The organism is Acinetobacter sp. AND/436 (assembly GCF_049546925.1).
Classification (GTDB): domain Bacteria; phylum Pseudomonadota; class Gammaproteobacteria; order Pseudomonadales; family Moraxellaceae; genus Acinetobacter; species Acinetobacter indicus.
The window spans coordinates 1-57,671 of sequence record NZ_JBMXBO010000015.1; the positions used below are offsets into that span (position 1 = coordinate 1).

The window sequence follows — 57,671 nt, forward strand, 5'->3', positions numbered from 1 at the left end:
TTCACCATTGAAAATATGCGTTATGTGGTCGATGTGATGGCAGCATGTATCATTAAAAATGAAGTGCCGTTTTGTGAATTAGATGCACATGCAGGTGATGGCGATTTTGGTATGAGCGTGGCTAAAGGTTTTAAACAACTTAAAAAAGAATGGCAAAGTCTGATCCAGGCACAGTACATGGATGAATTCTTACTGAACAGTTCGATGATCATCATGGAGCATTGTGGTGGGGCATCAGGTCCAATCTGGGGTTCTGCATTCCGTGCTGCGAGTAAAGCCATTCAAGGCAAAAACACATTAAGCGTGACAGATTTTGCCGATATGCTTCAAGCAGCAGTAAAAGGCATTCAGGTAACAGGTGAACGCTCATTTGGTCGTGGCGCTGTGTTGGGTGACAAAACCCTGATTGATGCCTTAGTGCCATGTGCAGATTCCTGGTCTGCCAATACCGACAAGACGTTTAAAGAAAACTTTGTGTTGGGTGCAGCGGCGGCAGTAAAAGGTGCAAAATCCACCAAAGACATCGTGGCGCGTATGGGTCGTGCCGGTACGGTCGGTGACCGTAGCTTGGGCTATCCTGATGCAGGTGCACATGGGTTAGGCGTAATCTTTACCGATATTGCTGAGCATATTAAATAAGAATTTCAAGATTTGAAAAAAGCCTCGCATTATCGGGGCTTTTTTATTTACTGACAGATATCCTATTCTGAAGCAAGCTGGCAGAAAAACGTCTATTGAAATTTTTCCAGATACTTGGTCAGTTTTTCTTTGACCACGACCCTTTTATTTCCCTTCATTTGGGCTTCACTTAAAATTCCTTCCGAGTCGACCACCACGACTGGATGACCATCCTTTTTCAAACGAGCCACACCTTCAAATAACATTCGGGCACCGACATTATGAATTAAGGTCAAATTGGTCAGATCCAACACAATTCGCTTTTTATCTTCCGGTTCATCTTGCAAAATACGCAGCAGCATTTCCGATTCGGTAAACTGTAATACGCCACGCAGTTCGTACACCACCACATGATCACGTTTACCGGTGAGATAACGGCTTTGCAAAATAGTTTGTGCCGATGGCGTCCCTTCCATTAAATGCAGCCCCATTTCCCGGGACATACGCTCAAAAATATCGACGCCACGCACACTATGTCCATGCTCATCAATTCTCGGAGAAAACACGGCGATACCCACCTGTCCAGGTAACACTCCGATAATACCGCCTGCAACCCCACTTTTGGCCGGAATACCCACGGTGGTCAGCCAGTCACCGGCAGCATCATACATGCCGCAAGTGAGCATCACACTCAGGACTTGCCGCACTACAGAACGGTCCAGCAATTTTTTACCAGTCTGTGGCTGAATTCCGCCGTTGGCGAGTACCCCGGCTATCATCGCCAGGTCTTTGACCGTCACCTTGATTGAACACTGCTTGATATAACCATTAACAATCGCTTCTGGATCTTCTTCCAGCACCCCCACGGTACGCAGCATATAGCCCAGGGATCTGTTACGAAATGCTGTTTTCAGTTCAGAGGTATATACTTCGCTATCAAAACTCAGTTCACGCCCCGCCAGACCACTTAAAAAACGGCGCAATTGTTCGGCACGGGACACTGTTCGTTTATAGGGAATCAGAGAATGGGTGGTAATAGCACCCGAATTGATCATCGGATTTTTTGGAATATTGGAATCCTTCTCCAGTGAAATCTGGTTAAAGGCTTCGCCCGAAGGTTCCACGCCTACTTTTTCCATGACCTTGGTCAAGCCGACTTTCTGCAAAGCCAGAGCATAGGCAAAGGGCTTGGACATGGACTGCATGGTAAACTCAACTTCGTCATCACCGGTGGAATAGATCGTGCCATCTACGGTAGAGAGTGCCAAAGCAAATTTATCCGGATCTACTGCTGCCAGCTCAGGGATATAATCGGCCAGCTGCCCGTCTGTATTGCGCTGACATTGTGACAAAACATGCTTTAAATAATCTGGAACAGGCGTTTGCATAAGATGGGTCCTTCTTTGGGCATTATCATTGTTGTAGATGGCAACTTTATTTTATACCGCAAGCCGGCGCGTTTTGGCCCGACAGTTACAGCATCGCTACACGCATCGCTTTTCTAAATCTTCTTGATTCAATTATGCGTTCAAGATTGTGCACTGTTTTAGATCACTGTCTGGGAGAAGCTGCTATGATGGCGCGATTTTTTGACTTACCTGCAATTTGTTCATGTTAGCCGAAAATTTCTCCCTCTACAGTGCGCTAATCCCGCTGTTTATAATGGCCTTTGGCAGCGTCATTCTGCTGCTGCGGCTGTTCCAACCGATTCCCACCTATTTTCTGTGGTATGCCGCATCGACCCTATGTACGGGTCTGGCCGTACTGATCATTACTGTGGTCTCTGCCCAAGTGTTACCGACCTTTAGCTTTATTCCGTCCACGCTGCTGTTTATCAGCTGTGCGATGTTCACCCATGCCATTCATTTGCGGCTGAATGTCACCACGCGCTGGGCATTTCTGCTGGTGCTAATTGCCATTATTGCTGAGTCAATTTATGTGTATTTTTCGGTGTTTGATGAGCAATATGCACAGAGGATGCTGGTGCTAACCATCACCATTACCCTGATTTTTTCGCATAATTTAAAGGCTTTATATCAGGTCAAGCTCAAGCAGAAACTGGATCGCCTGTTACGCCTGTCACTGTTGCTGTTAAGCGCGGTGATTGCGCTGCGCACCCTGTATCTGTTTGTGGTATTACAGCCGACCAACCAGATTTTAAGTAACCTGAATCGCGGATAAGAAATTGACTTGAAAAATAAGAGGACTAGAGCCATCAGTTGAGTTACCACACCAAACTCACAACTCTAGTCCTGATGTTCAATAGTACCGAATTATTCTGCGTAATTGATGATTTTTTTCTTAAATTTGAATCAACTTATTGGGAGTTTCTCAAACAAAACTGTGGTTCCTTAAGAATCAGAACTGCTCAACTCACAATTTCAGAGGTAATCCTCCCATAAATAACCGAAGTTAAAAGTAGAGGTTAAGCAGCCATTAGAGGTGGCTTTCCTTTGTTAGCTTGATGTGGTCTTTCATGGTTGTAATGCCACAACCAGTTTGTTGCATAATCTTGTACTTCATCCAAAGTATCAAATAAATGCTTGCTCAGCCAACTATAACGTATGGTCCGATTATAGCGTTCAATATACGCATTCTGCTGTGGCTTACCCGGTTGAATATATTCAATACGAATACCGTGCTCAGTAGCCCAGCGCACAAATTCGGGACCATTATCGCATCGGATCACTAACGGTTTTTCTCTCCACTCCAGCAATTGATTCAACGTACGAATAACCCTGATTGTGGGCAATGAGAACCCTGCTTCAGTGGCTAGGCCTTCGCGGCGGTAATCATCAATCACATTCAATAATCGAAACTTGCGACCATCGGAAAGCTGATCATGCATAAAATCTAATGACCAAACCTGATTTTCTCGGATTGGTTCTTTCAATGGTTCAGGCGCATGCCGTTTTAGTCTTCTTCTCGGTTTAATACGCAGATTCAGTGCCAACTCACAGTAAATGCGGTAAACCCGCTTGTGATTCTGAAGATATCCCCCTTTTAGTTGAGCACTTTTTAAAACGCTTTGAAAAAATGTACGACAAACAAATTCAGGGAGTAAGTGAAAAAGCCACCGCCTTTATGCAAAGTTATGCTTGGCCAGGCAACATTCGTGAACTGGAAAACTTGTTGGAGCGTGCAGTACTGCTCACCGAAGCGCAACAAATGATTAAACTGAATGCGTTATTCCCACAAAAGCATGAACACGATGCTGAAGATGTGCAAGACAGCACAGATTTAGACAGATTGGTCACCGAAGGTTTTGACTTAGAACAGCATGAGCAACAATTGATTATGACCGCCATGCAAAAAGCCAAACAGAATGTATCTGAAGCTGCCCGCTTATTGGGAATTTCACTTGCCGCACTGGATTATCGTTTAAAAAAATACGCCATGCGTTAAAACTTCCTTCAATAAAAAAAGCCTTGTTTTTCAACAAGGCTTTTGCACTTTAAAGCAGCAATATTACCAACTCAGGGTCTGTGTGCCTGGGCGGAAAATCGCTTCACCCATCACATCTGGATTTGAATATTTTAAACCTTTGATTAAATCACCCTCGGCAACACCATACTGATCCATACACATTTTGCAAATATAGACCTCACCACCTTTGGCCATAATGCTTTTTAGCATTTTTTGATGCTCAGCATATTTATGTTCAAAACGGTTAGATGCCAACATCACACCCTGATCAACCAAGTAAATGGTCAGTGGATGACCTTTGCCAAACTGGTTATTGCTCATGCCAATTGCCATTTTGGTACGGTGTGCATCATTACTGGTGAGCAATACAAATAGCGGATCTTTGTTATTCTCTGCCATAGCAGGCGATAGACTTGCAAAGCTCAGGAATAAAGACAGACACAACAGCTTAATCAATTTCATGGTTGATCTCAGAGTCAATTTAGATGTGATTAAAATAGTAGCATAATAAATATAATATATTTAAATAATTAATATATTATGCTTCGCATCTACAATTGACTTAAAAACCAGTGCTGCAAATGACCAAGTGCAGCCATCCCAGCTACAAAAAAAACAAAGCGCCACCCAATAGGCAGCGCTAAATACAAATTAAGCATTCGTGTTTTAAATAAACAGTTTAAGCGGCTAAATTTTTCTTAAGCTCATCTTCTACAATGCTAATTTCTAGCTCACTGAAACGACGGATTTCACCTTCTGCATGTTTTTCTAACATACCACCAATCAATGGAACTTTAACTTTAATGGTCCAGTCCAACTGAATTTCAATTTTTTCTTGATTACCTGTAACGGTACGCTCGCCTTTGGCTTCCAAAGGTAAGTTAGCGCCCAACTCAACTGTAGAAGTAAGTGCTGATAAGTTGGTCACATCATTACGTTTTAAACGAAATGCATCTTTTAATAGTTTTTTTGCCATATCTGGAATATTCACATCCAAGTTATAAGCACGACGCAGGGTGTAAATATCACCATTCTTTTTTGATTCTAAAATTTCTAAATTTTCACCTGGAATACGTTTACACACCGCTTCATGTAACGCAATATCTGCCACTAAACGCTTAAATTCGTCAATTGAAACGCCATGAATAGTGGCATTAACAGTAAATTGATGAGCCATTTGAGTTCCTTTTATTTTGTTTATTGATGGAGTAGGTCTAGCATCATCGTGCAATATAATTTGGCTGATGCTCAACGGGTATAAGTTGTTTTATATCCTAAATACAACTTTATTTTCAGGCTATTAAAGTATTTTTTCCACCTGTTGTCATTGACTCTAATTGTTCAAATCTGTGTGTAGGATGCCAAATTCAGCAGCATAAATATCATGACTATATAAAGTAAGATAATGCCCACAAAATTCGATTTTGGCATAAAAATGCTCTGCCCCATCATCCAATCCTGTGGCATACCAAGTGGTGCCTTGAGGAAAATCATCCAACCATTGGGCTTGATAAAAATCTGCAATTGAATCGAACTGTAAATAACGTTCTGGATTAGACAGAATATTTTGTGCAAGATGATCAAACTGAGCAAGCTGTGCCTGTTTAAAATGGATCAGGTTACTCATGCTTATCCTTTAAGGCAAAACTTGCACATGTTGTTGCTGACGTATTTTGCTCCATTCACGCCATCCTAAATAAGCCAATACCACAAATCCTACATAAAGCGCTGCGGTTAAAAATAAAGCTTTATAAATAAACATGCCTACGTAGAGTAGATCGACCACAATCCAAAGCAACCATGTAGCCAAATATTTACGACTGGTCCAATAGGTTGCCAACAGACTCAAAGCTGCAAGTTGTGCATCTAATAACGGTACAGATGCCTGCGTCCACTGCATTAAACTTAGACCAAAAATAAGCCCCAAGCCCATACTGAGTATAAGCTGCTGCAGCATTTTATTTTGCGATAAGGTCTGAATCACGATGGCTTGAGTGTCTTGCTGTGTAGTTTTCCACTGGTAAAAACCGTAAATTGCCATTACCATAAATAAGGTTTGCAATACTGTTTCGCCATACAATTGATATTCAAAGAATAAATAGGCATACAACAAACAGGCAATAAAATTTACCACCCAACAAGCAATATGCCGTTTGATGGTTAACGTCACGCCTAAGACACTGATCAATACAGCAATTATTTCTAAAACCGACATTGATGCAGCCTATGAAAAAGAAAAATGCATGATACCTTGTTTCTGTAATACTGCTCAAACTCAGACTGAGTTAAGCACAAGTCAAAACAATAAAAATAAACACCCGATAAAATTGGCTTTATACATCTGCATGATTATATTTATGTTCTTGTCCAAAACGGTCTACATGGGTAATAAAAACACCATATTTACCCACATAATATTCCAAAGATTGTTGATAAAAACTCCAGTAAATCGACCACTCACCTAAATCTAACTGACGAATCTGCGTTTGGGCTTTAGCAGGCATTTTATTGAGTAATTCTTGCTGTATGGTTGTGGCATCATCAGGGTCGGAAGTAGAAACTTTTAGGCTTAAAAATAACGCTGCGACATCATCAAACAGTTGCTGTTCATAGGCAGCGACTTCTTCAATCACCTCTTCAACCGGTCGCGGGCATTTCTGGCTAATCGGGCCTTGTACCATATTGCAATAGGCGGCCTGATGTTTCTGAAAGGCACGGTTAATTCTGATTTTGATCATGACTTTCCACAGCGCATAAAAGGCCAGAAAAATCAGGAGGATTGCCAGTATTTTTGCCATAAGCCCGCTTACCTCAATGGTTCGGTTCTCATTTCCCAACGTTTGGTCTCGTGTCTCTTATTTCAGCACTCTTACAGATGGATCATGCCTGACGATGAGGATGATTCCATGCGCTCATCAAGATGACCCCATCGCATCTGCGCTGCCAAACTGCTGTCTTTTTATTCATTTTGACACAAAACAGTATCAATCCCCCAATAAAAAATTCTCACAACGCCTAAAAAACTGCGTAAATCACAACAAGATTGTCATTTTATTGAAGGTTTATTTACATTCAAATAGGTGCTTGTTTATGCCTTTACCAACACAATAATTAGATCCGCTCGAATTCAAGATGTCCCGAGCCTTATTCGCGTTTTGCACGACAGTATCCGATCCTGTAGCCTCGATCATCAACATCGTGAAATCAAGATTCAACGCCTGCTCGAAAATAAAAATCAGGAAAATCTGCTGTTACTGATGCACTATAACAACTGCTGGGTGTATGAGCTTCAGCATCAGGTGGTCGGTTTTATTCTGGCCAGCGATCAGGGTGAAGTTTTAATGAATTATGTCGCACCCGATGTCCAGCAGCGCGGTATTGGCAAGCTGCTGCTCAATGAAGTGCTGCATTATTATCAGCAACGCCAGATGAAACGGATTGTGCTGGCCAGCACCCGCACGGCGCTGCCCTTTTATCAAAAATATGGCTTTCAGATTCAGCCGCAGGCAATTGAGCCTGTTTTACATATTCCTTTGGTCAAATATCTGGACTAAAGATTTTTCTCTGGCTTAATGTCCGGCAATCCTGCACTGATCCCGGCCGGCTTCTTTGGCCAGATACAGCTGCTGATCGGCTGCTTTCATAAATTCCAGTACACTGGCATAGGGCTGCTTGCCGGTCATCCAGGCCACGCCCATACTGACCGTAACATAGTCTTTCGTATCCTGACGGGCAATGTGCTGCATTTGCTCGGCACGAACCGCCTGTAATACCTGTGCCATCATCGGCTCTAATAAGGCAATTGGGACATTGTGCAGTATCAAGGCAAATTCTTCACCACCATAACGCGCTACATAGGCATTTTCAGGCAAGGCGCGATTTAAGATCAGCACCAGCTGCTGCAAAACCTGATCTCCTTTTAAGTGGCCATAATGATCGTTATATTTTTTAAAATAATCGACATCCAGCATCACAAACGCCAGGGTATGTTCAGGCTGCTGACAGGTCTGCTCAAAACGTAGCAGGATTTCATCATTCAAGGCACGGCGATTATAGGCACCGGTCAGCGCATCAATTTTTACCTGCAATTCCAGCTTGGCATTTAACTGGCTTAACTGGGCGGTACGTTCCTTGACTTTAACATCCAGCGAATTATTCAGGCTCAGCAAACGGTTATTCAGTTTTTCAATATAGGCAGTATCACGCGCATAGTTACGTGCCTGCTGCAGCATAATCAGCAAGGCATACAGACTGGTAGAAATAAACGATAAAGCAATTGATTCAATCAGGTTTAAGGCCAGCAACAGATCATGAATAAAGCTGCCAAACAGCAGCAATACTGCACATATGGTTAATTTGGAATAACTCAGTTTCTGCCGCAAAGTTTCGGCAAAACCGTAGATAAAATTGACCAGTACCAGCAGACTGAATAAAGAACTCCATAACGCCAGCTGTTCCAGCACCATCGGCGGTGCCCATAATGCAGCGACCAGATTAATGGCTATTAACAGCAGCGCAGCACAATATACCCAGCGATGTAAATAACGCTGGTTAAACAGGAACATATAGCTCAAGAAAAATAAAATGGCCAGAAAACTGAACAGATATTGCAGCCGCAGTCCCCAGATCCAGTTAATGTCGGTAAAGGCGGTATAGGCATACGGGGCTGCAAACAGGTTATGCAGCGCCAGAAACACAATAAAAATGCCAAAGACAAACACACTTTGTGCATTCGGCGGCATCACCCCACGGAAAAAGGAAAAGACCAGGGTAAACAGTCCAATCCCGAGCACCCCACCGCTGATCATGGCCACGCTCATCATCAGGCGCTGGTATTGGTAGTTTATGGTACGGCTGAGTCCAATTTTTATTGAATGTTCCAGCCCGCCCCCGAAGTTCTGGAAACTGGAGGCCTGAATCGCCAGGGTAAAATATTCACTGTCGGCAATAAAATAGGCAAGCCGATGACTATTGCCGTTTTCATGGCGGGCAGCATCAGGACCGGCTTCCCCCACGCGTGCCAGCGGCTCACCATTTAAATACACCCGGTAGGCACCCTGCTGGCTAGGCATCCAGATCGCAATGCGGCGACCGACAAACTCTTTTGGCAACTGAAAATGCCCAATAAATGTGCCATAGCCTTCCATTTGGCCAGTCAGTTGCTGAAAAGAAGCCGGTAAATGCACCCGTTCTGCAGTCAGTACTGCACTGGGCTGTTGAATAAACTGCTGATTGTAAAACAGCCATGAACCATCCAAATTGGTGCTGGAGCGTTCACTAAACTGCAGGGTCGTAATCAGCTGCTGCTGATAATAGGAGTCTGGTGGGGAATCATAATGATGTGCTCGCGCCGGAGCAAGGCTGAGTGCACACAGACACAGCCAGGCCATCAACAGGAGAGGAATCCGAAAGTACGCGCGCTGTTCCAATAAAATGATAATCCCTGCAGACATTGGAAAGGAATAATTTTAATGTACTGTGTATTGAAGGGCTTTCAAATTACTTTTTGCACTATTTTTGCACAAGCCGACCAGAGACATCCTGTTCTCCGGTCAGGGAATGTGGAAGGCTTATTCGTCGCGGGTTTTCACGTCAAATAATTCAATTTCAAAAATCAGGTTGGAATTGGCCGGAATAATATTGCCAATTTTACGCTCGCCATATGCCAAATGGGATGGCACGATCAGCTTGCGCTTACCGCCAACTTTCATCCCGAGAATGCCCTGATCCCAACCTTTAATCACACGGCCGGTACCAATCACGGTTTCAAAATAGTTACCGCGGTCAATGGAAGAGTCGAACTTGGTACCATCTTCCAGCCAGCCGGTATAGTGAGTGGTAATTAAAGCGCCTTTGACCGCTTCTTTGCCCTCACCCACTTTTAAATCAATAATTTCTAATTCTTTTGACATGCGTCTGCTCTCTTCAACCAAATCAATTGTGCATGAGTATAAAAGGAATTGATGACAGCTGCATAATTTAGGCCGCTAAATTGCAGCCGTTTATTGACCTGACACCACAGCAGCAACCGGATGGGTTACTGCAACTGTTCCCATTCAATCACGGCCTGGGCCTGATCGCCAATTAAGGTCCATTCGCCATCCATCACATTTAACTGTAGCTGCATGGTACGTTCACACAGTTGCTGAATTGCTTCGGTGGTGGCGGTAGACAGTTTCCAGACCTGAACATTTTTCAGGTTTTTCAGCTTGCTGGAGCGTTTATACCAGTCATCGACATTGCTGCCATAGGCCACCACCGCCACCTGCTGGCAACGGGCACTGGCTTTTTTGACCTTGTCTTCATCCGGGCAGCCGACTTCAATCCAGTTTATTAGCTGACCTGTGAGATCTTTTTGCCACAGCGCCGGCTCATCGGTTTCAAACAGGTCTTTGGTGAATTCCAGTGCCTCATCGGCATAGCGGGCAAATGCCAGAATACGCACCATCAGGCGCTCGATGGTTTCAGACGGATGCAAGGCCATGGTGAGCTGATAGTCACCATATTGATGCACATCCATATTGGCAATATTTAAATCTGCTTTATAAATTGTTGCTTTAAGCGCCATACACGTGATCCTCAAATTTGGCGCCTAGCATATCGGATTTTGCTGCCCCGTGCTGAACAGATTCTAGGCAGTATTGTCAATACGACAGGCCAGCAGCTGTTCCTCAAACACACTCCAGTCCCGGGTGTTACGATAAATCAGCTCGATCCGGTTATCGGTATTTTCGGGCGATGACTGATAGTTAAATTGCTGCGGATTGAAATTAAAGGTTTTCCAGCCCTGATTGGTGTGAAAAATTGCTTTAATCCGCAACCAGTCCTGCTGCTCACAGAGCAGATCCAGCAATGCATAAAAGTCAAATTGCCAGCGCCGGGAAAATTTCCAGCCGGCCACCGAATACCCCTGCGCCGTTTCCACATAATGATAGGGAAACTGTTTAATTTCCGGCAGCTCTGCCTGTGCCGGCAGTGTGCGTTGCAGCTGCAATAAAGGCTGGATTTTACGCTGGATGCCGACATGGGCCAGATCAATTTCAGCCAATGGCAGCTGACCGTTTTCAGCAGCTAGCCAGCGCGGTGCATAGGCCTGATATTCCTGTTTTAATTTTTCCAGGCCCTGTTCATCTGCCGGCTGCATCTGATCCGGATGTGAAATCACAATAATCTGGGCGGCTTTTAACTGGTCGGTATACAGGTTTTGCTGGGTCCAGTCGGCATCGTGCAAACGTGAACCATCCACCACCGTGACCAAGGCGCACATATCCAGATGGCTGTGCCAGTGCGGTTCGGTCAGCTGTTCCAGTAATTGCAGCGGATGGCCCAATCCGGTAGGTTCAATAAACAGCCGGTCGGGCTTGGCTTCATCTAGCAAGCGTGACAAGGCAATCTGCATTGGTAACTGGCTGCTGCAACATAAACAGCCACCGAGCAGTTCCTTAATTTCAAAACCGTCACTTTGCGGCAAAATCTGCTGGTCGATGCCGATCTGGCCAAATTCGTTCATCAACACCGCCCAGACTTCCTGCTCCGGCTTTTGGCGCAGCAACTGCTGTAACAGCGTGGTTTTCCCGGCTCCCAGAAAACCGGAAATAATATGGGTTGGAACGGCGCGTGTCGGTGCAATCAGTTTCACAGGTCTACTCTTTGGCTGGGCAACGTTTGCATGCTATGCAAGATTGCCATGTGGTTCAAGCCAGCACTGCGGCTTTCTGGCTGAGATTTTTTCAGCTTGAGCCAGAAAATGCGCCTACCTTTGCTATCTTTTAGAAAAATTTAATTACATTTATCTGCCCGCAGTTTTTTCCTGTAACGCTGCAATATCGGTAGCAATGTAATTTTATTTATCTCGGCATGGGGATAGTTCGAGCTATCTCCTCTGTAAGTTCGCCGATTTTAGATGCAAAAAACGGTAAATTCTTACCCAATTGCTACATTTTCTTCATTCATGTAGAGCCAATGTTAAGCAGATTTTTTGCTTTGTTGCTTCGATTGCTCAATCTCCTACTGCGGCATAGCATGAAGCCTGTCCTCGATGCAGGTGATGTGCATACGAGGTCAACTCTAAAATGAATATTAAAGGATGCCTAACATGAAATTAACTCAAATTTTACTTGCGACCACGTTTGCGGCTGCTACCGCAACCACTTTTGCTGCACCGGCAGCACCAGCCAATACCCAAACTGAAGACAAAGTGATTGTCAGCACCCAGGAGCAGCCAGCAGCAGCGGCCAATGCCGGGGCAGCAGATCAGCCTGCGTCTGAAGCCGCGTCAAGCGATGAAAAAGAGAAAACTGCACGTTAAGAGTTACCATACTGTGCGTTGCTATTTTTGATGGCAGCACCGTATTAAATACCATTGTGTGAAGGTGAAACCGCTTTGATGCGGTTTCACTTTTTTATGGAAATGGTCTTTTTACTATAGAAATAAATGATCGTAACATCATCCTGAATGATTGTATTTTTATTATAAATATTCATCTAATCAACAAATTATAAAAATCATCTTATTTACTATCCTCTACAGTCGACCTCTGTTTCCACTATGGCATAACTTGTTGAATCCCGGCCTTTCACCGTTAATGGGCGTTAATCTGACGTGATGGATGGACCTCGCGATGAACACAACAAACTATACAACTGAAGTGGCAATTCTGGGTGCCGGTCCGGTCGGCTTAACCATCGCCAACTATTTAAGCAAACAAGGTATTCAGGTGATGGTGGTGGAACAGCTGGATCGCCTGATTGATTACCCACGCGCCATCGGGATTGATGATGAATCGTTGCGGACTATTCAGTCTTTAGGTCTGGTCGATCAGGTCTTGCCGCATACCACGCCCAATCATGCCATGCGCTTTCTTACCCCAAAAGGCCGCTGCTTCGCCGATATTCAACCGCTGACCCGCGAATTTGGTTTCTCGCGCCGTAATGCCTTTATCCAGCCGCAGGTCGATCAGGTGCTGTTAAACGGCTTGACCCAATATGAACAGACCCAAGTGCTTTTTTCCCGGGAACTGACCGAATTTATTCAGGATGCCAACGGCGTGACGCTCAAACTGCATACCCGTGAGGGTCAGCAGGAAGTGATTCAGGCACAATATCTGATTGCCTGCGATGGCGGCAACTCTCTGGTACGCCGTCGTCTGAATATTGCCTTTGATGGTAAAACAGCTCCGAACCAGTGGATTGTGATTGATATTGATAATGACCCACTGGCCACGCCACATATTTATCTGTGCTGTGACCCGGTGCGTCCTTATGTGTCCGCCGCCCTGCCACATGGCATCCGCCGTTTCGAGTTTATGGTGATGCCGGGCGAAACCCAGGAAGAACTGAGCAAACCGGAAAATATCGCCAAGTTACTGTCTAAAGTACTGCCAACCACCGATGGCATCGAGGTGATTCGCCAGCGCGTCTATACCCACAATGCGCGTATTGCCGAAAAATTCCGTGTTGACCGGATTTTACTGGCCGGTGATGCAGCACACATTATGCCGGTATGGCAGGGTCAGGGCTATAACAGCGGCATGCGTGATGCCTTTAACCTGGCCTGGAAAATGGCGCTGGTGATTCAGGGCAAAGCCGCTGCCGAGCTGCTCGATTCGTACCAGATTGAACGTAAAGACCATGCCAAAGCCATGATTGATTTATCGGTGATGGCCGGGCATGTGCTGGCGCCGCCAAAACAATGGCAAGGTATTATCCGTGATGGTATTTCCTATGTGCTGAATTACATCAAGCCCATTAAACAGTATTTGCTGGAAATGCGCTTTAAGCCGATGCCGAAATATCAGGATGGCGCCCTGTTGCCACAAACCGATAAACACTCGCCGGTCGGTAAAATGTTTATTCAGCCGCAGGTACAACTGGCCTCAGGTGAAACGGTGCTGCTGGATGACGTACTGGGCAATGATTTTGCGATTATCGCCTGGGGAGTTGATCCAAAATGGGGACTGTCTGACAGCAGCATGCAGCAATGGCAGAAACTGGGGGTGAAATTTATTCAGGTAATTCCTGCGGTGCAGCTCAAACATCCACAGCCGAAACACTCTGCAGATGTGATTACCATTGGTGATCTGGGCACAGAAATTCGCAGCTGGTTTGGCAAAACCACAGGCTCGGTGGTAATTTTACGCCCTGACCGTTTCGTTGCGGCGCTGGCAATTCCGCAAACCCTGGAAAGTACCAGTCAGCAACTGTTCCAGAAACTGCATGCCCAATAAGATGAACCCTTCAAAAAACCACGCTCAGGCGTGGTTTTTTGCTATTCGCGCTCATGTTCATGCCGCTGTTTCAATGCTGATCCAGCTGCTGAAACCAGATCACCTGACTTAAGGATGGCCGCTGCGCCATCCATTGCAGATACGGCCGGAATTCTTCCAGATAAGGAATGGCCTTCAGAGCAATGGCATAGGCCAGCCAGTACGCCAGATACAAATCTGCGGCACTCATACGCTCACCAAGCAAATAGGGGTTGGCCTGCTGCAGTCCCTGTTTTAAAAACGCCATCAGATCTTCCGGCAATCCCATCCCTAAACCGCGTTTATGCTGTTCGAGCTGGGCCTGACTGATCTGGAAATTGCTCAAGTCAATCCATTCGGTTAATGGGCCATGACAGAAAAATAGCCATTTGAAATAGGCGCCGCGCTGCGGATCATCCAGGGCCGGGGCCAAACCTTGTTCAAAGAAATGATCAGCCAGATAGGCAAAAATTGCCGGGGTTTCACTAATAAAAACCGGGCCATCGACCAGTAGCGGCACTTTGCCCAAAGGATTCATGGCCCGATACTCTGGCTGTTGCAGATCTTCCCAACTGACCTGAATAATCTCGATCTGATCCTGAATCTGCAGCTCCTGTAATAGCGGCATTAGGGTCTGACCACGTGATTGAGGATGCGTATACAGTTGCATGTGGAGTTCCTCGACAGTGCATCAATGCTTATATTTTAAGCCTGCTGTCCGGCGAGAAACGCTGTTGATTTGTGTCCATCTTTAACGGCTTCACCAATTTTAAAAAACCGGCTGCGCCGATATGTAGTTGGGCGTAACACGTTTGCTTTAGCCAAAATCCATATAAAACTGCGCTTTTAACACTTTTAAAATCAGCTCAATCGCTTCGCTGCGATGTTGTTTGCGATAGCTGGCATAGAGGCCAATCATCGGCAGTGGCTCTAATGTATTTTTCACCACAATTTTATCGCCAAGTAGCGGAATCACATAAGCCGGCACCAGACTCCAGCCGACACCCATCCCGACCAGATTAACGTTCATCAGGATATTGGTGGAATGCTGCACCACATGAATCTCCAGCCTGGACTGCTTTAAAAAGTCCTGAATAATTTTGTACAGCTGCGGTGAAGCGTGCTCATCACTAATCACAAAATCCTGCTGCTGAAAACTTTTGATGCTGATATGTTTTAAGCTGGCCGCCGGAGAATCCTTCGGCACAATCAGGGTCAGCGGTTCATCAAAAATCCGGATTGACTCAAACGCTCCCGATTCATCTGGATAGCGGGTAAAAGCAATATCAATTTCCGCCCGACTTAAGGCCTTAAACTGCTCGGCATCCGGCAGGCTATGAAAATGGATTTTTAAATCGGGAAACTGGGCGCGAATATTCGGCATGATATAAGGAAACACTTTCATTTCAGCCACCGGCACAAAGCCAATATTCAGCTGTGCTTTCTGTGCCTGTGCCACCTGACGCGCCTCCTGAATAGCTTTGTCGGCATAGTCCAGACACAAACGCGCCTGCTTTAAAAAGGCCTCGCCTTCTGGAGTCAGTTCTACTTTACGGTTGGAACGCAGCAATAACTGTACCCCTACCTCCTGTTCCAGATCTTTAATTTGCTGGCTTAAAGATGGCTGCACGGTATACATTCTGGCTGCGGCCCGGGTAAAGTTCAGCTCTTCTGCCACCGCAACAAAATAACGTAAATGTCTTAATTCCATGTTGAAGCCTCTTAGGGAGCCTGACGCAAGGTTGGTGTGACCATGGCTTTGTAAAGCAGCAAGGTCAACAGCACCAGCACGGCGCAGAGTAAATAGGTCAGCTGGAAGCCCATCCAGGCAATCAGGATGCCCATCAGCACTGAACCGAGTGCCAGCCCCAGATCAAACAGGGTAAAGAACGTTGAAATCGCATGACCCATGCGCTGTTTATTGACCGTTTGAATGGCCACGGTTTGCAGACACGGAAACAAGGTGCCGTAGCCAATACCAATAAACACCGCCGACAGCCATAAAATCCACGGATTAGATAAAAAGCTGACAATCACCAGTCCCATGGCAAAACACACAAAGGACGGATACATCACCGCACTTGGACCTTTACGATCATAACGCTTGCCGACCCACGGCCGCACCACAATCATGGACACAGCAAAGACCACAAAGAACAGACTGGTATAGGCCAGTAACTGCTTGGCTTCACTATAGGCAGTAATAAAACTGATCACGCTGGAATAGGCCAAGGCAGTCAGCATTGCCACCAGCCCTACCGGAATGACCCGGGTTTCGACAATATCATGCAGGCTCAGCCGGGGTTTCATGGCAGATGGATCGGGCGGATTGGCCGGTTTGACCCGATCATCCTGTAATTTCAGGCTAAGGCAGAACAGAAAACCCATCGCCATAATCACTGCCAGCACGGCAAACAACACCCGAAAACTGGTGAACTGGATGGTGGTTAAGGCAATTAAAGGCCCAAAAACCACGCCCAAATTGGTCGACATCACAAAATAACCAATGCCCTCGCCTTTACGCGCTTCTGGAATAAAGTCACTGGCCACCGGCACCGCCACCGTGGTTAAAATACTGAACCAGATGCCATGTAAAAAACGCACCAGCAGCAGGCTCCACATGCTGTCAATCCAGATATAGCAAAAGGCAAACAGCACAAAGCACAGCTCAGAACCACGAAAAGACAGTTTCTTGCCCAGCTTTTCCACGATTAAACCGGAAAACGGCCGGATGGCAATCGAGGACACCAGAAACAGGGTCAGAGCCAAACCGGCTTCTTTGACCGTGCCGCCCAGATCATTCATGATATAAATTGGTAATACGGCTAGCAGGGCAAAATAATAAACAAACAGAAACAGGTTATTGAAAAGACACAGAATAAATGCACGATTCCATAATGCAGCAGAACTTTGAGCAGACATAGGCTTAGCGCTCCTGCGCATCAATAAGCGGCTGAACCCGGACTGGTCCCAGCACCATCTCAATCAGCTGCTGAATATAGTCGGCATCGGGCATCCGGTTAAAGAAAATAATCTGGTAATGAATCGGTGCATATAGCGTGTCGAGCATCAGTTCAAACGGATACTGCGCCACAATTTCACCACGCTGAATCGCCAGCTGAATCAGTTTGCGCATCTGTTCACGCCGTGGCAGCAAATATTCACGAAAAAACGCCGCGGCAGTTTCACGCTGCTCGGCCATCACCACCAGTACCGCCCGCCCAACCTGATGGTTCAGCGCCTGACTCAGCTTAAACAATTGCTGGGTCAGGTTAAACTGCAAAGACTGGCTAAAGTCGAGTTCAAAAATCGAGGCGGTTTGCAGCTTAAAGGCATCGAACACCAGTTCGGATTTATGTTTCCACCAGCGGTAGATGGTCGATTTCCCCACACCGGCCCGCGTGGCAATATCCTCAATGGTCAGATGGCTATAGTCATACTCTGCCAGTGCCTCGACCACAGCATTTAAAATACATTGCTGCCGCCGTGATGATTTTTCAGTTTCCATACCTAGCCCAAAACGAAACGATACGTATCGTTTTATAATAAGCCAGTTGGTGCCGGCTGGCGAGTGATTCTTTTGTCGTCTGGTATGAAAAAATTTGGCAATAAAAAAAGACCTGAAATTTCAGGTCTTTCTTCAACACAGTGAAAGTCGGACTTAAATCGACTTCTTGTAAATACTGCAAGATGGATGAGTACCTTCCTGTAAACGTGCCACTTTACGCTGTTCTGCCGCTTCAAAACGGCAGCGTTTCCAGTCATTGTCCAGATTTAAGGCCGGCACCTGTTTGGGTTTGCCCTGCTCATCAACTGCGACCATGGTAAAATAGCAACTGTTGGTATGACGCACGGTGCGTTTTTGAATGTTCTGCGCTTCGACGCGAATGCCAATTTCCATGGAAGTACGGCCTACATGGTTCACACTGGCCAGGAAAGTCACCAACTCACCGACATGAATTGGTTCCTTAAAGTTCACTTTATCTACCGAAAGTGTCACCACATAGCTGCCTGAATAACGGCTGGCACAGGCATAAGCCACCTGATCCAGTAATTTTAGAATTGTTCCCCCATGAACATTACCGGAAAAGTTTGCCATATCTGGCGTCATTAACACCGACATGGTTAATTCAGATTGATCTTCTAAGATGGGTTTAAGCTGATCTAATGGGGACATCTTGTTTTCGGCTCTTATAAAAGACAGGATATGTGAATATTATTATATCGTTTTTAACACAAATTAAATGTTCAATTCGGCAATAAAGTCATCATTATTATTTATGGTGATTGGGGTATTATTTAGAAAAATATATAGTGTTTTGCGCTATTACTTGAATTTTCAATTATTTATCCACATCCCGACACCACTTGAACAGGATTTCAGCAGGCGCGTCAGGAGGTGGATTTTTTCCATTCGGGCAGATGAGTTCAGCCCAAAATTGGACTTTTTACTGCCTGAGCTTTTAAGCCGGGTTGATATGACGCAACATTTCCGGCGACACGTGACCATAATTTAAAACATTTTGTACATCGAGCTGGGCTTCAATTTCATAGGAACCATCGGCATTAATTTTTTTAATGGTAAAAATAATTTGTTCCATGTTGGCCAGTTGTACAGATTGTCCAATGTGTAATTGCTTCATGCTCATGCCCTGCTCAGTTTTAGCTTCTAAGATAAATCGTTATATTCTGATGCGGCCAGTATAAGAGCTTTATTAACAACAGGTAAACTTAAATAGCTGAATTAAAATACACTTATATATAAACTTTAAATATTAATCACAACCTTTTGAGCATGAATCGAAATACCTTTATTGAATAACATCAGGCAATTAACGCCAAAAGCAAATTGCGATATGAGCATTCTTGCCATTTTTATTCGACTTAAGTTATAGAAAAAACCGGCAGCATTCTAGCGCCACGAATGTATCTCAACAGTATTTTGTTGCAGGTTATAGGTTTGAATCCGGTGACCATCGGCATAGCCTTTATGCTGATAGACCTGCGAAATCTGCCCCAGCTTGCCATAGGCGGCGACCACACCGGCCTGCATGGTGGCTTCACGACCCTGCACATCAAAAATATGTGCTTTTTCGCGTAAATCTGGCTGAATCACAATATCGGCATGTTTCAGCTCTTCCTGAGCCAGATGCTTCTGCATGATATTAATATTCTGGTTAAACAGCCCCCAGACATGGGTGGTTTCGGTATACATCGGCTGGGCCAGAATATCGACCGCAATCACAATGTCCGCACCCAGTTCGCGGGCCACATTTACCGGCACCGGACTGACCAGTCCACCATCGACATATTCGGCATCGGCAATTCGGGTCGGAATAAACATGCTTGGAATGGACACCGAAGCCCGTACTGCCTGTCCGGTATTGCCGGCATTAAATACCACTTTCTTGCCCTGTTTTAATTCAGTGGCCACCACATACATCGGAATTGGCAGCTGCTCTAACGGCAACTGGTTGACCTGCGTATTGACATAGTTCTCGACTTTTTTGCCATCGAAGAAGCCTTTCATATCCAGCTTGATGTCACGGACATCATTGGCCTTCATGTTCAGGGCAATCTGACGCAGCTCATGCGCGCTTTTGCCGCTGGCATAAATCGACCCGACAATACTGCCGGCACTGGTCCCGACGATAAAATCCGGACGGATGCCATTTTGTTCCAGCACTTCAATTACGCCAATATGGGCATAACCGCGCGCGCCGCCGCTGCCCAGCACCAAGGCAATGACCGGGTCCTGTCCGGTATATTGCGGCAACGTTTTAAAGTTCATGCGTGCGTTCTGCTGGCTGGCCTCTGCCATTGCCGGGGTTGCCATTAATTGGGAGGACACCCGCTGATGCTGTTCTGGCAGATGCTGACAGGCGCCTAAGGTCAGCATGACTGCCCCCATCACACTGATAAAGCCAAGATTTTTATTCAACATGAATTCCTCGATCTGAACTCGACAGGCCTGCTGTAGTCTAAGGAGATTTTCTGCAGTGCATTGTTTAAATTCGTTAAACTGTCATCTGCTCAGTTTAAACTTAAGTCGGGTTTTTTAAAATTCTAGCCAATGTCTTCTTTATCTTATTCACAGATTTTTCTGATTTTCTTTAAGCTGGGATGCTTGTCTTTCGGGGGCCCAGCCGCGCATCTGGTGTTTTTTCACCAGACTTTTGTACAGCGTTTGCACTGGCTCAAAGATGAAGACTATGCCCAGGTCGTCGCTTTAGCGCAACTGTTACCCGGCCCGACCAGCAGTCAGGTCGGACTGGCCATTGGCTATTTAAAACGTGGCTATTTAGGCTCGGTGGTGGCCTGGCTGGGCTTTACCTTGCCCTCGGCCTTACTGATGACGCTACTGGCCTTTATCGGTCAGCAGTTATTTCCATGGATCAGTTCGGCTTATTTTCATGCCATTCAACTGATTGTACTGGCGGTGGTGTTCTGGGCCTTCTGGCAAATGCTGCAAAACTTTTGCAAAAGCTGGTGGCAATACCTACTGATGCTCGTGTCCGCACTCATGATCTGGTTCCTGCCACTGTCATATAACCAGATTCTGGTGATTGTGCTGGCTGGTCTGGCCGGCATGTGGATTGCCAAAACACAACCTCAAAGCGGCAGTCATACCACGCCGAGTTTTCAGCTGGAACAGCGCAGTTTCGGCTCAACTACACTCTGGCTAATCTTGTTTATCTGTCCGTTTCTGCTGCTCGGTGCGCTGAACTGGATCAATCCGAATCTGCTGGCTGAAGGCTTTTTAGGCTTTTATCAGTCTGCTGCACTGGTCTTTGGTGGTGGGCATATTATTTTACCGCTGCTGCATCAGGACTTTGTCAGTACCGGCATGATCTCAGCCCAGCAGTTTGATTTAGGCTATGCCTTTGCCCAGCTCATGCCGGGTCCTTTATTCAGCTTTGCCAGCTATGTCGGCTATTTTCTGGATTTAACTGCCTATCCTGTGCTGAACGCGATCATTGCCACCATCGCCATTTTCCTGCCCTCGTTCTTTCTGATTTTTGCTACCCTGCCGCATTGGTCCTGGCTGATGCATCAGGACAAAATCAAACATGCGGTGATTGGTATTAATGCCGCGGTGGTGGGTTTATTGCTCGCGCTCATTGTTGATATGGGACAGGATTATTTAACATCAGTGCTGGATCTGGCGTTTGTGATGTTTGTGATTGTTTTACTGAAAAGCAAACTGCCGGTGTGGGTCAGCCTGATTGGTAGCTTTGGCGTGTATATGGGTTTGCTGTCTTTGCTGAGCTAACGCATCTAAAAGAATATTCTCTTGATAAAACAACAGCCTCATGATGAGGCTGTTGTTGTTTGCATTACCAGATATCGGAATTAACCCGGTCTTTAAATTTAGGATGATTGTCCAGTTTAAATTCCGGTTCTTTCACGCCACGCTTCAGTTGTGCCTTGAAGTCTTTTAGCAACATCAGCACAAATGGCGTCAGCAGTAAAATAGCAAACAGGTTGATGGTGGCCATCACGCCCATAAACAGATCGGCCATCGACCAGATCAGTGGTACGGTGGCAATCGCGCCGAAATACACCATAAACAGCACCAGCAGACGGAAAATCAGCATGATCTTGCGGTTGTTGTTAATGAACTGCACGTTACCTTCGGCATAGGCGTAGTTCCCAATAATCGACGAATAAGTAAACATAAACAGGATAATGGCCAGGAAGTCATCGCCCCAATGGCCAATCTGGCTTTCCAGCGCCATCTGGGTCAGGGTCACCCCTTCAAAACCGGCATTCTGATATAAACCGGAAGACAAAATGATGATTGCGGTACATGAACAGACAATAAAGGTGTCCACGAATACGCCCAGCATCTGTACCAGCCCCTGATTCACTGGATGTTTTACATCCGACACAGCAGCCGCGTTTGGTGCAGAACCCATCCCCGCTTCATTGGAGAACAGACCACGCTTGATGCCCATCATCATCGCCATCGACACCATCGCCCCAAAGAAACCACCGGCAGCGGCATCAAATTCAAAAGCCTTGCTGAAAATCAGGCGGAAAATATCCGGAATAATCGGCAGATTAATCACGGCGATATACAATGCCACCACCAGATACAGCAGCGCCATAATCGGGACAAATTTCTCTGCCACTTTGGCAATACGTTTAATCCCGCCAAAAATAATCATGGCGGTCATGACGACCAGAACCAGACCCAACCAGGACAGTTCAAAACTGAATGCACCCATTGGAACAGTCAGATTGGCCTGATTCCAGCCCCAGGCATGTGATGTGGCACTGATAATCGAGTTGGCCTGCACCGCGTTAAACACGAAACCGTAAGTTAAAATCAGGGCAACCGCAAATACTACACCCAGCCATTTCTGTTTCAGGCCTTGGGTAATGTAATAGGCCGGACCACCACGGAACTGATGGTTGCTGGTATCACGCACCTTAAATAGCTGCGCCAGTGAAGATTCGACAAAGGCCGAACTCATGCCTAAAAATGCGGTAAACCACATCCAGAACACCGCACCCGGACCACCAATCGCAATCGCAATCGCAACACCGGCAACGTTACCGACCCCGACCCGACTGGCCAAACCGGTCACAAGGGCCTGAAATGGGGTAATCCCATAACTGTCTTCGCCTTTTTTACGGCTCGACCTCATGGCTTTAATACTGTGCCAGAACAGGCGAATTTGTACAGCGCCGGTGATCAGGGTATAAAATATCCCGACACCAACCAGAAAGATCACCAGAAAATCCCACAGCGGGGTATTTAGAAGCGTCACCCAGGACATTAGGGTTTCATTTAATTGTTCATTCATTTTTTCGCACCCTTTGCTGATTGAGTCATCCTAAAAAGAAAAGCCTTTTAACAAGGCTTTTCCACTCAAATTACTTAAACAAAAAACTTAAGAATGACTTGAATGACAGTCGCATTAATCAAGTCGACAAAGAAAGCACCACACAGCGGTACAATCAGGAAGGCTTTATGAGAAGCACCGTACATATTGGTAACGGCCTGCATGTTGGCAACTGCAGTAGGTGTTGCACCCATACCAAAACCACAGTGACCCGCAGCCAGTACAGCAGCATCATAGTTTTTACCCATAACACGGAAGGTAATGAAGGCCGCATACAAGGCCATGGTGATGGTTTGCGCGCCTAGAATGACCATTAGCGGGCCCGCCAGATCTGCCAGTTGCCATAATTTCAATGACAGCAATGCCATCGCCAAATATAAAGACAATGAAGCGTTACCAAATACGTCAATCGCACGGTCAAAAATAGTGACTTTGAAAATACCTTCTAATACGTTACGCAGAATTACCCCACCAGCCAAAGCCCAGACGAAAGTTGGCAACTCAAACAGCGTACCTTTGGCATAACCAGTCATAAACTCGGCAAAGGCCAGACAGGCTGCAAATAAACCTAAAGTGGTAATGGCATTGTCTGCGGTAATTAAACGCACCTGATGCGGATATTCAAACGGCACAAACTCGCCCGGTACCGGTTCAACTGGCGTATTGTCACGCTGTTCAATTTGTGCATCGGTACGTGGTGTAGCCAACTGATAACGGTTGATCAGCAGCTTGGCCAATGGCCCACCAATAATACCGCCAATAATCAGACCGAAGGTCGCACTGGCCATCCCCAGGGCCAAAGCCCCCTGAATACCATGTTCAACCTCAAGGATTTCACCCCATGCACCCGCAGTCCCGTGACCACCGGTTAAGGTAATGGAACCGGCAATCATACCAATTAGCGGATCAATGCCCAATACTGTCGCCAGACTAATCCCGACAAAGTTTTGTACAATGATGAATAGTGAAATTGCGATCAGAAAGATCACCAGACCAATACCGCCTTCACGCAGTTTGGCAAAGTTGGCACTTAAACCGATGGAGGCAAAGAAAATCAGCATAAAACTGGTTTGCAGCGCACTACTGGTGGTAATGCTGTAGCCCCAGAAATTGTGCACGATTAAAGACACCACCGCAGCGACCAAACCGCCCGCGACAGGTTCCGGGATGTTGTAACGTCTTAGAAAATCAATATTGTTAACTAAAAAACGTCCCAAAAGGAGAACGATTACAGCCGCAATTAAGGTGTAAAACGCATTAAAAGTAAATTCCATGGCAATATCCATTTAATATGGTCAATGCTTATTGTTTTCCGGTTCTGATTATTTAAACCTGATGATATAAGCACCTTTTATGATAAGGCTGCTCTGTTTAATTTAAATAAACGGGAAAACTCTGCAATATGAATAATGTAAATCAGAAAAAGTTCTGAGTTGGCGAAGAAGCATCTGAGCTGGCGAAGAAGCATCTGAGCTGGCGAAGAAGCATCTGAGCTGAAGCGCAAGACTCAGCGTCGCTCCTCAAATTCATATCAACCGGCACTGCCTGAAAAAGAGGGAGTGAAAAATAAAATACAGACACTTCAGTGGCAGGGTAATGTCAGGCTGAAATCTCTGAATAGGCTTACTATAGAAAGATAATCTCATATAGGCTCCTAAACATAGAAAATGCATTGCTTCATGTAGCCAACAAATACATCTTAATTCATAGAAAAAGCTGAACAATACAGCTTAAAAAATCGCACATTATGCATCTTTTTCTCTAAAAATCTTTATTTTTTTAACGCTATTTGCTATTAGTCTAACTTATTGCTTTTAACTATAAATTTAAGCAACTGAATTTAAAATTGTTTTTTAAAAATCGGTAAATAAAAAAAAGAGGTGGCAAGCCACCTCTTTTTTGGTTCAGCACTTAGAAGTTATAACGTGCCATTACACCAATACGATTATCTTTACCTGTTCGGCCATCAGCTGTTTCACGTTCACCGTAAACATATTCAGCACCCAAGGTAATTGGTTGTACCGGGTTATACATGACATTTAACCAGCCTTGCTGTAATTCGTCATTTTCTTCACCTACAGCATCATCAAAGAAGACTGCACCATAACCTAATGTACTACGAAGTTTTGGTGTAATTTTCAAAGTAGCGCCTAAAGTAAATGCATCAAATTCTTTTAAGTCGATGTCATTACCATCTACTGAATAACGCTTATTCCTATCGGTGTATAGAATAAACTTGTCATCACCCGTTACATGAGAGTAGTCGGCATTTAAAGTTAAGGTTTCAGTTGGTTTAAAGTTTACACCCGCAGCCAAGCCCCAGCCAAAATCTGTTTCGTCAGCTACATCACGCGCACGAACTTCCTGGACCAGCGCTCGACCTGTCAGCGTACCTGCACCTTCAGCAAATTTATGTGCAACTTTTGCGGTTGCTGCCGGCAGTCTGTTATCGTCATGTCCTTTTTCTAAACCAACAAAATAAGTCGTGTCTGCATTAATTTTGTCGCTATAACGCACTTGTGGTGTACGGTAAGTACCAATACCGAGTGGTGAGTTAAAGTCCAGCATTTCAGGTGTAGTTTCACCGGAAAGGAAGGATGAAGTGGTTTGACCCAATAACCAGTTGTCCATAGTTAAGTAAGCGTGGCGAATACGTACGCTGTCATTAGTACCACGGAAATCAATCTCAATTTTACCGCCGACATCTTTCCCTGCGACTGGACCTTTAAAGTCTAAACCAAGGCGTGTAGTGGTTGCGGTTGAATCAAAACGGTCTTCAGTTGCGTTATTGTCATCGCCCAAGCTAACGGCGTGGATACGGTTAAAAATTCCATTACCACCTTCAATTTGATACGCAGCATCCCCACGCACAAAACCGTACAGATTGACTTCAGCACCACCTTTCGACTTTAAGGAAAATGGTGAAGCCGATTTTGCTGCAGGTGCCGGTTGCGCCTGAACTTGCTGGATCTGGACTTGTTGCTGTTGCTGAACCTGTTGCTGCTGTTGAATTAAAGCTTTGAGTGCTTGTACTTCCTGGCGTAATTCTTGAATTTGTTGTTGTTCAGTGCTTGCTGCCTGTACCGTAGAGGCCATTGCTGCTGTAATTGCGACCGCTAATGTTTTTGTGATAAGTGAAGTTTGGATTTTACGATCCATGAGTTTCTCCAGAGTAAAAAATAATGCTCATCCGTGCTCTTTTAAGACATTTTAAATACTGACTCAGATGGCAAGCATCCCTGATTTAAATGTCATTTAATCATCACACTTTTGCTATTTATCAAATAATTAAAAGTCTTATCGATAAAGAATTACACAAAACTGTAATCGTTTTATGCTTTCAATCTAACAATTAATTTATTTTATTAAAATCACTTTTAACGTATAAGGATAAAGGACTGATCAATTTTTCTAATTCTCATTTGCAAAAATATCGAATTATCATGGTTTTATCGAAAAGTAAAAGCTGCCTACCCGGTTAAATATTAGACTATTGTATATAGCGACAGTTGATTAGAACATAAACATTTTAAGGGATTTTTCATGGATAAAGGACAAGTACAACTGGTCGATCAGGCCATTAGCTCGCGTCATTCGGTGCGCGCCTTTTTAGATCGTCCGGTCGATCCGCAAATGATTAAAGATATTCTAAGCGTGGCCAGCCGCGCACCATCCGGCACCAATATTCAGCCGTGGAAGGTGTATGTGGTGACCGGTGAAAAGCGTCAGGAACTCATTGATCGGGTCTGTCAGGCACAAACTGAACTGTATTTACATCCTGAACGTGCGGCCGATTATCAGGCCACCTTTTCCTATTATCCGGAACAATGGTTCTCGCCGTTTATTGAGCGGCGCCGTGAAAATGGCTGGGGGCTGTATGGCCTGCTCAATATTGAAAAAGGCGAAAAACAGAAGATGGCCGCGCAGCATCTGCGTAATTTTCAGCTGTTTGATGCACCGGTAGGCCTGTTTTTTACCCTGCACCGTGACCTGGAAATTGGTTCAAAAATGGATCTTTCTATGATGATGCAAAACGTGATGATTGCCGCCAAGGCACGCGGGCTGGACACCTGCCCACAAGCGGCATGGAATAGTTTTCATCGCATTGTACTGGAGGTCTTAAATGCCCCGGCCGATGAAGAACTGGTCTGTGGTATGGCCTTGGGTTATGCCGATCCAGAGCATATTGTAAATAGCTTTATTACCCCGCGCGTACCTGTCGAAGAATTTGCCGTATTTGTAGAATAATTTTTTAGCTCTGGCCCTCACGCTGCAACAGCTTAAAGAGCAAATAAGAAATCGCCCGGGTTTCTTCTTTTTATTTATAAGAATGAATCGGGGTTAGGCTGTTTTTAATTTCCGCTCCCGATGCATGATATACATCGCACTCACCCCAATCAGAATAAACAGCAGCATCACACTGCCCATATTTAATAAAGCATCCCAGATCAGTACATTCAACATTAAGCCGCCAATTAAACCGCAGCTAAATTGCATACTGCCCATAATCGCGCTGGCTGTACCGGCACGGGCACCCTGCTCCGACATTGCCAACGCCATGGCATTGGGGCCAGTAAAACCAATTCCGGCCACAGCTAAAAACAGCCCGGCAAAAACCACAACAATCGGCGCATGGCTCATCAGCCCGGCGATGACCAGAATTAGCGCGCCAGTGCCCTGCACCGTACCGCCTATTTTTAAACGGGTCATTAAAGAGCTGCTGGTTGCCAAATGCTTGTTTAAGGTCGAGGCCAGCATAATACCGACCGCATTGGCACCAAAAGCAATCGAAAACTGCTGCTGGTTCAGGCCATAACCATCCATCAGAACAGCGGCAGAACTGCTGATATAACAGAACATCGCCCCACCGGTAAAACAGCCGGCAATCATCGGTAAATAAAAACTGCGGTCTTTAAAAATGGCCAGATATAAGGTCAGCACCTGATAGAAATTCAATTTCAGACGGCGCTCTGGCGGCAGGGTTTCCTGAAAGAAAAAATGGACACACAGCCAGCAGACTAAACTCATCATGGCCAGACAGACAAAAATCGCCTGCCAGTCAAAAAAGCTCAGGACGATGGCCCCCAGACCCGGCGCAATAATGGGCGCAATTGCGGTCACAATCATCATGCTGGAAAAAGCCTGCGCGGAAGCCTGCATATCCAGCCGGTCACGAATTGCCGCACGGGCAATCACCACCCCGACACAGCCCCCTAAGGCCTGTAACACCCGCGCAGCAATCAGGCTCCATTCATCCTGGGCATAAACACAGAGCAGGCTGGCCAGAAAATACAGTCCCAAACCAAAATACAGTGGGGTTTTACGGCCAATCCGGTCACTTAAAGGGCCATAAATTAACTGTCCAATCGCCAGGCCCAGAAAATAAGCCGGTAGACTATTGGCCACCATTTGTGTGCTGACCCCAAAATCATCTGCCATTTGGGGCAAGGCCGGCAGATACATATCAATCGACAGCGGACCAAGCGAGGTCAGCAATGCCAGCAGTAAAATCCAGGAAGATGGATACTGCTGCTGCGGGCTTGCACTGGCATGGGAATCGGACATATTCATATTTCTTTTTTAAATGACTGATTTAAAGACAAGGTACACAGTCCATAGTATTATTTCAGGGTACTGAAAGTGAAGTTTCACATAATTGCTGCCCGCTGCATAGCATCTGGCTTCGTTTAAGGAACAGTCTTGAAATCCTGGCTCACACGTCTCAAACACATTGCCTACAACACGGCCTTTATCTATAACATCCGGATGATGATCGCCTTTGCCGGCACCGCCTTTGTTCCTTATCTGCTCGGCTATCAGCTGGCCACCATTCCGCTAACCTTGGGCGTGGTCGCAGCCGGTTTAAGCGATATTGATGACCGCTTCTCTTTAAGAATCCTGAACCAGACTTATACCTATATCGGCTTTTTTATTACCGCTGCCTCCATTCAGCTGCTGTTTCCACATCCGGTGCTGTTTGCCATTGGCCTGATTATCTCCTGTATTGGCCTGATTCTGCTCGGTTCTCTGGGCCGGCGTTATGCCACCATTGCCTATGGCTGTCTGGTGATTTCGGTTTATGCCATGCTCGGTGTGGACCTGTTTGAAGACTGGTACACCCAGCCAGCCTTGCTGGTGGTTGGTGCAGTCTGGTACGGGCTGATTTCCACCATCAGCTTTTTACTGTTTCCGGTACGGCAGCTACAAGACAAACTTTCGCAAAGCTATGCCTCGTTAGGCGATTTCCTGTTTGCCAAATCCAATCTGTTTGATGTCGATATGACCCCCGGCAGCTATCAGCAAAGCCTGATTGACCTGTCAATGGAAAATGGCAAGCTGGTTGGCCTGTTTAATGAACTGAAAACCGCGCTACTGACCCGTTTAAAAGGTGACCGTGGCCAGAAAGACACCCGCCGCAGCCTGCAGTATTATTTTATTGCCCAGGATATTCATGAACGCGCCGACTCCGCGCATATTGACTATCAGAAACTGGCCAAAATTTTTGAGCACAGCGACATCCTGTTCCGTTTCCAGCGTATTCTGGCGATTCAGGGCAAAGCCTGTAAAGATTTAAGCGAAAGCATCCTGAAGCGTGAACCCTATATTCACAGCAAACGCTTTAAACATGCCTTTGAGAACCTGAAACATTCGCTACAAAAGCTGCGCAGCGAACAGCAGTATGATCAGGTCTGGGTCAATGCCCTGTTTGCCCTGTATCAGAACCTTAAATCTATTGACGCGCAGTTACGCAACCTGGAAACCGAGCGTTATATCAAGCTGGATAAAACCAAACATATTGAAAACCAGCTTAAAGATGATGACCTGAAAGGCTGGGATGATATGGTCATCCGCATCAAGCAGCATTTAACTCCGGAATCGGTGCTGTTCCGGCATGCCATTCGATTATCGGCGGTGCTGCTGATTGGCTATATTTTTGTCCAGGTCACCAATATTGAATACGGCTACTGGATTTTACTGACCGCACTGTTTGTGACCCAACCCAACTTTAACGCCACCAAACGCCGCTTACGCCTGCGGATTGTCGGCACCCTGGTCGGGATTCTGGTCGGTTATAGCATCTTATATTTTATTCCGTCGGTCGAAGGTCAGCTGTTGCTGCTGGTAGTGAGCGGAATTCTGTTCTTTGAATTACGCAGTAAGCAGTATGCACAAGCCACCGCCTTTATTACCATTCTGGCACTGATTAACTTTAACCTCGATGGCATGGGCTTTGCCGCTGCCCTGCCGCGTATGATTGATACCTTAATTGGCTGCGCACTGGCCTGGTTTGGCGTCAGTTTTATTTTCCCGGACTGGAAATTCCGCCGTTTGCCGCGCACCATTCGCCGTGCCTTAAATGCGCAGTGTGATTATCTGACCGAAGTGGTCGAGCAATACAAAACCGGGCGCAATAACGGCCTGACCTATCGCGTGGTACGCCGTGCAGCGCATAATACCGATGCCGAACTGGCCTCGCTCATTTCTACCCTGGCCACTGAGCCGGATTTTGATGCCTCGCAAAAAGCCCAGGCTTTTGAATTGCTGTGCCTGAATCATACCTTTATCAGCTATATTGCCGCGCTGGGGGCACACCGGGAAAAAATTGAAGATCCGGAGATTTTAACCCTGCTGGATAAAGCGCTGGAAGATATTCGCGGTGCCTTGCTGAACGATGAAGTACCCGATCTGTCTTCACAAAATATGCTGCATACCATCCGGCAGCGTTTAAGCCAAAATCATCAGGAAGATCAACAGGGACTGATTATTTTGCAGCAGTTATCGCTGATGCTGACCATCCTGCATCAACTGAGTCAGCTAAAGCAGAGTTTAAGCCATGACCGTGATCAGGATGCCACCGAACTGGCCTCGTTATAATTCGGATGATTTTGCAACAATAGACTCCTGAAATGCTGTAATTAATGCTAAACTTTTCTGAGTTTGAAATTTGTTAGTTCCACTATGACCGCGAAAAATTTATACGCTTATACTTTACAGCCTGTGAACTACGACATTAGCGAAGCCGAGCAACGTCATGCCCAGCTTTTAATTTGGCGTAGCACCAACAAAATTGGCACCAAAGCCTGGGCGATCATGGGCATTATTACGGCCCTGTCTATTCTGGGGATTATCCTGATCAAGAACTATTCCACCATTTTCTGCTGGGTAGCTCTGGTCTGTGTGGTGCTGTACTTCCTGATCCGTAAATTCGGTCTGGAATGGTATGCCAAACGCAAAATGAATGAATTTCCGGTACAGGAAATTAAAGGCATCCGTCTGGGCGTGCAACCGCACGGCATCATCATGCGCCAGCAAATGGGCCTGCAAGAAGGCATGGGCGCGATTAGCTGGAAAGATATTTATGAATGGTATTCTACCCCGGATTTCATTCTGGTGAACTTTACCGTCAAAGGTCAGCAAGGCGCTTATATCTTGCCAAAACGTCTGGATTCTAAAAACTTTTCTTTTAAAACCATTCGTAAGCACCTGCTTGAATCTGTAGGTGAGCCAAAACAGCTTTAAGCCTGTACGTTCAAAAAAACCTCCACCCTGCTGGAGGTTTTTTTATCCGGTTTGCACCAACCTAAATGATAATGAGAATAAATATTATATTCAAACTCTATTCCATCTCGCTATTCTTCAGTTATAATTTCGCCCATTGTTCTCTCCACACTGCTGCTGTATTGCTATGCTTAAAAAAATATTTTTCCAGCTGCACTGGTTCCTTGGAATTAGTGCAGGCCTGATTCTCGCACTGATGGGTGTTACCGGTGCGATTTATTCCTATGAACAACAAATTCTAAAATGGATGAATCCGGACAGTTATACCGTGCAGGTCGAAAACCGGGCCAAGCTCACCCCGGCGGAAATCTATCAGCATTTTCAGCTGACTCAACCTGAAACCAAAATTAATAGCATTACTATCGCCTCCGATCCGGCAGCATCTTCGAGTGTCAATATTGCCAAAGAAGGCGCACGTCGCGGCCAGAATGTGCTGATTAACCCCTACAGCGCAGAAGTGTTACCCGAGATTAAAGGCCGTGAATTTTTCCAGTTTATCCAGCAGTTACACCGTAACCTGACCGTTGGCCCGGTCGGCAAGCAGATTACCGGTGCCTGTGCCTTGATGCTAATTTTCTTTGTCTTGAGTGGTCTATATTTACGCTGGCCGAAAAAGCATTCGGTAAAACAGTGGTTCTTTGTGAAGCCAAAACTCAAAGGCCGTAACTTTATCTGGGATTTACACGCCGTTGTCGGCACCTGGGTGGTGATTTTCTACCTGATTCTAGCCTGTACCGGCCTGTACTGGTCCTATGACTGGTGGCGTAATGGCATGTTCAAGGTGCTGGGCGTAGAGCGTCCACAACCGCAAATGCAGGCCAATGCCGCGCCGCAAGGTCAGCGTGGTGCGCCGCAAGGCCGTGAACGTGGCGAAGGTGCTGCGCGTGAAGGTCGTGGTGAGCGTGCAGAAGGACTGGATTCGCTGCAAATGCAGGCGGTATTGAACCAGACCTGGATTGGCGTACAGGCACAACTGGGACGTGACTACTCAACCATGACCCTGAACCTGCCCAAACAGGCCAATGGTGAAGTTAGCCTCAACTTTGTCGATGCAGTACCGCAGCATGAACGTGCCCGCAATAGTGCAACCTATAACTATCAGACGGCCAGCCTCACCGACATCAGCCTGTATGAAGATAAAAAACTCAATGAAAAAATCATGAGCAGCATGTTACCGGTTCACCGTGGCAGCTTCTTTGGTCCGGTGTACCAGTTCTTTGCCATGGTCGCTTCCCTGCTGATGCCGCTGTTCTTTGTCACCGGCTGGATGCTGTATCTGAAACGTCGCAAGCAGAAGAAACTGACCCAGGCAGCACGGAATAGCGCAAGCGCCGTCACGGTTGATCCAAATGCCAAACCGTGGCTGATTGCCTACGCCACCCAAACCGGCGTGGCTGAACAGCTGGCCTGGCGTACTGCGACCAGTTTGCAGGAAGCTCGTCAACCAGTGACCGTGAAACCGGTACAGCAATTGAGTCTGGAAGATCTGCAATCGGTAGAACAGGTGCTGTTTGTAGCCAGTACCTATGGTACCGGTGAAGCACCTGATTTAGCCTCCAGCTTTGACAAGAAAATCCTGAGCAGCTCGGCCAATTTACAGCATCTTCGTTATGCGGTACTGGCGCTGGGCTCCAAGGAATATCCGGACAGCTACTGCAGCTTTGGTCATAAAATTGATCAGTGGTTACAACGCAATCAGGCGCAGCCTCTGTTTGCCACCATTGAAGTGGACAATGCCAGCAATGAAGATATCCAACGCTGGAATACAGCACTAGCTCAAGCCACCCAGCTTGAATTGCAAGGCATGGACATTCACAAGACCTTTGACAGCTGGATTCTGAAACAGCGTGATCTGCTCAATCCGAACAGTCTGGGTGCACCAGCCTATAATATCGAGCTGGCGCCGCAACACGAAGCACACTGGGAAGCCGGTGATATTGCCGAAATCCAGCCAGGGAACAGTCCTGAGCGTCTGGCAGCCTTTATACAACAGCATCAGATTCAGCCGGGTACCCTGCTAGATTCGACCGGTGAACCGATTGAACAGGCGCTCTGGGACAAAGATCTGACGGTTGAAATCGAGCCGTTTGCCAATCTGGAACATTTACTGGAACAGTTACCGACCCTGCCTGCACGTGAATATTCGATTGCCAGCATTCCATCGCAGCAGATTTTGCGTCTGGTGGTCCGCCAGCAATCCGATGCCCAAGGTCAACTGGGTCTTGGTTCGGGCTGGCTCACCCAACATGCGCCGCTACAGAGCAGTATTGCCCTGCGCATTCGCACCAATGAATCGTTCCACCTGATTGATGACAACCGTCCAATCATCTGTATTGGTAACGGGACTGGTATTGCCGGGCTAATGAGTCTATTACAGGCACGTATCCGTCATGACTATACCCAGAACTGGCTGATTTTCGGTGAACGTCAGCGCGCACATGACTTTTTCTATGAAAATATTGTGTCTGCATGGCAAAGCACCGGCATGTTGCAGCGTCTGGATGTGGCCTTCTCGCGTGATCAGGAACAGAAAGTCTATGTACACCATAAATTGCGTGAACAGGCCAAAGAACTGCAACGCTGGATTGAGCAAGGTGCCGTGATTTATGTCTGCGGCAGTATTGATGGCATGGCCAGCGATGTTGACCAGACCCTGATTGAACTGCTTGGTGAAGCTACGGTGGATCAGTTACGCAGTGAAGGCCGTTACCGCCGTGATGTCTACTAAGTTTTGCTAACTTGCTGAAAACTAAAATTGAAAAAACCGGACTTGATGTCCGGTTTTTTCATCTTGATCTTTTATAATCTGCAGATACATCACGCTATTTATGATCATTCCGCCATGCAGAGTCACAGCCACGCCCCACTGAAACGTCTTCTGAGCCTGATGGCTGCAATTCTACTACTGGCCAATGGTCTGTGGTTGCTCAGTCTGAACAGCTTTCATTTTGGTACCCTGCTGCCGATGCTGTTCGGTGCAGCACTGTTCATTTATGCCTTGGCTTATGTTCTGCTACAGCGCTGGATTCGACAGCGCCCGATCTATCAACAAGGCTGGCGTTTAGTATGGGGTGCTTTCTGGGTCTGGCTACTCAGTGTAGCGCTGTTCTTTGGCTACTTACACTGGCAAAGCCTGCATAGCCAACCCAATCCAAATACGCAGGCGATTCTGATTTTAGGCGGGGGAATCCAGCACAACCAGCCGACGCCGACCTTGGCCAAACGCCTAAATGCAGGTGCCACGTTGGCCAAGCAGCTGCCACAAATTCCCATTATCGTCAGTGGTGGCGCCGCTTTTGGGAATCAGTGGACCGAAGCCGAAGTGATGGCGCACTATTTAACAGAGCAGCATCATCTTCCGAAAACACGAATTCTATTGGAAGCACGCAGTACCAGTACCGCTCTGAATTTCCACAATTCCAAGGCCTTGCTGGTACAACACGATATTCAGCTCAGTGATCCGATTGCCGTGGTGACCAGTGATTTTCATTTACCGCGTGCGCTGGCGATTGCCCGCAAACAGGGCTATCAGCAGCCCTTGCCCTATAGCGCTCCTACACCACTCTATATTCGCTATAACTCCTGGTTACGCGAATATTTTGCTTATGTAAGTGGTTGGCTACTCAATGAATATTAATACCCAATAAATATTAATTAAGGCGAATGGAACGTGGCGAAGGCAGTTGCAGGTTTTTATAGACCTCAGGTTTTTGCAAATAAATCTGGTAAAGATAGTTTTTAATATCCAGCAGCAGCTTTTCCGGTGCTACCAGCACATTCTGCCCTTCGGGACTAAGATTCATTGACACCAGTGTGCTTTCCTGTCTTAAAAATGGCAGGACTTTTTCAATAAAATCTTTAAAGCTGACTTCCTGAATATCGTAATTTTCCCAGTTGTCTTTGACCAGCAGTTTGGCCAGACTTTTATTTTGCCAGACCGCAAAAGCGCGCTGTCCGGTGGGTGTGGCACATAAGGCCCAGCCGTCATGATACAGCGCAAACACTTGTCCCTGGCTGACCATGATTTCAATAAACTGTTTGTAAATATCTTGAACGTTATAGCTTGAAGTTTGAGATTTAGACGCGGCCTTGCGTTGATATGGATTTCGCATAGATCATCCAGTCCATTTTATTGTTTTATAATGCTGGGATTCTATGGAATATTTAAGATTTAGGCAAGAAAGATATGGTGGGCGCTGACGGGATCGAACCGCCGACATTCTGCTTGTAAGGCAGACGCTCTACCAACTGAGCTAAGCGCCCTGAAGAGTAAAAAATAATATATTATTTTTTACGACGCAAGACCAACGAAGTGTGTAGTCTTGGTAATTGATCACATTTTTCACATCAGGGCATGAAAAATGGCGCAGCGGACGGGGCTCGAACCCGCGACCCCCGGCGTGACAGGCCGGTATTCTAACCAACTGAACTACCGCTGCAACGGTAATTGCGTAAGCAATTAAGGTCTTTTAAGCTTTACAGCTTGAATATGGTGGGCGCTGACGGGATCGAACCGCCGACATTCTGCTTGTAAGGCAGACGCTCTACCAACTGAGCTAAGCGCCCTGATTAAGATTGTCAATCTTGATTCCACTATAAGCTCAGGAAACTTATAGGGCTATTCTTTGAGATGGCGCAGCGGACGGGGCTCGAACCCGCGACCCCCGGCGTGACAGGCCGGTATTCTAACCAACTGAACTACCGCTGCATCGCAAAAGAATCATGGTGGGCGCTGACGGGATCGAACCGCCGACATTCTGCTTGTAAGGCAGACGCTCTACCAACTGAGCTAAGCGCCCTCAAAAGCGTTTTATGTAAATGGCGCAGCGGACGGGGCTCGAACCCGCGACCCCCGGCGTGACAGGCCGGTATTCTAACCAACTGAACTACCGCTGCACTTACACAAAGTCACTATTGTGGTTCAAACGAATATTAAAGAAGCTTAAGTGGCGCAGCGGACGGGGCTCGAACCCGCGACCCCCGGCGTGACAGGCCGGTATTCTAACCAACTGAACTACCGCTGCACGTAAGAATCTTTAACGTAAAGGCTTGGTGGGCGCTGACGGGATCGAACCGCCGACATTCTGCTTGTAAGGCAGACGCTCTACCAACTGAGCTAAGCGCCCTTAACGTCTTCATCGTTTGTGAGGTGCATTATAGAGAATCTTTACCGCCTGTCAAACGCTTTTCTGCCAGTTTTCACTTTTTTATGACTGAGTGATTAAAAAATAAGTGATTCGCTAGAAAAACAAACAAATTCTGTATGTTATTTGACTTTATTCAAAAAATTTTATTTTTAGCCCACTAGGGAATAGAAGAAATTTCTTGCAATTACCCCCCTGCTCGCCTGCACATTTTTATTTTTTATCTGTAAAAAATGCCAGCAAAATTCAGGCTTAAGTCTTATGGCTGTGGTTCAATGGCCAAGGGGCTAAAATCCAGCCGCTTTTCAGACAAATACACCAATGCCTGTTCTGGAATCAGCTCGAACAGCTCGATAATGTCGCGATTGCGCATCCGGATACAGCCATGTGACTTGGGAATGCCCATCGGTTCGGTATCTGGCGTGCCATGCAAATAAATATAACGTTTAAAGGTGTCACAGCCAGCGCCCTGGTTAAAACCATCCTCCAGCCCTGATAGCCATAAAATACGGGACAAAATCCAGTCACGTTCAGGAAACTGTTCGGCCAGCTCATCATCATAAATTTCACCCGTTGGCTGACGGGCAATAAACACGGTATTTTCCGGCGCATCTGCACCAAACTTGAGGGCCACCTGATGCCAGCCACGTGGGGTTTTGCCACTATTTTCTGCTTCACCAATGCCCTTTTCACCGGTAGACACCACATACAGTTTATTGTGTTTTGGCAGATATAAGGTCTGCTCAGATAAATCGACCAGAATATCTGCAGCATGTAGAGGGTAGATCATTCTTGCTTTACCTTTGGTGGAGTGACAACAACAGGTTCAGGGCGTAGCCATAACCAGATTGCCACCACAAACATGGTCAGGTTGGTAAAAATTTTGACTGCCAGCGGAGCCGTGGTAAATAACATGATGCAGGCACTGATCAGCATCATGATGGTGGCAAACCATTTGGCTTTACGTGGTACGGTACCATTGGCACGCCAGTCTCTTAAGGTCTGGCCATATTTGGGATGGTTCAACAACCAGGCATCCATTTGCGGCCAGCCTTTGGATGCGGCCCAGGCCGCTAAAATCAGAAAGACTGTTGTTGGCATACCGGGCAACACTGCACCAATGAAGCCGAGGATGACAAAAATCACCACCAAACTTCGCCAAAACAATACTCTCATACCGCAACCCTACCCGTCGAATTGCGCTAGTATAAAGCGTTTTTAAACTTTTCTTCGTTGTAATTCTGCTGTTTAACCATGGATTTACTGATGTCGCCTAACACCTTTACTGATATTTCTGCTGAACCCTGGTTAAATTTCCGCAATCCGCTGGTGCGGCAACTGGCCTTTAGCGTGGCCAGTCCCAACATTTTACAGCAGCTGCCACCAGCACTGGAGCAGCGTTATGGCTTTGATTTTCATCCCACAGACTGCTGGTTGCAGCACTTTGATCATTATCAAAGCCGGCTGGAGCATTTAGACCAGCATCCGGCTGCACTGGAAGATTTTTTAAGCCAGCTCAAAAGTACCCGGCTAGGGCTGCGGTTTGAAATGCTGCTCTGGTTCTGGCTGACCGAGCGTGACTATCATCCTTATGAATTGCTCGGGCATAGTATTCAGATAATTGATGGACCACGCACCACGGGCGAACTCGATTTTCTGCTGCTAAACCATAACCACCAGCAAGTTGAACATTGGGAAGTAGCACTCAAATATTATCTGGCCGAACGTGATTTGAGCCTACCCTACTGGTATGGGCTGAACCGCAGCGACACCTTATTACGCAAGTTAACCCACTTTACCCAAAAGCAGTTTCAGTTTCAGCAGGCCCAAGGTCATACCATTCAGCAGCGCTTTGCCGTATTAAAAGGCCAGCTGTATCTGCCTGAACATGTTACTGCACAGGCTCTTCCCGACTGGGTCAATCCCGAGCGCAGAATTGGCACCTGGGGCCAGCATTTGCCACACAATCATCAGGATTTTTACCGGCTGCAACGGCACGAATGGATTTGCCCACATGCCTACCCAAGCAGTTCAGCCAACGCATTCTGGAGCAATGGCTTATATCTGAATCAGGACCAGTCTGCATTTTATATGTATCGCAACCCGGTGCTGATGGATGCGTGTTATCAGCACTATTGGACTAAAAGCCTATCTTTGAACAACATTTAATTACTCAACCACAATCAAAGCACTATATTTTTTTGGCTGTATATTTCTTACTCTAATTTTCACATCAGAATAATTTATGCTTAATGATACGGAGATGATGATGAAAAAAATTCTAGCGACTTCATTACTAATGATGTTTGTTCTGACTGGTTGTAATACAGTAAAAGGTCTAGGTGAAGATGTCTCTTCAGCAGGTAATGCGGTAAGTAATACGGCTGAAAAAACTCAGGACGAAATCCGTCAATAATCAAATTTCAATGCAAATTCCCGGCAAAAACCTTATCTCCTGATAAGGTTTTTTTATATTAAAAACTCCCCTTCTCGGCATGATTCCCCTATTATAGGGGCAAATTTTTTGCATGATTCCAAAGCCATGAACCACTCAGATACGCTCGAGCTCAGCTTACAGTTATTACGTCAACCTTCCGTAACACCTGTTGATCATAACTGCCAAGACATCATGGCGGAACGCTTAAAAAAGATTGGCTTTAATATTGAATCAATGCGTTTTGAAGATGTCGATAATCTTTGGGCGCGTAAAGGCACAGAAGGCCCGGTGTTCTGTTTTGCCGGTCATACCGATGTGGTCCCTACCGGTAGTTTAGATGCCTGGCATTCTGACCCGTTTGCTCCAGAAATTCGTAATGGCAAGCTCTATGGCCGCGGTAGTGCCGATATGAAAACGGCATTGGCAGCCATGGTGGTGGCTTCAGAACGCTTTGTGGCCAAACATCCAGATCATAAAGGCTCAATTGCGTTCTTAATTACCTCAGATGAAGAAGGTCCATCCATTAACGGTACCGTAAAGGTGGTTGAAACCCTGGAAGCACGTAATGAAAAAATGGACTGGTGTCTGGTCGGTGAACCATCAAGCACCCATCGTCTGGGTGATATTGTCAAAAATGGCCGTCGTGGTTCATTAAATGCGGTATTAACCGTGAAAGGCAAACAGGGCCATGTGGCTTATCCACATCTGGCAATTAACCCGATTCATACTGCCTCTAAAGCGCTGGCTGAACTGTGCGAAACTGTTTGGGACAATGGCAACGAATACTTCCCGGCCACCTCTTTCCAGGTGTCGAATATTCAGGCCGGTACCGGTGCAACCAACGTGGTACCGGGCACCATGACCGTGACCTTTAACTTCCGTTACTCGACTGAAGTGACTGCTGAGCAGCTCAAAGCCCGGGTACTGGAAATTCTGGACCGTCATCAACTGAACTATGACATTCAATGGACACTGTCCGGTTTACCATTCCTGACCCCAGTCGGTGAACTGGTCAATGCCGCCAAAAATGCGATTCGCAATGTGACTGGTGTTGAGACTGAACTGTCTACTTCGGGCGGAACATCAGATGGCCGCTTTATCGCGCCAACCGGTGCACAAGTGCTGGAACTCGGTGTGCTGAACGCGACCATTCACCAGATCAATGAATACGTGAATATTGATGATTTAGAACCACTGGCTGAAATTTATGAGCAGATTCTTGAAGGCCTGCTGACTTAATTTTTTGCTGTTGCATAAAAAAGGAACTCCGCGGAGTTCCTTTTTTTGTGTCTGTTGCCAACTGTTAAATTAGCTATTCAAACCCAGACTGGCCTGAATATGTGCCAGATTCGGGACATGGAATACCTGCTCACCCATACGCACATACTGGAATACCGCCGGATGTTGGCCTTCACGCTCATCATCAACCACTTCCGAAATACGCAGACGGATGGTTTTTGGCATGGCATTACACATCAGGGCAAAACGCTGGTCAATTTCATCGCCTTCAATCACCAAGGCAACGCCCTGATTTTGCTCTGGATGGGTAACACGATATACCGGCAGTTTTAGATCATGCCACTCGACATGATCGACTGCGGTAGAACTGTCCAGCGCCGACAGGACAATATTCTGCGGAATCAGCATATCTTCCTGATCATGACATTCCACAATATAGGCATCAATAAAACCGGTCGAAACGGTAATCAGATGTTGCAGTTCCTGCTGGCTAATCTGGTCGATTTTGCTGGTGCTGTTGCTTTGACTCATGCTTTAGCCTCACTGCTATGCAAAATGTTTTCAATATTGGCAAGCAATTCTGCTTCCTGGAACGGTTTACCCATATAGTGCGTTACCCCCAAGCTAAAGGCACGTTCGCGGTGTTTTTCACCGGTACGCGAGGTAATCATGATAATTGGCAAGTCACGATGGATGTCATGGTGGCGTACCAGGTTGGTCACCTCAAAGCCATCCATACGCGGCATTTCAATATCCAGCAGCATCAGATCCGGTTTAACATTTTCCAGCTGCTCAATCGCATCGACACCGTCTTTGGCCGTGACCACATCAAAGCCCTGACGTTCGAGCAGACGTGACGTGACCTTACGTACGGTCACCGAGTCATCCACAATCATCACCAGACGACGGGTATCACGACGCTGTACTTCACGCGGCTCCATCACATGCTTGATGCGCTGGGTGGCCTGAATCTGACGGGCAATATTCTGACCATCCAGAATCAGACAGACCTGACCATCACCAAGAATGGTCGCGCCGGCAATCGAGCCCACGCTGGAAAACTGCTGGCCAATCGGTTTCATCACAATCTGGCCACGCGAACCAATCAGCTGATCGACCAGTAAGGCAATGGTCTGACCAGTATTGCCTTTAATCAGCAGCACCGGCAATGAATGTGCGATATTGCTTAAACGCGGCAATGGCTGATTGGCAACAAACTCGGACAGATAGCGCAACTTATAGTTTTGCTGATCAATCTTGAAGTAGTCATCTTTGCTGGTGAAGTAACTTTCCAGCGCAGAAGGTGAAATTCGTACAATACGGTCAATTTGCGCCAATGGAATTGCGAACTGCTGATCGCCAACTTTTACCATCAGGGCATCGGATACCGCCACTGTAGTCGGTACGCGAATACTGAAAGTAGTGCCTTTACCGAGTTCAGAATCGACCTCGACATGGCCGCCCAGCGCTTTAATTTCGCTTTGCACCACGTCCAGACCGACGCCACGACCTGAAATCTGGGTCACGGCTTGTGCGGTACTAAAGCCCGGATGGAAAATCAGCTGCAGAATTTCTTTCTTGTCCAGCTGCTGCTCTGGCTGAATCAGGCCAAGGCTCAGGGCTTTGGCGTGAATCTTGGTTTCATCAATACCTTTACCATCATCGGTAAAGCTAATCAGTACATCGGTACCCTGACGGCCGATGTTCAGCTCAATCTGGCCCACTTCCGGCTTCGCTGCCTGTTTACGTACAGCGGCATCTTCCAGACCATGGTCCACCGCATTACGCAGCATGTGTTCAAATGGTGAAATCAGGCGTTCCAGAATGGTCCGGTCCAGCTCGCCTTCGGTATTGTGTACCACCAGCTCGGCAGGACGGTTTAAGGTCGATGAAGTCTGACGCACAATCCGCTGTAAACGTGGCAACATGCGCGAGAACGGTACCAGACGGGTGCGCATCAGGCTTTCCTGAATTTCTGCCTGAATCCGCGACTGTTGCAGTAACAGACCTTCAGCATCACGAATCTTGTCCGCCAGCGTGGTCTTAAAGTCCACCAAGTCCGACGCCGATTCCGCCAACGATTTCGACAGCTGGTTCAAGGATGAATACTGGTCCATCTCCAGCGGGTCGAAGTCGGTATAGCGTGAATGTTCATCACCATGTTTGGCAATAATCTGGCTTTCCAGCTCGCCTTCCATTCGGCGTAACTGATCGGCCAGACGTTTAATCGCCAGTTCCATTTCATTCAGGGTACCGCCCAGCTGACCCAGCTCCATCTCGATTCGCGAGCGGTTAATCGCGTTTTCACCCGACAGGTCAATCATCTTCTCAACCAGATCAGCCGAAATACGGATCATCTCATTGCTGTTATCCAGCTGTGCGGTTTCGCTCCATTCGCCCTGCATGGATGGCGGCTCGGCACCATCACCCTGCACAAATTCGAAGGTTTTGCTTGGCGCCAGCAGATCGGCGGTATTGAAGCGTTCTGGCAGCTGCGCCGTCGCATTGACGTATTCAATCGACTCCAGGCTGGCTTTCAGGCTATCAAAATTGCTGTAATCGCGCTGGAAGATGGCTTCTTTTAACCAAGCCACAGTGGTGTTCAGCAAGGCATCATAGGCATTGGAATTAAACTGATGCACCGCGAACTGTTCAAAGGTATTTTCCAGCTGATAGGCAATCACGGCCACCGGCTCGATTTCGGCCATACGCGCGCCGCCTTTCAGGCTGTGCGCAGCACGTTGTAACTGCAGCAAAATGCTTCGGTCACTACGATGGTCAAACCACTGCTTTAACAGGCTTTCTGTGGTGTCGAGCAGCTCTTCAGCTTCTTCCAGGAAGGTTTCTTCCACAATCGAATGCAGATTGTCTTCACCGTCATTTTCAGTAGTAGATACCGCATCTGTAGGGATGGTTTGCTCAGCCAGGGTCGGTGCATCTTCCAGTACCGGTTCGCTGCTGGTGTCTGGCTGCTCATCTTCAGGCGCAGTATAGGCTGTTTCTGCAGGTGCTGGCTGTTCCAGTTCAAACTCAAGTGCAGATGCATCAGACTGTTGTACATTTGCGCTAGAGGTTGCTTCAGCCGCCACTGCCAGCGATTCAGCTTCAACCAGTTGACCTTGGGCCAGTTCGCTAATATTTTCCAGAATCGCCAGTGATTCTTGCGCCGGATAATCGACCTGCTGTTCACGGATGGTCTGGATACGGTCCGCAATATTGTCCTGAACCAGACGGATAATCTGAATCAATGCGGTCGATGCGCTCATCTGACGGTTAATGATGCGCTCATAAATGGTTTCTAAATGGTGCGCAATCAGACCGATATGGCTGGCTGCAATCATGTTGGCACCACCTTTTAAGGTGTGCAAATGGCGCATCAGATTGTTCAGCGCAGCAGTATTGCTCGGGTCTTGGCTCCAGCTGTTAACATCCTGGTCAATACCCGTAAGTAACTCTTCGGCCTCTTCCAGGAAAATGTCCAGCAGGTCTGGATCAAAGTCCTTGTTGGCTTCAGCGCTATCCATGTATTGACGGTCAGCTTCCAGACGCTGTGACAATACGGCCAGATTCAGCCCGGCACCGGCTTCAACCGTTTCGGTTACAGCTTCTGTGGTATCAGTTTCTGGGCTTAGTGCTTCAATATCCTGCTGTACAAAGGCACTCAGGTTATTGATGATCTGCTGAGCATCTTCGCTTAAGCTGACGCGTTGCCCGGCAGCCAGGGTATCAAACAGATGGATAAATTCCTGATGCGCCTGTCCAAATAATTCAAAGGCATAATCGCTATGCAGCAGGCTTGGCTTGTCCAGCAAGGCCGCATAGGCCAGTTGTAATTCCTGGGTAAAATCATGAATACCCTGAGAGGCGCGGTTATCGGTACGCTCTACCAGCAGCTTCGCCTGATGGCTCAGGGTCTGGATATATTCCGGATATTCAGCCTGCGCACGCTGGTCAAATTCGAACTCAGCATCGAGCAACTGATCAATATTCAGTTCAATCAGCTTGGATACCAGACCTTGCGGATTCACTGATTCATCAACATCTTCCAGGCTAAAGCCATAGTTCTGCCATGCAGTATTGAAAGTCTGATAAATCCGGTCCATGCCGGCACTGTCATTCTGCGGCAACAGATGCAGATAATCCCGCACAAATTCAGCATATTGCAATAACAGTGCGGTTTCTTTGGAAGTCGATTCAATTTCATCCTGTAACAGGGTCTTGAACAGGTTTTCTACCTTGGAGCTGGCATCAAAAATCTGCTCGATGTGTGCCATGGATGAACTGCCGCGCAAGGTATGCAGGGCACGAATCAGGCCATTGTAATCTTGGGTTTTCAGCTCATCGTGTGCCAGGAAGCGATCCACCGTTAACAGGTGTTCTTCCGCTTCTTCAATAAAGATGGCCAGTGTTTCAGCTGCTAGCGGATCTTCTTCAACACTATCAGCCACAGCCAGCTCGGTGTCTGCAGCAACCTGCTCATCAGTACTTGCTGTATCAAACTCCAGACCGGTGATACTGTCGCTGGACCTTAGGCTGCTTGCCAGTTGTAACAGCTCTTCTAAAGCCGGTTCAGGACTTAAATTTTGTTGTAATTGTTGTCCTAATAGCACCAATGGACGCAGGTCCAGTGCCATCGGCTGGGCATGTTTAAAGCTTGGATAAAGTTTGTATTCAAAGACGTTCGCCACCGCGGTTGCAAACTGCTGCACCTGCGCTGACAGGGTCAGGCTACCGGAAATGACCCGGTTTAAGGTATCTTCAACCGTCCAGGCCAGCTCCCCTGCCGACTTGGCCCCAACCATACGTCCCGAACCTTTTAAGGTATGAAAATGACGGCGAATGGTGGTTAGCGTTTCCTGATCGTTAGGCTGCGTGGCCCATTGAGCCAACAGGTCTTTTAGCTCAACGAAGATTTCTTCAATTTCTTCAACAAAAATTTCTAGAATTTCTGCATCTTGATCAAGATAACTATCTTCAGGAAGCGCAGTCGTTTCAACTAAATTTTTTAATATTTCTTTCATAGCTAAGGCTTCTTATGTTTTCAGCGCCCAGCGGCACTCAAACTTAATTGTAACCATCACGTGTAACCTAACCCTGAAGTTAAGCTGATCTTGTCGATGCTTGGCTTGATCTGTGTAAAACAGAGAGCTTCCCGAAAGAAGCTCTCTGTGGCTTCCTTAGTCCGGAAGTTTAAAGTCGGTTACAGATTCACGTAATGATTCCGCCATGCTGGCCAGTTCAGAAACCGAACGTGCCGTATCGAAGGTTGCTGTCGTGGTTTGCGACGTAATTTCCTGTACAACGTTCATCGTGGTCGCAATATGACCCGCCGAAGCCGACTGCAGTTTCGCAGCGTCAGAAATGTTGGCAATCAGTTTCGCCAGGTTATTCGATACAGTCTGAATTTCATCCAGTGCCACACCGGCATCCTTGGTCAAGTTCGCACCACGAACAACCTCAGAGGTGGTTTGTTCCATCGAAATTACCGCTTCGTTGGTATCGGTCTGAATGGTTTTAACCAGGGTTTCAATCTGCTTGGTTGCAGATGCTGAACGTTCCGCAAGACGTTGTACTTCGTCGGCTACGACCGCGAAACCACGACCTGCTTCACCAGCCATCGATGCCTGAATTGCTGCGTTTAAGGCCAGAATGTTGGTCTGGTCGGCAATATCGTTAATCAGGGCAACGATGTTACCAATTTCCTGCGAAGATTCACCCAGACGTTTAATACGTTTCGAGGTTTCCTGAATCTGCTCACGAATGATATCCATACCCTGAATTGAACGGTTTACAACTTCCGCACCATTCGATGCAATTTGTACTGAACGTTCCGCAACCGCTGCAGATTCTTCGGCGTTGGCAGATACCTGGTCAATCGACATCGCCATTTCGTTAATCGCGGCAGATGCACCGGCAATTTCCTGCGCCTGGTGTTCAGATGCTTCGGCCAGCTGGTTGGTAATTTCCTGAGTATTGGCGGTATAACGCGCTACTTCGTGAGAAGTTTCATGAATACGCGATACCAGGTCACGTAACTGGTCAATTGCGAAGTTAATCGAGTCGGCAATCGCACCGGTAAAGTCTTCCGATACGGTCGCGTATGAACGCAAGTCACCATCCGCCAGGTCGGCAATTTCATCCAGTAAACGTAAAATCGCGTTCTGGTTACGGTCATATTCGTCTTGCAGACGGGTTACACGCTGTTTATCGGATTGACCACGTAAAGTCAGTAATTTGAATACCAGTACCAGGAAGACCAATAAGCTGGCAATTAACAGTACGGCCGGAATAATGACTGCCGGGCCTGCACCGCTAGATAATTTATTTAACTGGTTTAACAGCTCATCTGACTGACTAAAAATGTCCGATGCAGCCTGACGTACACGTACAATCTGCGCCGAGTTATTTAATACCGTTGCCGATGCAGATTTTAAAACGTCATCATATTCAAACTGGATGCCTTCTAAAGCTTCACGTAGGCCTGGGTCCGCAATACGCTGTACACCGAGCTCTGCACTACCGTTCAGCTGGGCATTCAAGTAAGCACCGAATGTCTCGGTATCGGCACTGAAGTCATCAGCAGATTCACGCGAGTTTTCTGAACCGGTTAATACCGAGCTGATTGAACGCAGGATACGTTCTGCAATGAACACCTGGTTCTTGGCAATAACCACCTGGCTACTTGGCATGTCCTGACGTGCCATCTGGTCAACCATCAGGTTATATTCGGCCTGAATCCCCGGAATGGTTTCACTGATCGCGATGTTGGTGTCATACAGTTTGCTAATGATGGCCTGTTGCGAGCTGATCGCATCAATATTCTGAGAAACTTTGGCCCAGTCGGCTTCGACTTTTTCCAGCTCGGCCGAGTTACTGCCAATATCTTTTACCGTTTCCAGGTTGTCTTTAAAGCTTTGTTGTGACTGGGTCAGCTTCTGGATCGATTCTTTGGTGCCTGAAGCAGTGGCTTCAGTGGCCTGACGTGAAATGGTCTGCGATAACAAACGTAATTCACCCAGACTCTGGGTTAACTGGTTGGTACGCGGTACGCTATAGAATAAAGACAAAAGACTGATAATCGAGACCAACAGCGCAACTGCGGCAATGAAAATAAGTGGCTTTGATTTATTGGTATCACCGAATACACGCGCAAACTGGTCAATTTGCGTCTGTAATTTTGCGACTGATGCCGAACCGCTTTTGCGGTTGGTTCCATCGCCTGAGTTTTTCTTTTTAAGTTTAAAGCCCATGCAGCTTCTCCCCGATTTTCGCCTTTATATATGCGTACGCGATAGTTAATTTATAAATTTTATAGATGCGTTCATAAATTTTGGGTTTTGCAATAAACGACTAAATAAGAAAATATGCCATTGCTGGTTATGCTGGTGGAAATACCCCTGACAATATTCTTGTAAATTACTATCTAAATCATTGTGTTTAGAAAAGAAACTTTTCTTATTAAAGTGTTGGATCCCCAAAACTTGATCTACAACCAAACCGACATAATGGTCTTGATGACTAATACACATTACTTTTTGAGTCGGTGAATAAGCACTGCTATGTCCAGAAACATAATGTGCCAAGTCTGAAACTGAGAGTAATCGGCCCCGGATATTGGCTAGCCCCATGACCCAGTTCTGGGTGTTGGGTACCGGCGTATATTTTGGTGGATAGATAACCTCAGTGACTTCCCCCAACGGGGCAACGAAATATTGCCCCATCATCTCAAACGCAATGCCAGACCATCGGTTTACTTCATTTTCAGTTGTAACGTAGTTTTTATTTCCCCGTTTAGACAACCGAAGTAATTCGATAAATCCATTTGCGGCCATAAGTTATCCTGCATTCAGGTGTTGATTAATAACATCTATTAATTGTTGTTCATCTACAGGTTTAGTCAGATAATCGCTGGCACCCTGACGTTTCCCCCAAACGCGGTCAGTGGCTTGGTCTTTGGTACTCACGATCACAATTGGAATATGCTTGGTGGTATCCCCACGGGCAATTTGACGGGTCGCCTGGAAACCGTTTACACCCGGCATCACCACATCCATCAGCACCAAGTCAGGAAGCTCGGCCTGTGCCATGGTCACCCCGTCTGCACCATTGGCTGCTTCAAGTACTTCAAAACCATGCTTGGTCAGAATTTCTTTGAAGCGGAATGTTTCTGTTGGAGAATCATCTACAATTAAAATACGTGCCATCTTTATATTCCCCGAGTTATGCGCTTACGTGATTACGAATCGCGTTTAAAAGCTCATCTTTACTAAAAGGTTTGGTTAAATATTCATCTGAACCCACCACGCGGCCTTTGGCCTGATCGAACAGACCATCTTTACTGGACAGCATGATGACTGGAATATTCTGGTAGTTTTGCGAGTTTTTAATTAATGCGCAGGTTTGATAGCCATCTAGACGTGGCATCATGATGTCAACAAAAACGATATCCGGATTTGCATCGGCAATTTTAGACAATGCTTCAAAACCGTCGACGGCAGTGACCACTTCATAGCCTTCACGCTGTAATAAAGTTTCAGCTGTACGACGAATGGTTTTTGAATCATCAATCACCATGACTTTTAGATTTTGGAGTTTATCGTCCATTTAATGACCCTTCCCATTTTGTTTGTACAAGCAATTCGGTGTAGTAGAATTTTATTTACATAATTATGGTTATTTTTAACATATCTTTACTTTAGGTTTCAATGAACAGTTTTTGCCCAAACCTACACTTTATAGAAACTTTGTATAACTGCTTCACACTTTTCCATGACCATTGATTTTTTTTTGTCTATTGTATTTTTTAAATTTCTGATTCTGGTCTAATATAACAGTTTAAAGACTTAAAAATAAGTAAATTAGTCAACTTTATCTCGGGGAAGCTTGTGCGTACTTTTTTTCAAAAAGCTCTCACAAAAAGGGCGCATACATCATTGTTCAGTAAATCATTACTGGGCCTGCTGCTGGCTTTACAGATAGGACAGCTGTCTGCCAATACCGACAACAAGCCGGCGTGGTATCGCTACTACGATAAAAACGGCGTGGCCAATATCAGCAGCAATGTTACGCCAAACCATATCCGCTATGGCTATGAAGCACTGGACCGCAACATGCAGGTGATTCAGCGTGCGCGTCCCTATAATAGCGAAACCGATGCCCGTCAGGCGCCACAACGTGCCGCGCAGGCCCGTCAGCGCGAGCAGGATTTAAAACTAAAACAGGCCTATACCAACAGTCATATTGCTACCCAGCAACGTGACAATGCGCTGGCACATATTAAAAAGCAGATTGCCTTTCAGCAGGAACAGTTAAAACAATTACAGAATGACCGGATTGTGTTTAAACGTCAGGAAATGGAATATCTGCGCAAAGTCAAACCGGTCCCGGAACAGCTGAAAAACAATTTAAACAACAACCTGACCAACTTAAATCAGAAAAGACAGCAGATTCAATCGTTACAAACGAGCTATCGAAAAACACAGGCAGAATACGACAGAATTATTACTCGCTTAAAAGCACTTGAATAAAGTGAAGTTTTTAATTGAATTGTCATGTGACAAGAAAAATAAGGATAAATATGCATGCGACCAGCACCGCGTATATCACATACTTCTACCCGTTTTCGTACGCCCCTACTCGGCCTCAGTACACTTTGCCTGTGCCTGCTGCTGACCGCCTGCCAGAACTCAGAACCGGAACAGGCCCGTAGCGAACCAGAAACCATTGAACTGATTCAGGATGATGTGGTGGCCGTGCAAACCGGCGACTCGGTGTCCAAATCTGCCTTTACCGGCACTATTCGTGCCGTACAACACAGTAGCATTCAGGCACAGGTCACTGCCACCGCCAGTGCAGTCAATGCGCAAGTGGGTCAGCGGGTTAGCAAAGGTCAGGTGCTGGTCCGTTTAAACAATCAGGATAATGCCGCACGTCTGGCGCAAGCACGCGCCAACCTTGCCTCCACGCAGGCACAAGCCAATCAGGCCCGGGTGATGATGGAGCGTAAACGTCGCCTGCTGAATCAGGGCTTTATTTCCAAAGTTGAATATGAACAAAGTCAGGTCGATTATCGTGCCCAGCTGGAAAATGTCCGTGCCCAGCAGGCCAATGTCGATATTGCCGAAAAAGCCGATCGCGATGGCACCATTCTCAGCCCGATTAGCGGCGTGATTACCCAGCGTCAGGTTGAACCCGGCCAGACGGTTTCTGCCGGCCAGACCCTGTTTGAAATTGTTAATCCGGACCGGCTGGAAATTCAGGCCAAACTGCCAAGTGACCAGCAGTCTGCACTCAAGGTCGGCCAAAAGATTGAATATAAAATTCAGGGCAATCCGGCCCAGCTGACCGCCACCTTAAGCCGGATATCTCCAATTGCCGATCTGGCCAGCCGTCAGATCGAGTTTTTTGCCACACCCAATGAATCCATCAACTCGCTCAGCATCGGTGCCTTTGTTGAAGGCAATATTGTTTCATCCAACTCGATTTCCGGTCAGCTGATTCCTTTAGACACCATTCAGGATATACAAAACAAACCTTATGTCTGGGCCATTCGCCAGAACAAGATTGTCCGGGTTGATATTCACGTGCTCGAGCAGCGCTATAGTGACAATACCGCCATTGTCAGCGGATTGCAGGCCGGCGATTTAGTGAGTCGGGTCAAGTTTAGTCCGCAGAATGAACAGCAACCGGTCAGCATCAGCCAGACCGCCGAAAACGCCTCAGGATAGAAAACTATGTGGTTTACCCGAATTAGTGTCAAATATCCCGTTTTTACGGTCATGATGATGCTGTGTCTGATGGTGCTGGGTCTGGCTTCCTGGCAGCGTATGGGCGTTGAAGAATTTCCGGATGTCGATTTCCCGTTTGTGGTGGTCTATACCAACTATCCGGGCGCCTCGCCGGAAACGGTTGAATCTGAAATTACCAAGAAAATGGAAGATCAGATCAACACCATTTCCGGTCTCAAACAGGTAATTTCCCAGTCCAGTGAGGGCCTTTCCACCATTATTGCCGAGTTCAACTTGGATGTATCTTCTGCCGTAGCAGCGCAGGATGTACGCGATAAAATTGCCAGCGTCACCGCCGAATTCCGTGATGAAATCCAGGACCCGGTGGTGGAGCGGTACGACCCGACGGCCAACGCGATTATGTCGATTGTGTTTGAATCCGAGCAGATGTCGCTGCGTGATTTAAGTGCTTATCTGGACCAGCGTATTGTGCCGCAACTGCGCACCGTACCGGGGGTGGGAACGGTCAATTTACTCGGTGATGCACAGCGCCAGATCCGGATTGAAGTACAGCCGGAAAAACTGCAAAGTTTCGGGATTGGTGTAGATCAGGTCATCAACACCTTAAAAGCAGAAAATATTGAAGTGCCGGGTGGCACCCTGAAACAGGCCAATAGCGAGCTAGTGGTTGAAATTAATTCCAAGGTCATCCATCCGCTGGCCTTTGGGGACCTGATTATTGCCAATAAAAATGGCGCACCGATTTATCTGAAACAGGTCGCCGACGTTCAGGACAGCCAGGCCGAACTGGAGTCCAGCGCCTTTTTAGATGGCAAAACTGCGGTTGCGGTGGATATTCTGCGCAGCTCGGATTCTAATGTCATTGAGGTGGTCGATAACACCTATAAAGTGCTGGATGACCTTCAGCAGCAATTGCCTGAGGGCACCACAGCCAAAGTGGTGGTCGACAGTTCCAAAGGCATTCGCGGCAGTATCCGTGATGTGGCCCGGACCATTATTGAAGGTGCGGCACTGGCGGTTTTGATCGTCCTACTGTTTTTAGGCTCTTTCCGCTCCACCGCCATTACCGGCCTGACCCTGCCAATTGCCCTGCTCGGCACACTGACCTTTATCTGGGCCTTTGGTTTTACCATCAACATGATGACCTTACTGGCCCTGTCTTTAAGTATTGGTCTGCTAATTGATGACGCGATTGTGGTGCGGGAAAATATTGTCCGCCATGCCGATATGGGCAAAGACCACGTTACCGCAGCGCTGGATGGTACCAAAGAAATTGGTCTGGCAGTTCTGGCCACCACCCTGACCATTGTTGCGGTATTCCTGCCCGTGGCCTTTATGGGCGGGATTATTGGCCGTTTCTTCTATCAGTTTGGGGTCACGGTCAGTACCGCAGTTTTAATTTCCATGTTTGTCAGCTTTACCCTGGACCCGATGCTGTCGGCACACTGGGCCGAGCGTAAAAACCCCAACAAACAGCCAGGCCGGGTGAAACGTTTCCTGAACTGGATTTCCAACAAACTGGACAATCTCAGTCATGTCTATGAAAAGCTGCTGAAACTGGCCTTACGCTTCCGCCTGATTACCCTACTGATTGCGGTGGCCTCGTTATTTGGCGCACTCGGTTTATCCAAACTGATTGGTACCGAATTTGTACCGGTACCGGACAAAGGTGAAATCCGGATTAAGTTTGAAACTCCGGTGGATGCCTCGCTGGAATATTCACAAGCCAAACTGAAACAGGTCGATCAGATTATTCGCCAGCATCCACAGGTCATTTCTACCTATGGTTCGGTCAACAGCCTGACTGACCGCGGTAAAAACCATGTCAATTTACGCGTGCGGGTTACGCCGCGCAATGAGCGTGAACAAACCCTGACTGACCTGAATAATGAATTCCGTGAACGCCTGCAAACCGTGGCTGGCATTCGTGTCACCTCGGTGGCCTCGGCAGATGAAACCGTATCGGGCGGGCAAAAACCGGTGATGATTTCGATTAAAGGGCCGGATTTAAACCAGCTACAACAGATTTCCGACCGCTTTATGCTGGAAATTGCCAAGGTAGATGGCATTGTCGATCTGGAAAGCTCCTTGAAAGAACCGAAACCGACGCTGGAAGTGCAGATCAACCGGGTACTGGCCAGTGATTTAGGCCTGTCTGTGAACCAGATTGCCAACGTGATTCGTCCACTGATTGCCGGCGATGACGTCACCACCTGGCAAGATGAAAACGGCGAAACCTATGATGTAAATGTCCGTCTGACTGAAGACCGCCGCAGCCTGCCGGGTGATGTACAGCAAATGTCGCTGACCTCACAAAAAACCGATGCCAATGGTCAAGCCATTCTGGTGCCGTTGGCCAGTGTGGCCAGCTTTGAAGAAAATCTTGGCGCCTCACAGATTAACCGTCGTGATCTGGCCCGTGAGGTTCTGGTCGAAGCCAATACCGCAGGTCGCCCAGCTGGTGATATTGGCCGGGACATTGAAGCGATTCAAAATAACTTTGAATTGCCGCCGGGTTACAGCTTCGATACCCAAGGTTCCAATGCCGATATGGCTGAATCTGCGGGTTATGCACTGACCGCCATCACCCTGTCGATTGTGTTTATTTACATTGTGCTGGGCTCGCAATTTAACAGCTTTATTCACCCAGCTGCGATTATGGCCTCGTTGCCACTGTCGCTGATTGGGGTGTTTTTGGCGCTGTTCCTGCTGAACTCCACCATGAACCTGTTCTCGATTATCGGGATTATCATGCTGATGGGACTGGTCACCAAGAACGCCATCCTGCTGATCGACTTTATTAAAAAGGCCATGGACAGAGGTGAGCCGCGTTATGAGGCGATTATTCAGGCCGGTAAAACCCGTTTACGCCCGATTCTAATGACCACGTCTGCCATGGTAATGGGCATGGTCCCGCTGGCACTCGGTCTGGGTGAAGGCGGCGAACAGAGTGCCCCCATGGCCCATGCGGTAATTGGCGGGGTGATTACCTCGACCCTGCTCACGCTGGTGGTGGTGCCCGTCATCTTCACCTATCTGGATGATTTCAAGAATTTCATGCTGCGCCAAAGCCGCAAACTGATGTCTTGAGTCAGAAGAAAACACAATGAGGTGACATTCCGAATGTTCACCTCATTTTTTTATCGTATAATCTCTGCTTTCACGATTAATTATCAGGACAGTTTCCATGCGCGCGAGTCGCTTTTTGTTTGCTACGTTAAGAGAAACCCCAAATGATGCTGAAGTGATTTCACATCAGCTCATGTTACGTGCGGGGATGATCCGTAAATTGGCTTCAGGTCTGTATACCTGGTTGCCGATGGGGGTACGCGTATTAAATAAAGTCGAAGCGATTGTCCGTGAAGAAATGAACCGCGCCGGCGCTTTAGAAACCTTTATGCCAGTGACCCAGCCTGCATCATTATGGGAAGAATCGGGCCGTTATGTGCAATATGGTCCAGAATTACTGCGTTTTACCGACCGTCACAACAACCCGTTTGTGCTGGGCCCAACCCATGAAGAAGTGATTACCGATCTGGCACGTACTGAACTGAAAAGTTACAAGCAGCTGCCAATGAACTTCTATCAGATTCAGACCAAATTCCGTGACGAAATCCGTCCACGTTTCGGGGTAATGCGTTCACGTGAATTCATCATGAAAGATGCCTATTCTTTCCACGTTGATCAGGCTTCTTTGCAAGAAACCTATGATGTCATGTATGACACTTACTGCCGTATCTTTAGCCGTCTTGGTCTGGATTTCCGTCCGGTACAGGCCGATACCGGTTCAATTGGTGGTTCAGGTTCCCATGAATTCCACGTTCTGGCAGACAGCGGTGAAGATGATATCGCCTTCTCGACTGAATCGGATTACGCAGCCAATATTGAAATGGCGGAAGCGATTCTGGTCGGTGAGCGCGCAGCGCCAAGCCAAGCCTTAACTGTTGTAGATACTCCAAATCAAAAGACCATCGCGGATGTATCAAGCTTCCTCGGTACTGATCCTGCGCATTCTGTTAAAGCTTTACTGGTACAAGGCATTGCCGATGAAAATGGCACTGTTCCGGTGATTGCCCTGTTCCTGCGCGGCGACCATGAACTGAATGAAATTAAAGCTGAAAAGCATCCTTTAATTGCAGCGCCATTAACCTTCGCCACTGAAGAGCAAATTGCTGCGCTTGGCCTGACCACTGGTTTTGTGGGCCCACAAGGTCTAGTTGAAAAAGGCATGACCGTGATTGTCGATCGTGCTGCTTCTGTCTTGTCTGACTTTGTTGCAGGTGCCAACGCCGCAGATCAACACACAACAGGTGTGAACTGGGAGCGTGATGCACAGTTTACTGAGGTCTATGATCTTCGTAATGTGGTGGAAGGCGATCCATCTCCAGATGGTAAAGGTGTACTTCAAATTAAACGCGGAATTGAAGTGGGCCATATTTTCCAGCTGGGCCAAAAATATTCTGAAGCACTGAACTGTAAAGTGTTAGGCGAAGATGGCAAACCATTTGTAGTAACCATGGGCTGTTATGGTATTGGTGTGACCCGTGTCGTGGCTTCTGCAATTGAACAGAATTACGATGAGAAAGGGATTATCTGGCCAGCTGCCATTGCTCCATTTGAAGTCGCAATTGTACCAATGAATGCACACAAGTCACCGCGCACATTAGAAGCTGCAGAAGCCTTATATGCAGAATTAAGTGCTGCCGGTTATGATGTACTACTGGATGACCGTAATGAACGCCCAGGAGTGAAATTCTCTGATCTGGAGTTAACCGGTATTCCACACCGTATTGTGATTGGTGAAAAAGGCTTAGATGCGGGTACTTTTGAATATAAAGGTCGCCGTGATGCTGAATCAACCAACTTAAGCAAAGATGAGTTATTGGCGAAGCTCGCAAAATAATAAGTCTTTGTATATAAAAAATCCCGCTTCAGCGGGATTTTTTAGTTTTAAGGCTTAGCAGAATTTCATACTGCCATAGCAATTACGGTATGGTTGCTCAAGCATTGTAATATTCCCTTGAGCAGCCAAACCGGTTTGTACAATATTGGACATTAAGGTAGTTAAAGGCTGATTAATATTAATCGTAAAAGCATCTTCTAAATACATTGACCACCCCTTGGTTGCTTTTGCATCCTCAGCAAAACCAGGGAAACGAATACCATTCCCTAAAGAAGTTAAGGCAATACCAAACAAGTTAGAGTCAACATCAATTTGATGTACATTGCCTAAATTATAAGGCAAGACATAGGCATTTAATAAAGTAGTGAGTTTAGTACTATAAGCACCATCCAGCTCAAAAGTACCTTGCTCAGGAACAGGAAGATTTAAACCTTTTAATGTTTCCTGTTTCATATAAATTTGAATTCCTGTACGTAATAAAGGCAATAACGTATTTCCAATCGTTTCTGTACCAATAGCACTACACTTGCCAGGATCATGACCGGTACACATTTGGTTAATTGTCAGATTTTGTACAACTTCATCGACCAAGCTTCCTAATTGCAAACCATGGATTTGTACTTGGGTCATACGATTTCCGTTTGCGACAATACCTAAGTTTTCCCGTTGAGCTGCTGCTGTATTAATCGTCTGGTCACGATATTCCACAGTTACAGAACCAAAAAGAAGATTAAGGATTTCAGCATTTTTAACCCCTAAATATGCACTTGCTTCATATTGTTGCTTTTTCCCACCAGCAAGAGGACCATAATCACCAACGAAATCTTGAGAATACTTTGAAGCATCTGCATCGGAACAGTTTGCTGTTCCCTGCTTACAGGTAACCGCCACATTGGTTTGTGCCTGAATATATAAATTATTGATTCCAGTTAAATAACCACTAAAATTATTCATAGCACCAATGCTCATCGGGCCTTGGGCTTTATCCGCACCCACTCTTACCCCGACCACTTCACGAGTTGCAGCTTGGTCGCCTCCTTTGATCGCAAATTGGAAAAAGGGATTCGTTAAGACAAAATCTCTTAACTCTTTTTGATTACTTAAACTGTTATCAAAATCTTGGCCTTTGGGCTGTCCTGCAATATTGGTAGGTAAGGTAATACAATTTCCACTCGCGCCCACCACACAGCCCAATGACAGTGCAGAGATATCAATATCACAAGCACCCGCACCATTTTCACCGCCACAGCCAAGTTGCAAGGATTTAATATTGGCATTTAGTGATAACTCAGCATCAATTCCCAGTTTAAAAAAATCTAAACCTTGACTAGCATCTGTTTCTTTCACGACAGAAAATAGAGCCTGTCCTGTCACATCCGATAATTCAGCATCTTCAAGCACAGATAAGGCATGACTTGTGTTCGTCATGGATAAAGCTGAACCTATAAGAGCCCACATTATTGTTTTTTTCATACTCAAATCCTTAAGCCAATTTCATCTA

49 protein-coding genes, 8 tRNA genes and 3 pseudogenes are annotated in these 57,671 nt (G+C 46.6%); 20 read left to right on the forward strand and 40 right to left on the reverse strand.

Features of this window, described 5'->3' with window-relative positions; translation table 11 throughout:
• On the forward strand, nt 1–639 hold a 639-nt coding region (gene dhaL / locus ACPEPR_RS11290), incomplete at its 5' end, for a dihydroxyacetone kinase subunit DhaL (protein WP_423562452.1).
• A gap of 92 nt (nt 640–731) precedes the next feature.
• Here dhaL and ACPEPR_RS11295 read toward each other — a convergent pair.
• Nucleotides 732–2,006, reverse strand: a complete 1,275-nt coding sequence (locus tag ACPEPR_RS11295; RefSeq protein ID WP_423562453.1) for a glutaminase — start codon at nt 2,004–2,006, stop codon at nt 732–734.
• 223 nt (nt 2,007–2,229) lie between these two features.
• Here ACPEPR_RS11295 and ACPEPR_RS11300 point away from each other — a divergent pair, with 223 nt between their 5' ends.
• Both ACPEPR_RS11300 and ACPEPR_RS11305 read left to right on the forward strand, forming a co-directional pair.
• Nucleotides 2,230–2,799: a hypothetical protein gene (locus tag ACPEPR_RS11300; protein ID WP_252726369.1), complete on the forward strand. Its 570-nt coding sequence runs from the start codon at nt 2,230–2,232 to the stop codon at nt 2,797–2,799.
• 74 nt (nt 2,800–2,873) lie between these two features.
• Nucleotides 2,874–3,008 (forward strand): annotated as a pseudogene (locus tag ACPEPR_RS11305) (IS982 family transposase); the annotation flags it as partial.
• Nucleotides 3,009–3,043: 35 nt separating this feature from the next.
• Here ACPEPR_RS11305 and ACPEPR_RS11310 read toward each other — a convergent pair.
• A pseudogene (locus ACPEPR_RS11310) lies at nt 3,044–3,616 on the reverse strand (IS3 family transposase); the annotation flags it as partial.
• Between ACPEPR_RS11310 and ACPEPR_RS11315 the strand changes: the two are divergent.
• Nucleotides 3,607–4,023, forward strand: a pseudogene (locus tag ACPEPR_RS11315) (helix-turn-helix domain-containing protein); the annotation flags it as partial. The pseudogenes ACPEPR_RS11310 and ACPEPR_RS11315 overlap by 10 nt on opposite strands.
• Before the next feature lie 63 nt (nt 4,024–4,086).
• Here ACPEPR_RS11315 and ACPEPR_RS11320 read toward each other — a convergent pair.
• The 5 genes from ACPEPR_RS11320 to ACPEPR_RS11340 all read right to left on the reverse strand — a co-directional run bounded on the left by ACPEPR_RS11320 (nt 4,087) and on the right by ACPEPR_RS11340 (nt 6,842).
• A complete protein-coding gene (locus ACPEPR_RS11320; RefSeq protein WP_104505546.1) occupies nt 4,087–4,506 on the reverse strand; it encodes a DsrE family protein in 420 nt (139 codons plus the stop codon).
• Nucleotides 4,507–4,723: 217 nt separating this feature from the next.
• Nucleotides 4,724–5,221, reverse strand: a complete 498-nt coding sequence (locus ACPEPR_RS11325) for a DUF2505 domain-containing protein (protein ID WP_104488713.1) — start codon at nt 5,219–5,221, stop codon at nt 4,724–4,726.
• Nucleotides 5,222–5,377: 156 nt separating this feature from the next.
• On the reverse strand, nt 5,378–5,671 hold the full coding sequence (locus ACPEPR_RS11330) for a hypothetical protein (protein WP_104488712.1): 294 nt from the start codon (nt 5,669–5,671) through the stop codon (nt 5,378–5,380).
• A gap of 9 nt (nt 5,672–5,680) precedes the next feature.
• Complete coding sequence (pnuC, locus tag ACPEPR_RS11335; protein WP_104488711.1) at nt 5,681–6,259, reverse strand: nicotinamide riboside transporter PnuC; 579 nt, start codon at nt 6,257–6,259, stop codon at nt 5,681–5,683.
• A gap of 118 nt (nt 6,260–6,377) precedes the next feature.
• The gene (locus ACPEPR_RS11340) at nt 6,378–6,842 is read right to left on the reverse strand and encodes a hypothetical protein (protein ID WP_104505545.1); all 465 of its coding nucleotides are present in this window, start codon (nt 6,840–6,842) and stop codon (nt 6,378–6,380) included.
• A 357-nt stretch (nt 6,843–7,199) separates the two neighbouring features.
• On the opposite strand from ACPEPR_RS11340, the gene ACPEPR_RS11345 reads away from it, so the two are divergent.
• On the forward strand, nt 7,200–7,598 hold the full coding sequence (locus ACPEPR_RS11345; RefSeq protein ID WP_228148571.1) for a GNAT family N-acetyltransferase: 399 nt from the start codon (nt 7,200–7,202) through the stop codon (nt 7,596–7,598).
• 15 nt (nt 7,599–7,613) lie between these two features.
• Here ACPEPR_RS11345 and ACPEPR_RS11350 read toward each other — a convergent pair whose 3' ends face one another.
• From ACPEPR_RS11350 to ACPEPR_RS11365, 4 genes are all read right to left on the reverse strand, one after another.
• Nucleotides 7,614–9,497, reverse strand: a complete 1,884-nt coding sequence (locus ACPEPR_RS11350; protein ID WP_423562454.1) for a sensor domain-containing diguanylate cyclase — start codon at nt 9,495–9,497, stop codon at nt 7,614–7,616.
• Nucleotides 9,498–9,614: 117 nt separating this feature from the next.
• Nucleotides 9,615–9,956 (reverse strand): FKBP-type peptidyl-prolyl cis-trans isomerase, encoded by a 342-nt coding sequence (locus ACPEPR_RS11355; protein ID WP_005179461.1) that lies wholly within the window; start codon nt 9,954–9,956, stop codon nt 9,615–9,617.
• A gap of 125 nt (nt 9,957–10,081) precedes the next feature.
• Nucleotides 10,082–10,612, reverse strand: a complete 531-nt coding sequence (locus ACPEPR_RS11360) for a YaeQ family protein (RefSeq protein ID WP_423562455.1) — start codon at nt 10,610–10,612, stop codon at nt 10,082–10,084.
• 63 nt (nt 10,613–10,675) lie between these two features.
• Nucleotides 10,676–11,683, reverse strand: coding sequence for a CobW family GTP-binding protein (locus ACPEPR_RS11365; RefSeq protein WP_423562456.1), 1,008 nt, complete (start codon nt 11,681–11,683; stop codon nt 10,676–10,678).
• A gap of 456 nt (nt 11,684–12,139) precedes the next feature.
• Here ACPEPR_RS11365 and ACPEPR_RS11370 point away from each other — a divergent pair, with 456 nt between their 5' ends.
• Together ACPEPR_RS11370 and ACPEPR_RS11375 are read left to right on the forward strand one after the other, a co-directional pair.
• Nucleotides 12,140–12,352: a hypothetical protein gene (locus ACPEPR_RS11370; protein WP_423562457.1), complete on the forward strand. Its 213-nt coding sequence runs from the start codon at nt 12,140–12,142 to the stop codon at nt 12,350–12,352.
• Between the two features lie 313 nt (nt 12,353–12,665).
• Nucleotides 12,666–14,270, forward strand: a complete 1,605-nt coding sequence (locus ACPEPR_RS11375) for a bifunctional 3-(3-hydroxy-phenyl)propionate/3-hydroxycinnamic acid hydroxylase (protein WP_168390807.1) — start codon at nt 12,666–12,668, stop codon at nt 14,268–14,270.
• 70 nt (nt 14,271–14,340) lie between these two features.
• On the opposite strand, the gene ACPEPR_RS11380 is transcribed toward ACPEPR_RS11375, so the two are convergent.
• From ACPEPR_RS11380 to ACPEPR_RS11410, 7 genes are all read right to left on the reverse strand, one after another.
• On the reverse strand, nt 14,341–14,958 hold the full coding sequence (locus ACPEPR_RS11380) for a glutathione S-transferase family protein (protein ID WP_005179481.1): 618 nt from the start codon (nt 14,956–14,958) through the stop codon (nt 14,341–14,343).
• 147 nt (nt 14,959–15,105) lie between these two features.
• Nucleotides 15,106–15,999 carry a LysR substrate-binding domain-containing protein gene (locus tag ACPEPR_RS11385; protein ID WP_075174579.1) on the reverse strand — a complete coding sequence of 298 codons (894 nt, stop codon included), beginning with the start codon at nt 15,997–15,999 and terminating at the stop codon, nt 15,106–15,108.
• Between the two features lie 11 nt (nt 16,000–16,010).
• Nucleotides 16,011–17,210, reverse strand: coding sequence for an MFS transporter (locus tag ACPEPR_RS11390; RefSeq protein WP_127801585.1), 1,200 nt, complete (start codon nt 17,208–17,210; stop codon nt 16,011–16,013).
• A 4-nt stretch (nt 17,211–17,214) separates the two neighbouring features.
• Nucleotides 17,215–17,796 (reverse strand): TetR/AcrR family transcriptional regulator, encoded by a 582-nt coding sequence (locus tag ACPEPR_RS11395; RefSeq protein ID WP_180036488.1) that lies wholly within the window; start codon nt 17,794–17,796, stop codon nt 17,215–17,217.
• A 153-nt stretch (nt 17,797–17,949) separates the two neighbouring features.
• Nucleotides 17,950–18,465, reverse strand: coding sequence for an acyl-CoA thioesterase (locus tag ACPEPR_RS11400; RefSeq protein ID WP_005179490.1), 516 nt, complete (start codon nt 18,463–18,465; stop codon nt 17,950–17,952).
• Between the two features lie 286 nt (nt 18,466–18,751).
• On the reverse strand, nt 18,752–18,931 hold the full coding sequence (locus tag ACPEPR_RS11405; RefSeq protein WP_225876368.1) for a hypothetical protein: 180 nt from the start codon (nt 18,929–18,931) through the stop codon (nt 18,752–18,754).
• A gap of 269 nt (nt 18,932–19,200) precedes the next feature.
• A complete protein-coding gene (locus ACPEPR_RS11410) occupies nt 19,201–20,232 on the reverse strand; it encodes a patatin-like phospholipase family protein (RefSeq protein ID WP_160241107.1) in 1,032 nt (343 codons plus the stop codon).
• Between the two features lie 129 nt (nt 20,233–20,361).
• Here ACPEPR_RS11410 and chrA point away from each other — a divergent pair, with 129 nt between their 5' ends.
• Nucleotides 20,362–21,561, forward strand: a complete 1,200-nt coding sequence (gene chrA / locus ACPEPR_RS11415; protein WP_423562458.1) for a chromate efflux transporter — start codon at nt 20,362–20,364, stop codon at nt 21,559–21,561.
• A gap of 64 nt (nt 21,562–21,625) precedes the next feature.
• Here chrA and ACPEPR_RS11420 read toward each other — a convergent pair whose 3' ends face one another.
• From ACPEPR_RS11420 to ACPEPR_RS11430, 3 genes are all read right to left on the reverse strand, one after another.
• Complete coding sequence (locus ACPEPR_RS11420; RefSeq protein WP_160241105.1) at nt 21,626–23,101, reverse strand: alanine/glycine:cation symporter family protein; 1,476 nt, start codon at nt 23,099–23,101, stop codon at nt 21,626–21,628.
• A 74-nt stretch (nt 23,102–23,175) separates the two neighbouring features.
• Nucleotides 23,176–24,414: a sodium/glutamate symporter gene (gene gltS / locus ACPEPR_RS11425; RefSeq protein WP_104505555.1), complete on the reverse strand. Its 1,239-nt coding sequence runs from the start codon at nt 24,412–24,414 to the stop codon at nt 23,176–23,178.
• 637 nt (nt 24,415–25,051) lie between these two features.
• Nucleotides 25,052–26,299, reverse strand: a complete 1,248-nt coding sequence (locus tag ACPEPR_RS11430) for a DcaP family trimeric outer membrane transporter (RefSeq protein ID WP_423562459.1) — start codon at nt 26,297–26,299, stop codon at nt 25,052–25,054.
• A 384-nt stretch (nt 26,300–26,683) separates the two neighbouring features.
• Between ACPEPR_RS11430 and ACPEPR_RS11435 the strand changes: the two genes are divergently transcribed.
• Complete coding sequence (locus ACPEPR_RS11435; protein WP_104988312.1) at nt 26,684–27,388, forward strand: nitroreductase; 705 nt, start codon at nt 26,684–26,686, stop codon at nt 27,386–27,388.
• Nucleotides 27,389–27,481: 93 nt separating this feature from the next.
• Here ACPEPR_RS11435 and ACPEPR_RS11440 read toward each other — a convergent pair whose 3' ends face one another.
• Nucleotides 27,482–28,705 (reverse strand): multidrug effflux MFS transporter, encoded by a 1,224-nt coding sequence (locus tag ACPEPR_RS11440; protein WP_104491504.1) that lies wholly within the window; start codon nt 28,703–28,705, stop codon nt 27,482–27,484.
• Between the two features lie 135 nt (nt 28,706–28,840).
• Here ACPEPR_RS11440 and yccS point away from each other — a divergent pair, with 135 nt between their 5' ends.
• From yccS to ACPEPR_RS11460, 4 genes are all read left to right on the forward strand, one after another.
• Nucleotides 28,841–31,015: a YccS family putative transporter gene (gene yccS / locus ACPEPR_RS11445; protein ID WP_423562460.1), complete on the forward strand. Its 2,175-nt coding sequence runs from the start codon at nt 28,841–28,843 to the stop codon at nt 31,013–31,015.
• 84 nt (nt 31,016–31,099) lie between these two features.
• Nucleotides 31,100–31,660 carry a YcxB family protein gene (locus ACPEPR_RS11450; protein WP_005179510.1) on the forward strand — a complete coding sequence of 187 codons (561 nt, stop codon included), beginning with the start codon at nt 31,100–31,102 and terminating at the stop codon, nt 31,658–31,660.
• Nucleotides 31,661–31,826: 166 nt separating this feature from the next.
• Nucleotides 31,827–34,427, forward strand: coding sequence for a PepSY domain-containing protein (locus ACPEPR_RS11455; protein WP_423562461.1), 2,601 nt, complete (start codon nt 31,827–31,829; stop codon nt 34,425–34,427).
• Between the two features lie 114 nt (nt 34,428–34,541).
• On the forward strand, nt 34,542–35,336 hold the full coding sequence (locus ACPEPR_RS11460) for a YdcF family protein (RefSeq protein WP_104488735.1): 795 nt from the start codon (nt 34,542–34,544) through the stop codon (nt 35,334–35,336).
• Nucleotides 35,337–35,349: 13 nt separating this feature from the next.
• Here ACPEPR_RS11460 and ACPEPR_RS11465 read toward each other — a convergent pair whose 3' ends face one another.
• From ACPEPR_RS11465 to ACPEPR_RS11515, 11 genes are all read right to left on the reverse strand, one after another.
• Nucleotides 35,350–35,811 carry a DUF2750 domain-containing protein gene (locus ACPEPR_RS11465; protein WP_005179520.1) on the reverse strand — a complete coding sequence of 154 codons (462 nt, stop codon included), beginning with the start codon at nt 35,809–35,811 and terminating at the stop codon, nt 35,350–35,352.
• Between the two features lie 75 nt (nt 35,812–35,886).
• A tRNA-Val gene (locus ACPEPR_RS11470) sits at nt 35,887–35,962 on the reverse strand.
• Between the two features lie 99 nt (nt 35,963–36,061).
• Nucleotides 36,062–36,138, reverse strand: a tRNA-Asp gene (locus ACPEPR_RS11475).
• Nucleotides 36,139–36,189: 51 nt separating this feature from the next.
• Nucleotides 36,190–36,265, reverse strand: a tRNA-Val gene (locus ACPEPR_RS11480).
• Between the two features lie 65 nt (nt 36,266–36,330).
• A tRNA-Asp gene (locus ACPEPR_RS11485) sits at nt 36,331–36,407 on the reverse strand.
• A 15-nt stretch (nt 36,408–36,422) separates the two neighbouring features.
• Nucleotides 36,423–36,498, reverse strand: a tRNA-Val gene (locus ACPEPR_RS11490).
• Between the two features lie 20 nt (nt 36,499–36,518).
• Nucleotides 36,519–36,595: transfer RNA gene (locus ACPEPR_RS11495), tRNA-Asp, on the reverse strand.
• 51 nt (nt 36,596–36,646) lie between these two features.
• Nucleotides 36,647–36,723, reverse strand: a tRNA-Asp gene (locus tag ACPEPR_RS11500).
• Between the two features lie 26 nt (nt 36,724–36,749).
• Nucleotides 36,750–36,825, reverse strand: a tRNA-Val gene (locus ACPEPR_RS11505).
• Between the two features lie 277 nt (nt 36,826–37,102).
• Nucleotides 37,103–37,633, reverse strand: coding sequence for a cell wall-recycling L,D-carboxypeptidase ElsL (gene elsL, locus ACPEPR_RS11510; protein ID WP_104488696.1), 531 nt, complete (start codon nt 37,631–37,633; stop codon nt 37,103–37,105).
• Nucleotides 37,630–38,019, reverse strand: coding sequence for a YbaN family protein (locus ACPEPR_RS11515; RefSeq protein ID WP_075167111.1), 390 nt, complete (start codon nt 38,017–38,019; stop codon nt 37,630–37,632). Before ACPEPR_RS11515 ends, elsL begins: the two co-directional genes overlap by 4 nt.
• 90 nt (nt 38,020–38,109) lie before the next feature.
• On the opposite strand from ACPEPR_RS11515, the gene ACPEPR_RS11520 reads away from it, so the two are divergent.
• The 3 genes from ACPEPR_RS11520 to dapE all read left to right on the forward strand — a co-directional run bounded on the left by ACPEPR_RS11520 (nt 38,110) and on the right by dapE (nt 40,519).
• Entirely contained in the window at nt 38,110–39,012 is a 903-nt protein-coding gene (locus tag ACPEPR_RS11520) for a DUF1853 family protein (RefSeq protein WP_423562462.1), read from the forward strand.
• 100 nt (nt 39,013–39,112) lie between these two features.
• Nucleotides 39,113–39,259, forward strand: coding sequence for an entericidin A/B family lipoprotein (locus tag ACPEPR_RS11525; protein ID WP_005179532.1), 147 nt, complete (start codon nt 39,113–39,115; stop codon nt 39,257–39,259).
• Between the two features lie 126 nt (nt 39,260–39,385).
• On the forward strand, nt 39,386–40,519 hold the full coding sequence (dapE, locus tag ACPEPR_RS11530) for a succinyl-diaminopimelate desuccinylase (RefSeq protein ID WP_423562463.1): 1,134 nt from the start codon (nt 39,386–39,388) through the stop codon (nt 40,517–40,519).
• Between the two features lie 69 nt (nt 40,520–40,588).
• Here dapE and ACPEPR_RS11535 read toward each other — a convergent pair whose 3' ends face one another.
• From ACPEPR_RS11535 to pilG, 6 genes are all read right to left on the reverse strand, one after another.
• Entirely contained in the window at nt 40,589–41,050 is a 462-nt protein-coding gene (locus ACPEPR_RS11535; RefSeq protein ID WP_075167114.1) for a hypothetical protein, read from the reverse strand.
• Nucleotides 41,047–45,540 carry an Hpt domain-containing protein gene (locus ACPEPR_RS11540; protein WP_423562464.1) on the reverse strand — a complete coding sequence of 1,498 codons (4,494 nt, stop codon included), beginning with the start codon at nt 45,538–45,540 and terminating at the stop codon, nt 41,047–41,049. Before ACPEPR_RS11540 ends, ACPEPR_RS11535 begins: the two co-directional genes overlap by 4 nt.
• 156 nt (nt 45,541–45,696) lie before the next feature.
• Entirely contained in the window at nt 45,697–47,769 is a 2,073-nt protein-coding gene (locus ACPEPR_RS11545; RefSeq protein ID WP_087662228.1) for a methyl-accepting chemotaxis protein, read from the reverse strand.
• A gap of 45 nt (nt 47,770–47,814) precedes the next feature.
• A complete protein-coding gene (locus ACPEPR_RS11550) occupies nt 47,815–48,351 on the reverse strand; it encodes a chemotaxis protein CheW (RefSeq protein ID WP_005179538.1) in 537 nt (178 codons plus the stop codon).
• 3 nt (nt 48,352–48,354) lie between these two features.
• Nucleotides 48,355–48,723, reverse strand: a complete 369-nt coding sequence (locus ACPEPR_RS11555) for a response regulator (RefSeq protein WP_005179539.1) — start codon at nt 48,721–48,723, stop codon at nt 48,355–48,357.
• A 16-nt stretch (nt 48,724–48,739) separates the two neighbouring features.
• On the reverse strand, nt 48,740–49,123 hold the full coding sequence (gene pilG, locus ACPEPR_RS11560) for a twitching motility response regulator PilG (RefSeq protein ID WP_005179541.1): 384 nt from the start codon (nt 49,121–49,123) through the stop codon (nt 48,740–48,742).
• A gap of 329 nt (nt 49,124–49,452) precedes the next feature.
• Between pilG and ACPEPR_RS11565 the strand changes: the two genes are divergently transcribed.
• The 4 genes from ACPEPR_RS11565 (at nt 49,453) to ACPEPR_RS11580 (ending at nt 56,170) form a co-directional block, all read left to right on the forward strand.
• Nucleotides 49,453–50,046, forward strand: coding sequence for a hypothetical protein (locus tag ACPEPR_RS11565; protein WP_171525083.1), 594 nt, complete (start codon nt 49,453–49,455; stop codon nt 50,044–50,046).
• A 54-nt stretch (nt 50,047–50,100) separates the two neighbouring features.
• The gene (locus ACPEPR_RS11570) at nt 50,101–51,246 is read left to right on the forward strand and encodes an efflux RND transporter periplasmic adaptor subunit (protein WP_303114213.1); all 1,146 of its coding nucleotides are present in this window, start codon (nt 50,101–50,103) and stop codon (nt 51,244–51,246) included.
• A 6-nt stretch (nt 51,247–51,252) separates the two neighbouring features.
• Complete coding sequence (locus tag ACPEPR_RS11575) at nt 51,253–54,357, forward strand: efflux RND transporter permease subunit (RefSeq protein WP_423562465.1); 3,105 nt, start codon at nt 51,253–51,255, stop codon at nt 54,355–54,357.
• 97 nt (nt 54,358–54,454) lie between these two features.
• Complete coding sequence (locus tag ACPEPR_RS11580; protein ID WP_411687520.1) at nt 54,455–56,170, forward strand: proline--tRNA ligase; 1,716 nt, start codon at nt 54,455–54,457, stop codon at nt 56,168–56,170.
• Between the two features lie 54 nt (nt 56,171–56,224).
• Here ACPEPR_RS11580 and ACPEPR_RS11585 read toward each other — a convergent pair whose 3' ends face one another.
• The gene (locus tag ACPEPR_RS11585) at nt 56,225–57,643 is read right to left on the reverse strand and encodes a hypothetical protein (protein WP_411687521.1); all 1,419 of its coding nucleotides are present in this window, start codon (nt 57,641–57,643) and stop codon (nt 56,225–56,227) included.
• Nucleotides 57,644–57,671: the final 28 nt, after the last annotated feature.

Excerpts from the sequence above, each read along its gene's own strand:
- ACPEPR_RS11520 (WP_423562462.1), top strand. The coding sequence starts at position 38,110 with ATGTCGCCTAACACCTTTACTGATATTTCTGCTGAACCCTGGTTAAAT.
- ACPEPR_RS11340 (WP_104505545.1), bottom strand. The coding sequence starts at position 6,842 with ATGGCAAAAATACTGGCAATCCTCCTGATTTTTCTGGCCTTTTATGCG.
- ACPEPR_RS11395 (WP_180036488.1), bottom strand. The coding sequence starts at position 17,796 with ATGGAAACTGAAAAATCATCACGGCGGCAGCAATGTATTTTAAATGCT.
- elsL (WP_104488696.1), bottom strand. The coding sequence starts at position 37,633 with ATGATCTACCCTCTACATGCTGCAGATATTCTGGTCGATTTATCTGAG.
- pnuC (WP_104488711.1), bottom strand. The coding sequence starts at position 6,259 with ATGTCGGTTTTAGAAATAATTGCTGTATTGATCAGTGTCTTAGGCGTG.
- ACPEPR_RS11420 (WP_160241105.1), bottom strand. The coding sequence starts at position 23,101 with ATGAATGAACAATTAAATGAAACCCTAATGTCCTGGGTGACGCTTCTA.
- ACPEPR_RS11375 (WP_168390807.1), top strand. The coding sequence starts at position 12,666 with ATGAACACAACAAACTATACAACTGAAGTGGCAATTCTGGGTGCCGGT.
- ACPEPR_RS11300 (WP_252726369.1), top strand. The coding sequence starts at position 2,230 with ATGTTAGCCGAAAATTTCTCCCTCTACAGTGCGCTAATCCCGCTGTTT.
- ACPEPR_RS11320 (WP_104505546.1), bottom strand. The coding sequence starts at position 4,506 with ATGAAATTGATTAAGCTGTTGTGTCTGTCTTTATTCCTGAGCTTTGCA.
- gltS (WP_104505555.1), bottom strand. The coding sequence starts at position 24,414 with ATGGAATTTACTTTTAATGCGTTTTACACCTTAATTGCGGCTGTAATC.
- ACPEPR_RS11450 (WP_005179510.1), top strand. The coding sequence starts at position 31,100 with ATGACCGCGAAAAATTTATACGCTTATACTTTACAGCCTGTGAACTAC.
- ACPEPR_RS11540 (WP_423562464.1), bottom strand. The coding sequence starts at position 45,540 with ATGAAAGAAATATTAAAAAATTTAGTTGAAACGACTGCGCTTCCTGAA.
- ACPEPR_RS11575 (WP_423562465.1), top strand. The coding sequence starts at position 51,253 with ATGTGGTTTACCCGAATTAGTGTCAAATATCCCGTTTTTACGGTCATG.
- ACPEPR_RS11535 (WP_075167114.1), bottom strand. The coding sequence starts at position 41,050 with ATGAGTCAAAGCAACAGCACCAGCAAAATCGACCAGATTAGCCAGCAG.
- ACPEPR_RS11370 (WP_423562457.1), top strand. The coding sequence starts at position 12,140 with ATGAAATTAACTCAAATTTTACTTGCGACCACGTTTGCGGCTGCTACC.
- ACPEPR_RS11435 (WP_104988312.1), top strand. The coding sequence starts at position 26,684 with ATGGATAAAGGACAAGTACAACTGGTCGATCAGGCCATTAGCTCGCGT.
- ACPEPR_RS11390 (WP_127801585.1), bottom strand. The coding sequence starts at position 17,210 with ATGTCTGCTCAAAGTTCTGCTGCATTATGGAATCGTGCATTTATTCTG.
- ACPEPR_RS11465 (WP_005179520.1), bottom strand. The coding sequence starts at position 35,811 with ATGCGAAATCCATATCAACGCAAGGCCGCGTCTAAATCTCAAACTTCA.
- ACPEPR_RS11355 (WP_005179461.1), bottom strand. The coding sequence starts at position 9,956 with ATGTCAAAAGAATTAGAAATTATTGATTTAAAAGTGGGTGAGGGCAAA.
- ACPEPR_RS11410 (WP_160241107.1), bottom strand. The coding sequence starts at position 20,232 with ATGTTGAATAAAAATCTTGGCTTTATCAGTGTGATGGGGGCAGTCATG.
- ACPEPR_RS11360 (WP_423562455.1), bottom strand. The coding sequence starts at position 10,612 with ATGGCGCTTAAAGCAACAATTTATAAAGCAGATTTAAATATTGCCAAT.
- chrA (WP_423562458.1), top strand. The coding sequence starts at position 20,362 with ATGTCTTCTTTATCTTATTCACAGATTTTTCTGATTTTCTTTAAGCTG.
- ACPEPR_RS11430 (WP_423562459.1), bottom strand. The coding sequence starts at position 26,299 with ATGGATCGTAAAATCCAAACTTCACTTATCACAAAAACATTAGCGGTC.
- pilG (WP_005179541.1), bottom strand. The coding sequence starts at position 49,123 with ATGGACGATAAACTCCAAAATCTAAAAGTCATGGTGATTGATGATTCA.
- ACPEPR_RS11405 (WP_225876368.1), bottom strand. The coding sequence starts at position 18,931 with ATGAAGCAATTACACATTGGACAATCTGTACAACTGGCCAACATGGAA.
- ACPEPR_RS11330 (WP_104488712.1), bottom strand. The coding sequence starts at position 5,671 with ATGAGTAACCTGATCCATTTTAAACAGGCACAGCTTGCTCAGTTTGAT.
- ACPEPR_RS11295 (WP_423562453.1), bottom strand. The coding sequence starts at position 2,006 with ATGCAAACGCCTGTTCCAGATTATTTAAAGCATGTTTTGTCACAATGT.
- ACPEPR_RS11555 (WP_005179539.1), bottom strand. The coding sequence starts at position 48,723 with ATGGCACGTATTTTAATTGTAGATGATTCTCCAACAGAAACATTCCGC.
- ACPEPR_RS11385 (WP_075174579.1), bottom strand. The coding sequence starts at position 15,999 with ATGGAATTAAGACATTTACGTTATTTTGTTGCGGTGGCAGAAGAGCTG.
- dapE (WP_423562463.1), top strand. The coding sequence starts at position 39,386 with ATGAACCACTCAGATACGCTCGAGCTCAGCTTACAGTTATTACGTCAA.
- ACPEPR_RS11545 (WP_087662228.1), bottom strand. The coding sequence starts at position 47,769 with ATGGGCTTTAAACTTAAAAAGAAAAACTCAGGCGATGGAACCAACCGC.
- ACPEPR_RS11580 (WP_411687520.1), top strand. The coding sequence starts at position 54,455 with ATGCGCGCGAGTCGCTTTTTGTTTGCTACGTTAAGAGAAACCCCAAAT.
- ACPEPR_RS11350 (WP_423562454.1), bottom strand. The coding sequence starts at position 9,497 with ATGTCTGCAGGGATTATCATTTTATTGGAACAGCGCGCGTACTTTCGG.
- ACPEPR_RS11515 (WP_075167111.1), bottom strand. The coding sequence starts at position 38,019 with ATGAGAGTATTGTTTTGGCGAAGTTTGGTGGTGATTTTTGTCATCCTC.
- ACPEPR_RS11570 (WP_303114213.1), top strand. The coding sequence starts at position 50,101 with ATGCGACCAGCACCGCGTATATCACATACTTCTACCCGTTTTCGTACG.
- ACPEPR_RS11380 (WP_005179481.1), bottom strand. The coding sequence starts at position 14,958 with ATGCAACTGTATACGCATCCTCAATCACGTGGTCAGACCCTAATGCCG.
- ACPEPR_RS11325 (WP_104488713.1), bottom strand. The coding sequence starts at position 5,221 with ATGGCTCATCAATTTACTGTTAATGCCACTATTCATGGCGTTTCAATT.
- ACPEPR_RS11400 (WP_005179490.1), bottom strand. The coding sequence starts at position 18,465 with ATGTCCCCATTAGATCAGCTTAAACCCATCTTAGAAGATCAATCTGAA.
- ACPEPR_RS11585 (WP_411687521.1), bottom strand. The coding sequence starts at position 57,643 with ATGAAAAAAACAATAATGTGGGCTCTTATAGGTTCAGCTTTATCCATG.
- ACPEPR_RS11460 (WP_104488735.1), top strand. The coding sequence starts at position 34,542 with ATGCAGAGTCACAGCCACGCCCCACTGAAACGTCTTCTGAGCCTGATG.
- ACPEPR_RS11525 (WP_005179532.1), top strand. The coding sequence starts at position 39,113 with ATGAAAAAAATTCTAGCGACTTCATTACTAATGATGTTTGTTCTGACT.
- ACPEPR_RS11550 (WP_005179538.1), bottom strand. The coding sequence starts at position 48,351 with ATGGCCGCAAATGGATTTATCGAATTACTTCGGTTGTCTAAACGGGGA.
- ACPEPR_RS11440 (WP_104491504.1), bottom strand. The coding sequence starts at position 28,705 with ATGTCCGATTCCCATGCCAGTGCAAGCCCGCAGCAGCAGTATCCATCT.
- ACPEPR_RS11455 (WP_423562461.1), top strand. The coding sequence starts at position 31,827 with ATGCTTAAAAAAATATTTTTCCAGCTGCACTGGTTCCTTGGAATTAGT.